The sequence below is a fragment of the Calidithermus timidus DSM 17022 genome (genome assembly GCF_000373205.1).
GTDB classification, from domain to species: Bacteria; Deinococcota; Deinococci; order Deinococcales; family Thermaceae; genus Calidithermus; species Calidithermus timidus.
In genome coordinates, this window is sequence record NZ_KB890699.1 from 112336 (window position 1) to 167935 (window position 55600).

The following is a 55600-nucleotide window of genomic DNA, read 5'->3' on the forward strand; positions in this document are numbered from 1 at the left end:
GGAACTCCTTCGAGCCCCTGGGTGGATCGCCGCGCAGGGCGAGGATGTTATCGGTGCAGGTAGCGAGTTCGTCGAGCAGGCTGGCGATCTCCTCGCGGCTCGAGCCCGCACAGGTGAGGTGGGCCATGGGCTCGAGGCCCAACCCCCTGATGCGCCGCACCCACTCCACCGTGCGAGAGCGGGTAGAACCCCCTGCTCCATAGGTGATGGAGACAAACCCCGGCTTCAGCAAGCGCAGGTCGGCGATGGTCTGGAAAAGCTGCTGCTCGCCCTCGGGGGTCTTGGGTGGGAAGAATTCGAAGGAGAAAACGGGCTTGCTGTTTTGGAAAAGGGCGGAAATCTTCATTCGCGACCTCCAGTCTAAGGGTTTTGGTATACCCTAAGACAGTCTGCTTGCGCGAATTCAGCTTCCTGGGCGCAGGATTCTGGGGATTGCACCCGCTCTGCAACCCGCGGGGAAAGCGCGGTCTGTGGTTTGGCGCCGAGTCCAAGCACCGTATACAACGAGCTTTCCGGGGCCTCGTGCAGGGGCCTGAGTCCCCTACACCAAAACCCAGGCGTGTGGTAGACTCGGAAGGCTTGTGTCTAGCCGCCCCTGGCCGGCGGCCACAAAACACTCGGAGACTCGGAGGAAGTATGGAGTACCGGCTCAAAGCCCAAACCCGCAAAGACGAAAACCTAAACGCCCTGCGCAACGCAGGCAAGCTGCCCGGCGTACTGTACAACAAGAGCGAGAACCGTAAAGTGGTCGTGGACCTGGGTGAGTTCAACAAGGTCTTCATGCAAGCCGGCATTCACCACGTCATCACCCTCGAGCTCGAGGACAAGACCGTGGACACCCTGGTGCGCCAGGTCAACCTCGACCCCCGCCGTCGCCGTCCCAACCACGTCGATTTCTACGCCCTCAGCGACGAGCCAATCCAGATGTGGATCCCGGTCAAGGTCGTGGGCACTGCCCAAGGCGTGCGGCTGGGCGGCGTGCTCCAGCTCGTCAACGCCGACATCCAGGTCAAGGTCAGCCCCAAGGCCATCCCCGAGTTCATCGAGGTGGACGTGAGCGAGCTGAACATCGGCGACAGCATCCACATGGAAGAGCTGAAGCTGCCCGAAGGGGTCAAGCTGGCCATGAACCCCAAGGACACCGTGGTCTCCATCGTGCCCCCCGTGGACGCCGAGAAGGAACTGACCGCCGAGGCGGCCGCCTCCACCGAGGTCGAGGTCATCAAGAAGGGCAAGACCGAGGAAGAATAAGCCCACTCCCCCAACGCCTAACGTCGAGCACCCAGCGGGTCTTTGGCGTTAGGCGTTCAACAGTTAAGCGCTTTGGCATATGTTTCTCATCGTCGGACAGGGCAACCCCGGCTTGCAATACGCCCGCACCAAGCACAACGTCGGCTTCATGGTGCTCGACCGGCTGGCCTCCCCGAAGGACTACCGCCTCAAAGGCAACGCCTTCGTAGCCGAGTTGAGCGTAGGCGAGGAGAAGGGCTGGCTGATGAAGCCCACCACCTTCTACAACGCCACCGGCGAGGCGGTAGCCCCCTTTGCCCGCTTCTACAAGATCCCTCCCGAGCGCATCTTGGTGATCCACGACGAGCTGGACTTGCCACCAGGCCGCCTGCGCTTCAAGGTTGGAGGGGGGAACGCGGGGAACTACGGCCTCGAGTCCATCAGCAAGCACCTGGGCAGCACAGCCTTTCATCGCCTGCGCATCGGCATCGGCAAGCCCCCCAGCCCCGAAGAGGGGGCTACGTGGGTGCTCAGCCCTTTCCGCTTTGAACTCCTCCCGGTGATGGAGCGCGTGCTGGATGCCGCCGCCCAACTGGCCCGCGACTGGGTGAGCGAGGCCCCCGAGAGAATTCAGCAGAAGTACAACGGGCTCAACTTCGCCTCAGATGCCTCGCAAATGCAGTAATACCGGATTCAAAAAGATAATCACCCAAACCAAAGACCTTCAGAGGCTATCTTTTTGAATCCTAGAGCACTCCCTTCGGTCGGGTCAGTTCGTTCCCATTCGGGAACGAACTGACCGAATCTGGTATAACCCCACCCCTTCCCTCCCAGTCCCCCTTGGTAAAGGGGTAAAGAGAAGGCGTTTTGCGTTTGGCCATCGGCCCTCACTGCAAGAAGGTGACCTCGAGGACGTAGACGTCGCTGTTCCCCTCCTGCTGCACCCGGATGCGCACCAGCCGGATACCCCGTTGGTATACACCCTGCCAGGTCCGGTTCTGCCCCTCGCTCTCCAGGCGATTGCGAGCCCAACCCGCATCCTCGATCTGGTCGGTGAAGAAGTTGTAGATCATGCGCACGCTGACGCCCCCCACCCGGAAGCGCACCCGGCTGTTGCCGTTGGCGAACTCCCGCTTGTCGAGGGTGCGGCTACGCGGGTAGACGGGGAGCTTGAGGATCTCGTTGGCGTATTCCCCACCGTAAGGCGTGGAAGCAGGCGGATTGGCGAACGGGGGCAAGGCACTGGACGTAGGAGCGCAACTGCCGAGCAGAAGCCCCATTGCCAGGAAGAAAAAGATCGTCACTCGTCTCACGCCCAAAGGGTATGGGCAGGCCTTTTAGAAACCATGAGAAGGGCCTAATACCGGATTCAAAAAGATACTCTGCAAAACCAAACCCCCAGAGGCTATCTTTTTGAATCCCAGAGCACACCCCTCCCTGACGGTCGACCGCCCCGCCAAAGCGGGGCGGCGTCACCGAGCAGTGACGAACTAACCGAATCTGGTATAAATCCCCCGGCACCCCAAACAGCCCTACTTCAACCCGAATTCCTCGAGGTCATAGGCCACGTTGACCTGGCTGGGCAACTGGGCGAACTGTTCGACCGAGAAATTGGGGTCGTGGGAAAAGGCGATGACCTGGGCGTAGTAGCTGGCGCCGGCCTTGAGCTGAAGCCCGCTGAAACCCTCCTCGGCATCGGCAGAGGTAGTCTGCGCAAGCTCATTGCCCTCGGCATCGTAGATCCCCACCAAGTACACCTCCGCGCCGGCGACGCTGCGCCAGCGCAGGCTCAGGCGTGAAGTTCCGCTGTTCTGGATGCTCTGGATCTGGGGAACCTCGAGCCGCCGGGTCGCGTCCACGCTGATCTCCGAGCGCAGGATCTTGCCGTCTATGACGGCCTCAGCAGAATATCTGCCGCTCAACAGGGGCACCTCCTCGGCCCCGGTGTAGCTCCAGTAGCCCTCCGCAGGAGCAACCCCAGCGACTTCGAACTCCAGGGGCTGGCCCCTGTTCCAACCCGCCGGCCCACGCACCACCACCTTCACATCCTGCTTGTACTCGGGCTCGAGGGTAGGTAGGTAGAAACTCGTCAGCACAAAGGAACCCATCGCCTGCTGGCTTTCGGCGTTGATGGTGCCCATACTCAGGGCCAAGCCCACGGAGGTGCGGGTCTGGGCAGTCACGAAGAGGGGAAGGGCGCAGACCAACAGCGCCGCCAGAATGCGCAGAAAGCTTTTGCTCATGATGGGCCGAGTATAGCAACGCCGCCTCCGGCAGATGGTAAGGGTCTTCCCGCCCAGCGTGTATCATCAACATTGTGAGGCAATTGCACATCTTACTCATCGCCGGTGGAAGGTCGGGGGAGCACGAGGTCTCGCTCTCCTCAGCCCGTGGGGTGCTGGCGGCCATGCCCCATCCCACGACCCTGGCGGTGATCGCCAAGGATGGAAAGTGGCTGCTCGAGGCCTCAGCCCACCGCGCGCTCGAGGCCGGGGTGGCCGAGCACGGCGAGCACGCGTTCCCGCCCCCTATCGACTGGCGGGCTTGCGACGTGGCTTTTCCCCTGCTGCACGGGCGCTGGGGCGAGGATGGCACCATCCAGGGCTTTCTGGAATTGCTGGGGCTGCCCTATGTGGGAGCCGGGGTCACGGCTTCAGCCTTGTGCATGGACAAGGACCTGTGCAAGCGGGTGCTTACGCAGGCGGGGATTCCGGTGGTACCCTGGGTGACTTTCTACCGGGGCGAAGCGGCCCCCCAGCCCCACTTCCGCCCGCCCTACTTTGTCAAGCCAGCCAACACCGGTTCATCGGTGGGGGTGAGCAAGGTCAAAGCCGACCAGGACGGTCAATCTGCCCTCGAGGAGGCCTTCCGCTGGGACAGCAAGGCCCTGGTGGAGATGGGCCTCGAGGGGGTACGCGAGCTGGAGATTGCCCTGCTGGGCAACATCCACGCGCTCTCGAGCGTGGTGGGGGAAATCAGCTATGAGTCGGAGTTTTACGACTACGAGACCAAGTACACCGACGGCCTGGCCAAGCTGCACATCCCCGCCCACATTCCGCAGGCGCTTTCCCGGCAAATCCGCGACATAGCGGTCGAAGCTTACCGGGTGCTGGGAATACGTGGGCTCGCCCGTGCCGATTTCTTCCTCGCTAAGGACGGCACGCTCTACCTCAACGAGTTCAACACCATGCCCGGCTTCACCCCCACCAGCATGTACCCCAAGCTCTGGCAGGCCGCGGGGCTCCCCTACCCCGAGTTGCTCGACCGCCTGGTGCGGCTGGCACTGGAATGATGGGCATACCGACTTGGTAGGGCGGGGTATACTCACATCGCTATGAAAATCGTGCGTTTTAACGAGGGCTGCTGGGGAGTTCTGGAAGGTGAAACCATCCACGAGACCGATGTGCCCGGTGGCAACCCCACCGGGCGCGAGTTCGACCTGGGAGCGGTGACCTTGCGGGTGCCCGTCACCCCCAGCAAGATCGTCTGCGTGGGCCGCAACTACCTCGACCATATCCGCGAGATGGGCCACGACAAGGCCGATTTACCCACCGAACCCGGCCTTTTCCTCAAGGGCCTCAACACCCTGGCCGATCCAGCTAACCCGGCACGGCCCCACGACTCCGGCGACGCGGTGCCCTATCCTCCCTTCACCAAGTCGCTGCATTACGAGGGCGAGCTGGCGGTGGTCATCGGGGATCGCATGAAGAACGTCGGTGAAGCAGACGCCCTCAACCACGTCCTCGGCTACACCTGTGCCCTGGATGTCACCGCCCGCGACGTACAGCGAACCGACTTGCAGTGGGTGCGGGCCAAGTCCTCTGACAAGTTCCTGCCCATCGGGCCCTGGGTCGTCACCACCCTGAACCCCCAGGACACCGTGCTGCGTACCTACGTCAACGGCGAGTTGCGGCAGGAAGCCCACACCAGCTTGATGATCTTCCCCGTTGCCCACGTGCTTTCCTACATCAGCCAGTTCATGACCCTCGAGCCCGGCGACGTGGTGCTCACCGGCACCCCCGAGGGCGTAGGCGAACTCAAGCCCGGCGACGAAGTTGAGGTAGCCATCGAGGGAATCGGCACCCTGCACACCCGTATCGCCTGAACGCTTCACCCCTGCACACCGGTGGCTCACCCATTTGACAGGAGCCTGCTATACCATGGGGCATGGTTCGGGAACCTTTTAACGCCTACTCCCATGCCGCCGGAGCGGTGCTCGCACTGCTGGGCACGGTGATTCTGCTGGTGCTGTCGGGAAGCGATGTGGCCAAGGTTGCAGGCGCGCTGATCTTCGGCCTCTCGATGATCCTGATGTACACCAGCAGCACCCTCTACCACGCGCTCGAGGTTTCCGAACGTGCCCTGCTGGCCCTGCGCAAGCTCGACCACGCGGCGATCTTTCTGTTCATCGCCGGGAGCTATACCCCGGTGGCGCTCAGCGCCCTCGAGCCCTCCCTGCGCCCACTGCTGCTGGGCCTGGTTTGGGGGCTGGCGGCTGTGGGCATCGTCCTTAAGATCTTCACCCTCAAGATCCCGCGCTGGCTCAACACCCTCAGCTACATCGGGCTGGGCTGGCTGGCAGTCTTCTTCTTGCCCAAGCTCTCTCTGGGCCCCTGGGCGCTGGCCTGGCTCATCCTGGGCGGCTTGGCCTATAGCCTGGGAGCCATCACCTACGCCACCAAATGGCCCAACCCCTGGCCCCGGCTGGTGGGCTTCCACGGCCTGTGGCACCTGTGGGTGCTGCTGGGCAGCATCGGGATGTACCTGCTGGTGCTCACGCTCTACTTAGGCTGAGGCAAGGAGGGCAATCCCCTACGGAATTCACCGATAGCTAAGGGCAAAATGCAAAACACCCAAAGGCGCGATCCCATGGCGCCTTGCGTCTGGTGTTATACCAGATTCGGTTAGTTCGTCACCGTTCGGTGACGCCGCCCCGCCCTGGCGGGGCGGCCGACCGTCAGGGAGGGGTGTGCTCTGGGATTCAAAGAGATAGCCTCTGAAGGTCTTTGGTTTGGGTGATTATCTTTTTGAATCCGGTATCAGAGTGCAAATACGCCACATGAAAACGAGCGGCAATGATAGCTTGCGGATGGAGGAGTTCGATTACCGTTGATCACCCCCGCCGACCGCCTGATCTTTCACTCTCGCCTCGCCCCCTGGAGGGAGCGCGGCTATCTGTTTTACGTCAGGCTCGAGGTCGGCAGCATCCACGACGCCCGCGATATCTACATCATCTATGGCTACCTCGAGGGGCGATATATGGCCTGGGGCATGGGGGCCTCGCTGGCCGCCGCCGTGGAGGACATCGCTGGCAAGCTCGAGTGCCCGGTGCCCGAGCCTGGATGAAGCTGGTGCCGGGGATGGGACTCGAACCCACACGCCCTTGCGGGCAACGGATTTTAAGTCCGTAGCGTCTACCATTCCGCCACCCCGGCGTAGAGCAATGGGTATTGTACGGGCTCGAGCCCTCGCCGCCAAGAGAACGGGGCACTGCTCAAGGGCCTAGCAGGTTGCCCGCTTCAAAGCTGAGCTGCGGGGGTACCTGCAAGGCGTAGTCCCTGCTGGCTTCACCCCCGTCGCACAGCCCGTTTGCCGAGTCATCCCGGCAGACCCTGAGGGTGTAGGCCCCGGCCAGGACGTAGCTCGAGAAGCGGCCATCGGCGTCGGCGAGCAGGGGGTGTGGGCTGGGCCCTTGCAGCGTGGCCGCCAGGGGGCCGGGCGGTAGGTTCAGGCCCAGCGCGGTGGGCAAACTGAGGAAACCGTAGCCGTAGGCGTCGTCGCGGCCAGGGGTCCCCAGGTCGGTCAGGCGGGTTTTGAGGCGTTCCCAGGCTGCCGTAGGGGTTAGGGTGGGATCGCTCGACAGCAGCAGTGCCAGCGCGGCGCTGGCCTGCGGGGCGGCCTGCGAAGTGCCCATGTAAAAGGCGTAGTTGGGGCGACCTACCACCTTCTGGTTAGCGTCTTTGAAGGTGAAATCCCAGGTGGTGGAGAGGATCCCCCCAGCCGCGCCGCCACGGGTGTCGCCGCCAGGAGCGCTGAGTGTAACCGCCTTGTTCTGCTGGCTGTAGAAGGTAGGGCGGTAGTTCAGGTCGGTGGCCCCAACCCCCAGCGCTCCGGGGCAGGAAGCGGGGTAGAAGGGCGCGCCGGGATTCACGTCCTGGTAGTTGCCCGCCGCCGCCACCACCAACACGCCCTGCTGGAGGGCCTCGCTCACCGCGTCGCACAAAGCTTGCGAGTACTGAAGGCTGCCCAGCGAGAGGTTGATCACGCTGGCCGGCTGGGGGAGCTGCAAGGTTTGGCCCTGCCACCGTACGGTCAGGCCCGCCGCATAACGGATCGCCGTTGCCACCGCCTCAAAGGTTCCGTTGCCCCCCGCGTCCAGCACCCGGATCGGCAGCACCCGTACCGGCGCTGCCCAGGCCGCGCCCACCGTACCGCTCTGCGAGCAAACTGGCTGACTGTCCTCGTAGCACTGCGGGGGTAGGGTGTTGGCCCCGCTGCGGGCCGTCACGATGCCGCTGACGTGGGTGCCGTGGCTGCCCGCAGTGGGATTCAGGGTGTCGCCAGGGTCGGTGGGGTCGGGGTCGCCGTCTACGAAGTCGTAAGCTCCCTCGCCCGGCAATACCAGCCGTCCAGCCAGGTCGGGGTGGTCGTAGCGCACACCGGTATCCACCACGGCTACCGTCACGGGCCGAGCAAAGCTGCCCAGGTAGGCAAAGCGGGTCCCCGTCGAGCGCAGATACCACTGCTGAGGGTACAGTTCGTCGGTGGGCTCACCCTGGGCCTGCACCCAGCCGTTGGGCTCAGCCCACTCCACGCCGGGGCTGGCGCGCAGGCGCTCGAGCAGGCCGGGGTCGCTCGAGCGCAGCTTGCCCATGCGGGCGCGGGGATCGAAATTGAGCAGCCGCTGGCCGTCGAGCAGCGGGCGCTGGCCGGACCTGAGCTTGACCAGGATCTCTCCCGTCGGAGCCGGAAGGGAGCGGGGACGCAGCCCCACCCCCGGTAACCGGCTTTCCCCCAACGCCGGAGCTTCGACCAGGCGTCCTGTCAGTCGCACCTGCGGCTGAAAGAAGCGAATGGTTGCCTTCAGGTCGCCGCTCAGCCGGTAGGTGGTTTCGGCCAGGGATGCCTCGGGCAGGCGGTCGCCTCGAGCCCGCAGCCGGATCTGCGCAGGCCCCAGGCCCTTGTTGGGGGTCAGCTCGAGCCAGCTCGAGGGCTCGACGGGTAAGAGTTCCCACGCGGCATTGTGGGGAACCCCCAGCCAGAAGCTCCCATCGCCGGAATAGCCCAACTTAATCTCGGAAGGAACGCGTTCACCCCAACTACAAGCCGTGAGTGCCAACAAGAACAGGGCTTTCCAGCGCATCCTCTACAGGATAGCAAGGCAAAGGGACGTCAGCACTGGAGAGGAAATGAAGGAGGGCGGGCACGGGAGCCTGCCCCTACAAAAGGCGTCATACCGGATTCAAAAAGATACTCTTCAAAACCAAAACCCAGAGGCTATCTTTTTGAATCCCAGAGCACACCCCTCCCTGACGGTCGGCGAAGCAAGCGTATCCCTTCGGTCGACCGCCCCGCCAAGGCGGGGCGGCGTCACCGAATGGTGACGAACTAACCGAATCTGGTATCAGGCGTAAACGATGCTTAGCTCCCCGCCACCCCCACCCGCCGCCACTCCAGGTAGCGCTCGAGCACGAACAGCACCAGGGCCAAAGCCACCAGCAAGGAGCGCAGCTCAAGGGCTTTGCGCTGGGGCAGAGCGCTAAGCTCGGCGAGATCGCTCAGCAGGCGGCCCCCACTGGCCTCGGCCAGGGCGCGCAGCTTGGCCCTGCCGTCCTCGAGCCGCCACTCCGGCAGGGCGGGCAAGGTGAGGCTCAGGCGCGGCACCCCCGCCTCGAGCACCGCCGCCTCGCCCCGGGCCCCGTAGGGCAGGCGAGCCTCGTAACGCAGGGGGCCTATCGGCAGGAAGTCCTGAGTCTTTCCGGCGTAGCGCAAGGCCGGGCGCTCGAACTGGCCCTCGAGCAGCACCCGCACCCCCTCCTCGCCTCGCGTCGCCTGCACGCGGGGGCGGGCCGGGGTCTGGGAGAGCCAGCGCAGCAAGCTACCCAGAAAGCCGCTCGCTCCCCTCCAGTCCTTCCAAGAGCGCGAGAGGTCGGTAGCCAGCGCCGCCACCCGCCCGCGCCCACTCTCTCCCACCGCCAACACCGCGCCCTCCTGGGCATAGAGCAAGCCGCTGGCCCAGGGACGGGCCTTGGCCGGTAGGACCACCGAGAGGGGCGGAGGCTGGAGGTCGCGGGTCAGGGGATGGGGCCGGGTAACCAGGGCGAAGCTACCCTCCAGCGCCTCACGCCGGAACTGCCGCTGGGCTTCCTCGAGGAAGAAGCGGGGCAGGTCGCCGGGGCTGGGCACGTACCAGAAGCTCCCGCCCCCCTGCTGGGCAAGCTCGCGTAGGAAGCCTTGGTCGGCGTCGGCACCCAGCGCCACGCTGCTGGTGAAGATCTTGCGCTGCTGGCCCTGCGCAGCGGCGTTCAGCACGGGCTGGATGGGATCGGCCACCTGTCCGTCGGTCATGACCAGGATGCGCTTGTCCTCGACCGGGAGCGGCTCTAAGGCCCTGACTGCCTCGGTGTAGGCTCCCCCGATCAGGGTGCCCCCGCCGGCCCTGGCCGCCAGCAGCAGGCTCTCGGCCGCCTTACGCCCCTGCGGGGTCATGCGGCGGGGTCGGAAAACCCAGCGGTAATTACTGGAGAAGGCCACCACCCCCACGTAATCCTGCTCCCGGGCCGAGCGGATCAGCTCGAGCGCCCCCGTCACCGCCAGCTCCAGCTTGTCGTCTTGGAGCATGCTCCCCGAGACGTCGAGCACCAGCACCAGCCCCACCCCGCCGTCGTGCTCCAGGGGCTCCAGCGGGATGGCCTCGGAGAGCGAGCTGCGCTCCCAGCCCCCGAAAAATAGCCCCCTGGGGGTAGCCGTCCACAGCAGGCTCCCACCTTGGTTCAAGAAGTCTTGCAGCGCGTCGATCTCGGCCTCGCTGAGGTCGCGGGCGCTCACCCCGAGGGCCACCACGTCGGCCTGGATGGGCAGCTCAACCCGACTGCGGCGCTCGACCGCGAAGCCTTGGACCTCGAGGTAACGCGCCAGGGCCTCGTCTCCCAACACCCACACCCGTAGCTTGTCGGCAGGGCTGACCTGGACCTGGGCACTATCTTGGCCCAAGCTGCTCTCGACGCGGGCCCGCACGGTGGCGGGGCGCTCGAGGGCGAAGCGGTAGCCGAAGCTCTGCCGCCCGGCCTTCACCTGGACCTGCCGCTCCTGCCGCCCTGCCGGGCCCTCGATCAGCAAGTGGGCGGTGGTGTCGGCGGTAGACTCCAGCAACACCCGCACCTCTACGGTCTCCCCGTGCACGGGGTAGGTTGGAGGCAGCAGGCTCAGCGAAATCCTGGGGCTGGGCGCAATCCAGAAGGCGTATATCGGGGTCGGGACGGGCAATACCTCGCCTTGGGACAGGCCGTCGGAGAGCAGCACGATGCGGTCGGGCTCGAGCCGCTGGGCTTCCAGCAGGGCCGCGTTGATGTCGGTGCCCTCACCCAAATCCTCTCGGCGCGCGGTGGCCGAGGCGACCTCTTGGACCCGCTCGGCAAAGGCCAGATAGCGCACATGACGATTCCCTTCGGGACGGAGCCTGCTCCGTGCACCGATGGGCAGCTGTGGGAGGGTGCCGACCACCCGCGCGACCCCTTCGCGGGCCGAGGGGCTCTGGTCGAGCAGCACCACCGTGCGCACCGTCTGCAAGGGCAAGCTGGGCCCCAGAAAGGCCAGCAACAGCAGGGCGATCACCGCACAACGCAGCCACAGCACGGTTCCATTATGGGTGTCCGGAGAGGGAAAAACTGCGAATGCAATCGCATTACAAGGCGCCATGGGGTCGCGCCTTTGCTGTCGGCGACCGCCCTTTTTCTCCCCGACGCTTAATACACCGTCGCATAGGCGCTGTACTTACAACCCCGCCTTTTCAGGCAGTGAAGGGCCGCTCGGCCCCCGACGATGCCGGTACTCAGGGGTATTTCTCTGGTGGACGCGGAGGGAGTCGAACCCTCGTCCGAAGATCCCTACGACAGGCCTCTACGTGTGTAGTCGGTGTTTGGGTGTCGCTCGAGCTTTCCCCACCGACAGGGGTCTCGAGCCAAGCTTCGTAAGGTTTCGCCTACGCTACGATGCCTTGCTTCGGCTAGCCGACTTCAGGTCGTTCACTCCAGCGAACCATCGGCTGGGTTTCTGGCGAACGTCGCTGGCTTACGCAGCGAGGGCAAGCTTGTTAGGCTTGGCAGTTTTTGTTTCGCCGGGTTTTACGAGGCCACCGGCCACCTCGACACGCAGCCTTGCTTTCGCGAATCCCCGTCGAAGCCGGGACGCGCCCAAGCAGGCAAATTGCAGTGTAGCAGAAAGGTTGGAAGGGGGCAAGGGGTGCTTCTTTGACCGAGCATCGGTTCCTTTGGGCCTCAGGCCTCGAACGTTATATTCTATTCCTCATGAACGAGAAGAAGAGGGGTCTGGATGACCTGCTGTCCGACCTGGGCATCGGGGAAAGTGAGGCGCCACCTGCCACCGTACTCAAAGAGGAGGAGGCGGTCGGGGTAGTGACCCCCAATCCCGCAGGCGAAAGTGACCCTAAGCGTGCGCTGGAGAACTTCATGGTAGGGCTGCTGCTCAGGCTCGACCCGGCCTACTCCTTGGATGTGCGCCAGGAAGGTGAATTGCTGCGGGTAGAAGTGCTGGGCGGGGACTTGGGACGCTTCATCGGGAAAGAGGGTCGCACGCTGAAGTCGGTGGAATTCATCGCCAACGCTTACATGGCCAAGCAGTTCGGCGGAGCTTATAGGGTAATCCTGGACGCCGCCGGCTACCGCAAGCGGCAGGAGGAACGCATCAAGCGCATGGCCCAAGACGCGGTGCTTCAGGTCGAGGTAAGCGGCCAGCCGGTGGAATTGCCCCCCATGCGGGCCAGCGAGCGCCGGATCATCCACCTGATGTTCAAGCAGCACCCCAAGGTGACGACCACATCCTACGGCGAGGGTGAGGAGCGGCACGTGGTGATTCTGCCCCGCGAACCCAACGCGCCCCCGCCGCCCGAGGAAGACGAGGCCGATACCAAGTAGGGTGACCGTAGCAGCTACGATATGGCGACCCTCGAGCGCTCTAGCGCCTGGGCGAACGCCGCCGCTGCTTGCTCGATCTCGGCCTCGGTGGTGTAGCGTCCCAGGCTGAAGCGCACCGAGGCCTTGGCCTGCGGCTTGCTGCGGCCAATGGCGGTGAGGACGTGGGAGGGCTCGAGGCTCCCCGCAGCGCAGGCCGAGCCCGAGGAAACCGCCACACCCATGAGGTCGAGGTTCAGGAGCAACCCCTCCCCATCGGCTCCCAAAGCCGTGACGTTGACGTGCTTGGGGCTGCGCAGGGTGGGGTGCCCGTTGAGTTCGACGCCGGGGAGGGCCAGTAGCGCGCCCTCGAGCCGCTCCCGCAGGGTGAGCAGCCGGGAGGTCTCTTGGGGCAGCTGGGCTACGGCGCGCTCGAGGGCCAACCCCAGGCCGTAGATGGCGGGCAGGTTCTCGGTGCCGCCCCGCAAACCCTGCTCCTGCTTGCCGGGTGCTATGGGAAAGAGCTCGAGCCCCTTGCGCACGTACAGCGCGCCAGCACCCTTGGGACCGTAGAACTTGTGGGCGGCCAGCGAGAGCAGGTCTGCAGCGAGTTCCCGCACGTCGAGGGGGATGGTCCCGGCAGCCTGCACCGCGTCGGTGTGGAAGAGCACGCCCCTAGCCCGGCAGACCCCGGCGATCTCACGCACCGGGTAGACGGTGCCGAGTTCGTTGTTGACGCTCATGATGCTGACCAGGATGGTCTCAGGGCGCAAAGCCTCGGCCACCTGCTCGGGGTAGATCATCCCGGTGCGGGGTTCGGGGGCCAGGTAGGTGACCGCGTAACCCAGGCGCTCGAGGCCCTTCATCGCGGTGAGCACCGCCGAATGCTCGATCTGGCTGGTGACGAGGTGGCCCCTGCCCTTCGCCAGGGCGACGCCGTAGATGGCCAGCGCGTCCGACTCGGTGCCGCCGGAGGTGAAGATGATCTCGCGGGGTCGGGCGCCGATGGCGCGGGCCACGCGCTCGTGGGACTCCTCGAGCAACGCTTTAGCCTCGCGCCCGGCGGCATGCACCGAGCTGGGGTTGCCCCAGGCGGCAAAAGCCCGCTCCATCGCGGCCTTCACTTCGCCGTCGAGCGGGGTGGTGGCGGCGTAGTCGAGGTAGATCATCAGACCACTGGGTTCTGGGGCGGGATGTAGCCGGCAGGCTCGAGCTGCACCAGCTTGCGGGCCTCGATGAGCTTGCGTTCCTCCACCAGATCCTTGAGGCTGGTGCCGCCCAACACCCCTCGCATGGCCAAGTCCACCCTCTTCCACAGGGCCTCGGTCGAGCAGGAGCCGGTCTGCCAGCAGGACTCGGGGTCATCCAAGCAGCTCACCGGCACGAGGCTGCCCTCCAGGGCCTCGACGACCTCGAGGGCGGTGATCTTGTCCATAGGGCGGGCCAGCCTGTAACCCCCCCTGGCTCCGCGCACGCTGCGGATGAAGTTGCTGCGACGAAGCTGCGCGGCGATCTGCTCGAGGTAGTGCTGGCTGATGCCCTGGGCATCGGCCACCTCCTTCAACGGCACCGCCGCCGGGGCCCTGAGCCCGATCTCCACGAGCGCCCGCAGGCCATACTGTGCTTTGGTGGAAACCCACATACCGCGAGTCTAAACCCGTATAACTAACCCGACAATGGGGGCATTTACTTTTGGCGCAACAGCGAGGCCAGCAGGAACAGCCCGACCTGCATGAGCACGATGGTCGCGCCACTGGGAGTGTCGAGGTGGTAAGAGAGGAGGAGTCCCAGCAGCGAGGTCGCAACGCCGATGAGCACCGCCCACAGGGTCATGCGGGCAAAGGTGGGGCTCAGCATCCTCGAGGTAGCCGCCGGGATCACCAAAAAAGCCGCGATCAGCACGATGCCCACCACCTTGACCGACATCACCGTGACCACCGCGATCAGCGCCGCCATCAGGTAGTCCTGGCGCAGTACCGGCAACCGGTCGGCCAGGGCCAGCTCGCGCTCGAAGGTAGCGTAGGCCCAGCGGCCCCACAGCGGCAGGAGCAGGAGCGTCAGAACACCCAGGATCACCACGGCCAACAGGTCAGGCCAGGCAACGGTGAGGATCGAGCCGAAGATGTACGACAGCGCGTCGGCGGTATAGCCCTGACGCATGGACATGAACAACACCCCCAGGGCCACCGAAAAGGCGAAGAAGACCCCGATGGTGGTATCTTCCCCCAAGCTAGTGCGCTCGCGCACCCAGGTGATGGCCAGGGCCACCGCCACGGCGAAGGGCACCGCGACGTAAAGGGGCTGGATGCCCAGCAACAACCCCAGCGCCACGCCCGCGAAAGCCGCATGGGCCAGCCCGTCGCCCAGAAAAGAAAGCCTCCGCTGCACGATGAAAACCCCGAGGTAGCTGGCGATAGCCCCGACCAGCACCCCAGCCATCAGGGCGCGCTGCATGAAGGGCAGTTGCAAAGCCTCGAGCATGGTCTTCCCTCCTAGCAGATCACCGGGGCGTCATGGGCGTGTCCCACGTGCCCGAAGGCCCGGCTCAGGCATTCGTGGCGCAGGGCGAGGCTGGGTGAGTCGAAGGCGATGACGGTGCGGTTGAGCAGCAGCACGTGCGAGGCATGGTGGCTGGCCGCCTCCCAGTCGTGGGTGATCATGAGGATGGTAGCTCCGGATTGCCGCTGATAGGCCTCGAGGTGCCGGTACAGATCGGCTTCGCCCACCGCGTCCACGCCGGTCGCGGGCTCGTCGAGCATGAGCAATTTGGGCTGACGCACCAGGCTGCGGGCCAGGTACACCCGCTGCAACTCCCCCCCCGAAAGCCGCCCTAGGCGGCGCTCGGCCAGGTGGGCTGCCCCGACCTGCGCCAAAGCCGCCAGCGCCACCTCGCGTTCCTTAGGAGCAATGCGAAAGGGCCAGGCCCGACGCAGGCCGCAGACCACCACCTCGAGGGCCAGCGCCGGGAAGCTACGGTCGAAGCTCTTGACCTGCGGCACGTACCCCACCCAGCCCGCTGGGAGGGCCTTGGGGACCTGCCCGAAGACCTCGGCCCGGCCCGTGAGACGGGCCTCCCCGTCACGCAGGTTGCCGGGGTCCAGGCCCAACAGAACCTTGAGCAGGGTGCTCTTGCCCGCCCCATTGGGACCGACGATGGCCACGAAGGAGCCCTGAGGGATCTCGAGGTTGATGCCGTAAAGCGCCCGGAAATCGCCAAAGCGCACGCCGAGGTCGTAGGTCTGCACCGCCAGTGCGCCCATAACACCTGATAATACGCTATCAATAGCGCCGGGCGGAAGTGAGCGCGGTTACCTCATCCTACGCTGCACGCAAGACACCTTACCCCTATAACTCCGAAGCTGCTACTCTCCCGCCTTCAGCTTTTCGACCACGGTGCGGTCTTCCAGGGTGCTGGTGTCGCCCTTGATGTCGGTTTCGCCCGCGGCGATCTGTCGCAGCAATCGGCGCATGATCTTACCACTTCGGGTCTTGGGCAGCGCATCGGTAAAGCGGATCTCGTCGGGGCGGGCGATCGCGCCGATGACCTTGACCACGTGGGCCTTGAGCTCGTTCTTCAGGGCCTCAGAGCCGCTGTGCCCGGCCTTGAGGGTCACGAAGGCCACGATGCCTTCGCCCTTGATGGGGTCGGGTTTGCCCACCACGGCACTCTCGGCTACAGCGGGATGGGATACCAGCGCGCTCTCGACCTCCATGGTGCCCAGGCGGTGGCCGGAGACGTTGAGCACGTCGTCCACCCGGCCCATGATCAGGTAGTAGCCCTCGGCGTCGCGCCGGGCTCCGTCGCCGGTGAAGTAGTTGCCGGGATACTGGCTCCAGTACTGGTTGACATAGCGCTGAGGGTCACCCCACACCGTACGCAGCATCGCGGGCCAGGGACGGCGGATGATCAGGTGGCCCCCCTCGTCGGGGTTGGAGATGGGCTGGCCCGAGGCGTCCACGATGGCGGGATCGACCCCGAAGAAAGGCTTCCCGGCGTGACCGGGCTTCATGGCGTGGACCCCTGGCAGGGTGGTGATCATGATGCCGCCGGTCTCGGTCTGCCACCAGGTATCCACGATGGGGCAGCGACCCTTGCCGATGACGTTGTAGTACCAAACCCAGGCTTCGGGGTTGATGGGCTCGCCCACCGTACCCAGCAGGCGCAGGCTGCTCAGACGGTACTTCAGGGGCCACTGCTCCCCAGCCTTCATGAAGGCCCGGATGGCGGTGGGGGCGGTGTAGAGAACGCTCACGCCGTGCTTGTCGATGAGCTGCCAGATGCGGCCTGGATCGGGCCAGTTGGGAGCCCCTTCGTACATCACGGTGGTGGCCCCGTTGAGCAGGATGCCGTAGACCACGTAGGAATGGCCGGTGATCCAGCCCACGTCGGCGGTGCAGAAATAGGTGTCCTGCTCTTTCAGGTCGAAGATGTACTTGGCGGTGAGGTAGGTGTAAACCTGGTAGCCGCCGATGGTGTGCAATACCCCCTTGGGCTTACCGGTGGAGCCAGAAGTATAGAGGATAAACAGGGGGTCTTCAGAGTCCATGGGCTCAGCCGGGCATTGATCGGAGGCGTTTTGCATCAGCTCGTGGTACCAGTGGTCGCGACCCGGCTGCATGGAGATGTCCTCGCCCGTGCGACGCACCACCACCACGCTCTTGATGCTAGGAGTATCGGCCAGGGCCTCATCGGCGTTGTTCTTCAGGGGCACCACACTGCCGCGGCGCCAGCCGCCGTCGGCGGTGACGAGCACGCTGGCCTGGGCATCCTTGATGCGGTCGGCCAGGGCCGAGGCGCTGAAGCCGCCGAAGACCACCGAATGGATGGCGCCGATGCGGGCGCAGGCCAGCATGGCGATGGCCGCTTCGGGGATCATGGGCAAGTAGATCGTCACCCGATCGCCCTTCTTCACCCCAAGCCCCTTGAGCACGTTGGCGAACTTGCAGACCTCGCGGTGTAGGTCATGGTAGGTGAGCACCTGGTTGTCGCCGGGCTCGCCCTCGAAGACGATGGCGGCCTTGGTGCGACGCGAGGTGAGGTGGCGGTCGAGGGCGTTGTAGGCGATGTTGGTCTGGGCCCCCACGAACCAGCGGGCATTGGGAGCCTGCCACTCCAGCACCCGCTCCCAGGGCTTGAACCAGTGCAACTCGGAGGCCACCTTGCCCCAGAAGGCTTCGGGATCGTCGAGGCTCTCGCGGTACATCGCCTCATACTGGGCAGGGTCGCTGAGCCTGGCTGCCTGCCTGAACTCCGCGGAGGGTTCGAACACCCGGTCTTCCTTGAGCACGGCTTCGAGTTTTTCGGTCATGGCGCGATCCTCCAAACGAATGCCTTGAAGCGTTGGGGTCAGGGTATGCCCGGGACAGCATCCTGGTCAAGAACCCCTGGCTTTAGCATCATGCGCAAAAGGCCGGATTTTCGTCATTTGCGAATGTAAGGGTTTTCTTGACAGAGCTGGAGCCATGCCCCAATCATAGGCGCCAGTCGAAGCAAAGCACCAAGGAAGGTCCAGACCATGGCTCAAAGCCGTAAGCTCACCACCGTTCAGGCTGCCTTGCGGGTGCTGGCTCATCTCCTCGCCCATCCCGAGGGCCTCGAGGCCGCCCAAGTGGCCCGGCTGCTGGGCAAGAGCCTCTCCACGGCCTACGCCCTGCTGGCCAGCCTGGTGGCCGAGGGCTTCGCCGAGCGCATTGGGACTACCTATCGCGCCACTCCCAGCGCCCTCTCCCCTATCCCCGCCAAAGGCTCAGCGGACATCAGCAGCTTGGAGCGGCTCTACGACGCGCTCGAGGAGCTCTACCTGCGCACCCGCGAGCGCACCTACCTGGGCCTGCTGACCCGCGAGGGCAGGCTGCGCTTGCTGAGCCGGGGACGGCAGGGCCAACCCAAGCCGCCGGGGCTCGAGGGTGAGAGCACCGAGGCGCTGCACGCGCTGGCCCTGGGTAAGGCGGTGCTGGCCTTTCTCGAGGGCGAGCCGCCCAGCCAGTTGCGGGCTTACACCCCCAACACCCTCACCGAGCCGATGGCTTTGCAAGACGAGCTCCATCGCGTGAGGCAGATGGGGTTCGCCGTCGAAATCGAAGAGTTTGCCCAGGGCATCTCGGCGGTGGCCGCGCCCATCTTCGGCCAGGACGGGAGGGTGGTGGGGGCTTTCGGGGTGGTAGTGCCCAGCCGCCGCTTCCCCTATGCCTTCACCCGGCTGGTGCAGGCGGTACGGGAGGTGGCCCACACCGCCTCGGGCTTTCCGCCGAGCGAGGCCCAGGTCCCCGAGGCGGCGGCGAATCCGGCTCCGGCCCTCGAGCCGCAAACCCCCCGCGCCCAGGGCCGGCTGAATCCCCCCGAAACCCTGCGCCGAGCGGCCAACCTCCAGGACTATGCGGGGGAATACCGCCGCAGCCAGGAGGACCTCGAGGGCTTCTGGAGGGCCTGGGCCGAGCGCTTCGAGTGGTTTCACCCCTTCGAGCGGGTGCAAGGGGCGGGGGGGTGGTTCGAACAGGGCAAGATCAACGCAGCCTACAATGCCCTCGACCGCCACGCCGGGAGCAGCCGGCGCAACCAACTAGCTCTGGTCGCCTACGGCGGCGACGGCCAGGTGCACAAGCTGACTTACCGCGAACTGCTCGACCGCGTCGCCCGGCTGGCTGGGGTCCTCAAAGGGCTAGGGGTGGGGGTGGGCGACCGGGTGGCGGTGTACATGCCCACCGGCCTCGAGGCCGCCCTGACCCTGCTGGCCTGCGCCCGCATCGGCGCCATCCACACCGCCATTGCGGCAGGGCTGGGCAGCGGCGCGCTGCGCGAGCGCCTGGTGGACACCCAGGCCCGGCTGCTGGTGGCTTCCGACCGCATGTACCAGTCCGGGCGGGCCCTCTCGCTGGTGCCGCTGGTTCAGGCTGCCACCGAGGGGCTGGATCTCCCGGTGCTCTGGCACGGGCGGGGTGGAGAAAGGCATGCGCTGGAGTTCTGGGAGCTGCTCGAGCGCCAGCGGCCCGACACCCCCGCCGAGCCACTGCCCGCGGATCACCCCTTGTTCATCCTCTATACCTCCGGCTCCACCGGCAAGCCCAAAGGCGTGGTCCACACCCACGCGGGCTTCATGGTGGGCACCACCTACCACCTGCGCACGCTCTTCGACCTCAAGGACGGCGAAACCTTCTGGACCACCGCCGACCTGTCGTGGATCGTGGGGCACGCCTACGGGCTCTACGCCCCGCTGCTGGAGGGGCTGACCACCGTGCTGCGCGAGGAGCGTCCCGACTACCCCGACCCCGGCAGCTTTTACGAGACCCTCGAACATCAGGCGGTGAACGTGCTGCTCACCAGCCCCACCTGGCTGCGCACCTTCCGCCGCCACGGCCCCGAGTGGCGTAGTCGCGCCGATCTGAGAAACCTGCGCCTGGTGGGGAGCGTGGGCGAATACCTGGCTCCCGAGGTCTGGCACTGGGCTACCGAACACCTGGCCTGGACCATCGACAACTGGTGGCAGACCGAGACCGCAGCCCCCTGCCTGGCCACCCCGCTGTGCCTGCCGACCAAGCCCGGCAAGGTGGGCTTCCCCCTGCCCGGCGTGAAGGCGCTCATCCTCGACACCGAGGGCCAACCCGTACCCACCGGACGCAAAGGCCGCCTGGCCTTGCAACCCTGCTTTCCCCAGTTCATGCGCACGCTCTGGAACAACCCTGCCGGCTACGAGAAGGCCATCCAGGAGGGGCTGTACTTCACCGGCGACATCGCGATGAGCGACGAGGAAGGCTACATCACCCTACTGGGCCGGGGTGACGACGTGATCAAAGCCGGGGAACAGCGCATCGGCACCGCCGAGCTCGAGGGAGCCATGCTCTCACACCCGGCGGTGGTGGAGGCCGCGGCCATCGGGCTGCCCGACCCCGAGCACGGAGAGATCATCAAGCTCTACGTAGTGCCCCGCACCCCGGACATGGGACCGGAAGTGCAGACGGTGATGGCCCAAAAGCTCGCCACCCACTTGCGCCGCCAGCTAGGGCCGCTCGAGGTGCCTGTTGAAGTGGTCTTTACTCCCCGGCTCCCCCGCACCAAGAGCGGCAAGATCCTGCGGCGCTTGCTCAAAGCCAGGGAACTCGGGCGCGATCCGGGAGATCTTTCGACTCTCGAGGAATAGCCCAAAAACACTTCTTCTCGGCCAGGTTTCCCTGGCCGGCCAAGTGTTGCCGTGAATCTGTCTACACGGGAATTTCCCGATTTTCGCATATGGCTGAAAAGGGCGGAAAACTTGCCTATGGGGAAAACGGGTGCTAAAGTTCGCCCCAAGACCAAGAACTCGACGTCGTCCACCCATCATCTGATGGTCTTTGGGAGGGTTTGTTGTGATGGATAAAAGCAAGGCAACGGCTTACTGGACGGCCAACCTCAAGCTCATCGTCAGCTTGCTGGCGATCTGGGCGTTGGTCTCGTACGTCTTTGGCATCCTGCTGGCACCGGCCCTCAACGGCATCCGGCTCGGCGGCCTGCCGCTGGGCTTCTGGTTCGCCCAGCAGGGCTCGATCTACGTCTTCGTGGTCCTGATCTTCGTTTACGCCGCGCGGATGCAGCGACTGGACGAGCAGTTTGACGTCCACGAATAAGGGGTGAAGGCATGTCGGTTGAAATCTGGACCTATATCATTGTCGGCATCACCTTTGCCGTGTATATCTACATCGGCTACTGGGCACGGGTGCGCGATACACAGGGCTTTTACGTCGCCGGGCGGGGCGTGCACCCCATCGCCAACGGAGCGGCCACCGCAGCCGACTGGATGTCGGCGGCCAGCTTCATCTCGATGGCTGGCTTGATCTCCACGCTGGGCTACGACGGCGCGGTGTACCTGATGGGCTGGACCGGTGGCTACGTGCTGCTGGCGCTGTTGCTAGCGCCTTACCTGCGCAAGTTCGGCAAGTACACCGTCCCCGACTTCGTAGGCGACCGCTACTACTCCCAGACCGCTCGGCTCATCGCTGCCTTGGCAGCCATCTTCGTCTCCTTCGTGTACGTGGCCGGCCAGGTGCGCGGGGTGGGCATCGTGTTCAGCCGCTTTGTGGGGGTGGACATCGCCACCGGCGTAATCATCGGGGTGGCAGTGGTGGGCTTCTTCGCCATCATCGGCGGCATGAAGGGCGTGACCTATACCCAAGTGGCCCAGTACACGGTGTTGATCATTGCCTATGCCATCCCAGCCTTCGCCATCTCGAGCGTGCTCACCGGCAATCCCATCCCACAGTTGGGCTTTACCTTCAGCGAGCTGATGCCCAAGCTCAACCAGATCCACCAGGAGCTGGGTTTCGCCGCCTACACCACCGGCACCAAGCCCATGATCGACGTCTTCTGCATTACCATGGCACTGATGGTGGGCACCGCCGGGCTGCCGCACATCATTGTGCGCTTCTATACCGTTCCCAATGTGAAAGACGCCCGAGCATCGGCGGGCTGGGCGCTGCTGTTCATCGCCCTGCTCTACACCACTGCCCCGGCGCTGGCCTCCTTCGCTCGCTACAACCTGATCCAGACCCTCAACGGCAAGAGCCTCGAGGAAGTTCGGGCCATCCCCTGGGTGGCCAAGTGGGAAAAGACCCGGCTCTTGCAGTTCACCGACAAGGACGGCGACGGCAAGATCACCTTCGCCCCAGGCCGGGCCTTCAACCTCAAGAGCGGGCGTCCCGACTTCAGCAGCCCCAACCTGAGCAGCAAGAATGAGGTTTATTTCGACAACGATATCATCGTGCTCTCCACCCCCGAGGTGGCGGGGCTGACCCCCTGGATCATCGCGCTGGTGGCGGCGGGCGGCCTGGCTGCAGCGATGTCTACGGCCTCGGGCTTGCTGCTGGTAGTGAGCAGCTCAGTAGCCCACGACATCTACTACCGGCTCATCAACCCCAGCGCCTCGGAAGCCCAGCGGCTGTTGGTGGGGCGGATCATGATCGGCGTCGCAGTGGCGGTGCCTACTTCGGGGTGAATCCACCGGGCTTCGTGGCCCAGGTGGTAGCCTTCGCCTTCGGCCTGGCGGCGAGTTCCTTCTTCCCCATCATCGTGCTGGGTATTTTCGACAAACGCATGAACAGCCAGGGTGCTATCGCCGGGATGCTGGTGGGCCTGATCTTCACCACCGTCATGATCCTGCTGATGAAATCCGACGTGCTCTTCGGTCAAGCGGCACCTGCGCTGCCTAACTGGTTTGGCATCAGCGCTGAGGGCATCGGCACGGTGGGAATGGTGCTCAACTTCATCGTCGCTTGGGTAGTTTCCCGCGCTACCGCAGCCCCACCGGAGACCGTACAGCACATGGTCGAAGACCTGCGCATCCCCCGCGGTGCCGGGGCGGCATCGGCCCACGATTAAGCGTCCTCGAGCCGGTCCCCCCTGGATTCAGGGGGGACCAGCCAGGGAAAGAGCACTTATCCTGAAGCCATGCAGCCGGTCAAAACCACGACCCTGGGCCTCCCCCACCTGTTGCGGCGGGTGGTGGGGATCTACCTGGGAGTGGGGGTGTTCTACCTGCTGGGCAGCCCCCTCTTCGGCTTCCCCGTCCCCACCCCGCTCCAGATGCTCGAGTTGCTCCTGAGCGTGGCGCTGGGCAGCCTGCTGGGAGTCAGCTTCTCCTGGTTCTGGCCCCTGCCCGCGGGGCGGGGCTGGGAGCGGGTGGCCCGCACACTGCTGCTGTCTATCCCGGCGCTGGGCCTGGGGCTGGCCCTCCAACTCCTGCTGCAGGGTCCCCAAGCCCAGCAGGCCATCTTCCTGGTCTTCGCCCTCGCGGCCTGGCTGGCCTCGGGCTTCATCGCACGACTGCCAGGTGAGACTAAAGCGGCTGAGCGGGGAAGCGATAAGTGGAAAACGCCTTGACCCCCCTCGAGTTCATCCGGCAAACCCCTCCCTTCGACCGCCTGCCCCCGAAAGCCTTCGCGGCGGTAGAGCGGGGCCTCGAGGTCAGCTTCTTCCCCAAGGGTACGAGGGTTCTCGCTTACGAGGGGCCACCCAGCCAGCACCTCTATCTCATCCGCAAGGGCGCGGCCCGCCTGCTGCGCGAGGGCCGGGAAGTGCTGCTGCTGGAGGAGGGCGAGTGCTTCGGCTACCCCTCGCTGCTGGCGCAGGACGCACCGTCCTTCGACGTGGTAGCTGAGGAAGATCTGCTGGTCTACCGCTGGGAGCAAAAGGTCTTTCGTGGGCTGCTGGCCTACCCCGAGTTCGCCCAGTTCTTCAGCCAGGGCCTAGCCGAACGGCTGCGGCTGGCCTCGAGGGCCCTCAACCACGTCCCCAGCACCCTCAGCCTCGACCTGAGCATGCCGGTGGGGAAGTTGGTGAGCCGCCCTCCGGTGTTCGTAGCCCGCAGTGCCAGCATTGGCCAGGCAGCCCAGATCATGCGCCAGGAGCGCATCAGCTCGCTGCTGGTCGAAGGCGAACCCCCAGGCATCCTCACCGACCGCGACCTGCGCAACCGGGTGCTGGCCGAAGGGCGCGGCCCCGAAACCCCGCTGGCCGAGGTGATGAGCGCCCCGGCCAAGACCCTCAGCGCCGAAACCCCGCTGTTCGAGGCGCTGGCCTTCATGGTCTCGCAGGGCATCCACCACCTTCCCGTCACCCAGGATGGGCGCATCGTGGGGGTGATCACCGACACCGTGCTCATGCGGCAGCAGACCCGCAGCCCCCTCTACCTGCTGCGCCGTCTCGAGCGCACCCGCAACCCCGCCGACTTGCGGGGCTACCGCGAGGAGCTCACCGGCGTAGTCGAGTCGCTCATGGCCGGAGGGCTGGGGGCTCCCGCAATCGGGCGCAGCGTGAGCAGCCTCAACGACCAGCTCGTGCGGGTGCTGCTCGAGCTGGCCGAGAACAGACTGGGAGCCCCCCCCACTCCCTACGCCTGGATCGTCTTCGGCAGCGAAGGGCGCATGGAGCAAACCCTGCTGACCGACCAAGACAACGCCCTGATCTACCAGGACGACCTGCCCGAGGCCCGGCCCTACTTCGCCCACCTGGCCGATTTCGTGGTGCAGGGGCTGTTGCAGGCGGGCTTCCCGCCCTGCCCCGGTGGCTACATGGCCACCCGCTGGCACAAGCCCCTGACCGAGTGGGAGCGGCTCTTTGACCGCTGGATCCAGCAGCCCAGCCCCCAGGAGCTGCTCGAGGCCCAGATCTTCTTCGACTTCCGTCCGGTGCGCGGGAATCTGTCGCTGCAAAGCCTCGAGCAGCTCGTCACCCACAGCGGTCAGCGCCGCATCTTCCTGGCCCAGATGGCCCGCTCGGCGCTCCAGTTCCGCCCACCGCTGGGTTTCTTCCGCCGCATCCGCGAGGAGGAAGGGGGGGTCGATCTCAAGAAGGGAGGTATCGCGCCCATCGTGAGCCTGGCCAGGGTTTACGCCCTCGAAGCCCAGAGCCCGGCGCGAGGCACGCTCGAGCGGCTCGAGGCCGCCGCCCGCGCAGGCAAGCTGAGCGCCGAGGGAGCCGAGAATCTGGCCGAGGCTTTCAACTTCCTCACGCGCCTGCGCCTACGCGAGCAGCTTGGCGCGCTCCGTCGCAGGGAGGCCCCTGGCAACAAGGTGCCCCTCGAGGCCCTCTCCGCGCTCGAGCGCCGCCATCTCAAGGAAGCTTTTGTGCTGCTGCGCGAGCTGCAGGAGGCCCTCGGTCAGCGCTTCCAGACCGACCTCCTGGGGTAGCGATGCGCTGGGACTCCCAGACCTACTGGGCGCTGGACCTCGAGACCAGCGGCCTCTCCCCCGCCGACCAGATCCTCTCGGCGGGAATGGTGCCCATCCGGCAGGGGGTCATCTGCTACGGGGAGCATTTCTACAGCCTCGTGCGGCCTCAAGCGGGTCTGCCGCTCTCGCGTGAGGGCATCCGAGCCCACCACATCGTGCCCGCCGAACTCGAGGCCGCTCCCTCTCTGGCGGAGGTGCTCGAGGCCATTCACCTTCGCCTGAGCCAGGGAGTCCTGCTGCTGCACCACGCCCCGGTGGATTTAGGCTTCCTGCGCAGGGCCTATGGTCACCTGCGTCGCCCCTGGCCCAAGCCCCGCGTGCTCGATACCGTAGGCCTCATCGCCAAACTGCAAGAGCGCCAGCGGCGGCTCGAGCCCTACAGTCGCCCATTGCCTACCGGCCTGGCCGAAGCCCGCGCCTACTTCGGCCTGCCCCCCCACCTCGAGCACCACGCCCTCTACGACGCCCTGGCAACCGCAGAGCTGTTCCTGCTGCTGCGCTCGAGGTTGGGAGCGCAGACCTTGCGGCAACTCAGGTGAAGGTTGTAATCCCCTTTCAGCGCGCCCCACCTGCGCTACCCTAAATTTACGGTGCAGATGGGACGAAGCACTCGAGGATGGTTGGGGTGGCTGGTGGCTTTCGCCGTGCTTTTTGGCTCGGCCTGGGCGCAGACCTCCAAGGTCTACGTGGTGCAGCAGGGCGATACGCTGTGGGGCATCGCCAAGCGGCACAAGCTGAGCCAGGCCCAGCTCAAACGCTGGAACAACCTGAGGGGCAACGCGATCTTCAAAGGCCAGAAGCTATGGGTCAGCCCGCCGCCGCCCAGCTTCGCCGTCAGGCTCATCGATGGTCCGGTGCTGGGGGTTCCGCTGTTGGCCGTTCAGGTCAATCTGGCCCACCCCCAGGTGCGGATCCGGCCCCTCCTGCCCCAGGGGGGTCTGGGGCGAAGCGGCGCGCCTCTGCCGAGCCTGGCCCAGCGGCCCCGGCTGGTGGCAGCCATCAACGGCGGATATTTTCACCCCCGCACCTTTTCACCCGCCGGAGACCTGGTGGTAGGCGGCCAGCAACTCTCGAGGGGCCGCATCCCCACCGCCCTCTCCATCACACCCGACAATCGCGCACGCATCCACAGCCGCCAGAAGCCCTGGCGTGGCTATGAAACCGTGATCGCCAGCGGGCCCTACGTGCTGCGAGGGGGCCGGGTGGTGGTATGGCCGCGCTCGGAGGGCTACAACGATCCGGCCATCTGGGGCCGGGCCCGGCGCAGCGTGGTGGGCCTGGTCAACGAGCGCTTTCTGGTCTTCGTCAGCACCCGCCAGCCCCTCACCCTCTCCGAAACCGCCAAGGTCATGGCCCGGCTGGGGGCTAAGGACGCCATCCTGCTCGACGGGGGCTCGAGCGCTGGGCTGGTCTGGCAGCAACGCCTACTCATCTCCCCCACCCGCAAGCTGGCCTTTGGAATCGGAATATTCCTGGTTCCACCCACCAAAGTCAGTTCAAAGCGCAGCTAACGCCCGCTGATCTACCTTTACCTGGGGCCCCCGCGAGCAGCGTATAGGGATGGCCGAACTCAACCACGTTGCGAAGCTTATACCAGATTCGGTTAGTTCGTCACCATTTGGTGACGCTGCCCCGCCAAGGCGGGGCGGTCGACCGAAGGGAGACGCCTTTTTCGCCGACCGTCAGGGAGGGGTGTGCTCTGGGATTCAAAAAGATAGCCTCTGGGTTTTGGTTTTGAAGAGTATCTTTTTGAATCCGGTATTACTACCATCAGATCAGCCGGCTAGCGGTAACGCACGAAGCTCAGGAAAAGCTCCGTGCGGGTTTGGGTCACTCCGAAGGCCAGAAAGCCAAATTTGTCGTGTTTGTAGTGGCGCACGGTAGCTACAACGCTCCCCGCTCGCACGGTGTGCTTGGAGAAGTTGCTCCAGCCCGCATCGTCAAGGGCTTTCAAGAGGATGTCGGCCCCCTTGGGGTTGGTGGAGAGATAGGACTCGTCGGAAAAAGGGCTGCGCCCGTTGCCCTTGACCCACAGTTTGATCTGCAGCAAAATCTGGCCCTCGGTACGACCGCACTCCTTGACGAGCCAGGCGGGCTTGGTCATCATGACCACACCGTTGAAGATGCCCTCGGTCTTCTGCGAGAGACAGGGACTTGATTCAGCCCAGGCCATTGGCAGAATCAGCAACAACCACCCAACAATCCGAGCAACAGAGGTATTCATGAACCCTTTATAGACCTCGAGGCCCAGGTCGGCTGGGATTTTTGAGGGATGGGCTCTAAAGTTGAAGTTTGGGTTAAATGTGCAGTGGCTTAGAGCGTTTCGTGCATTCAAGCTCGCCTAGCACAACCCCCGCTGCACCAGTCAAATCACATATCGTCACGGAATATTCACAAACAAAACCCCAGACGGCGGGAAATACCGTCTGGGACGTCTTGGTGGCTGTGGGCGGACTTGAACCGCCGACCTAACGATTATGAGTCGTTCGCTCTAACCAGCTGAGCTACACAGCCAGGCTCTGCGCGTGCCATCAGCACAACGTAAAAAGTGTAGCGTCTGAGGCAAGAGCGGTCAAGTACGGACAATTGAGAAGCGCAGGGGGTGACCCTGCGCCTTTGGGTTCTGGTTGCGGGGACAGGATTTGAACCTGTGACCTTCGGGTTATGAGCCCGACGAGCTACCAGACTGCTCCACCCCGCGATGCTCCTGGCTCGAGAGGGATTGGCCTCCGAAGCCGCAAACTCCAATATAGACGGCAACCGGCAAGGCGTCAAGCCTCGATCGCTCTAGCCCAGAATCGCCTCAATGGCCGACAATTCCTCCTCCGACAAATGCAACTTCCTCAGCGCCCCCACAGCATCGTCGATGTGCTCAGGGCGGCTGGCTCCGATGAGGGCGGAGGTGGTGGTGGGCAGGCGCAGTACCCAGGCTAGGGCTAGCTGGGCGAGGGTCTGGCCCCGGGCCTGGGCGAGTTCGTTGAGGCGGCGCACCTTGACGAGCTTGTCCTCCGTGATGTGCTCGGGCTTGAGGAAGCCGTGGGGCTTGGCCGCCCTCGAGCCCTCGGGGATGCCCCCCAGGTACTTATCGGTAAGCAGGCCCTGGGCCAGCGGCGAGAAGACGATGCTGCCGATGCCCTCCTCGGCCAGCACGGCGGTGAGGCCGTCTTCGATCCAGCGGTTGAACATGGAGTAGCTGGGCTGGTGGATGACGAAGGGAGTGCCCATCGCCCGCAGCATGCGGGCGGCTTGGCGGGTGAGTTCAGGGGGGTAGTTGGACACGCCTACGTACAGGGCCCGGCCACTGCGCACGGCCTGGTCCAGGGCTCCTAGGGTTTCTTCCAACGGCGTGTTGGGATCAGGGCGGTGGTGATAGAAGATGTCTACGTACTCCAGGCCCATGCGCTTCAAGCTCTGGTCGAGGCTGGCGAGCAGGTACTTGCGCGAGCCCCAGTCGCCATAAGGCCCCGGCCACATCAGGTATCCGGCCTTGGTCGAGACGATCAGCTCGTCGCGATAGGGCCTCAAGTCGTCGCGCAGCACCCGCCCGAAGGTCTCCTCTGCCGACCCCGGCGGTGGGCCATAGTTGTTGGCGAGGTCGAAGTGGGTGATGCCCAGGTCGAAGGCCCGGCGGATCATCTGGCGGGCGTCCTCGTAGCAGTCCACGCCACCGAAGTTGTGCCACAGCCCCAGCGAGATAGCCGGAAGCTGCAAGCCGCTGCGGCCTGCGCGACGGTAGAGCATGCTGTCGTAACGGCTGTCCAATGGGTAGTACACGGCAAACCTCCCGGTGACTCCAGCCAATCCTACCCCGAGCCTGAGCCCGCAGGCAGGGAAGCGATGAAGGCCACGGCTTCCTCGGCAGCGGTAATGCGGGCATCACGCCCGACGAACCAGGCCTCGAGGCCCGCCTTATCAAGCTTCTCCAGGTCGCCGGGCTGGCCCAGCAAAATCTTGTGGTCGAGGTCGTTGACCCAAACCATGCCCAGCACCTCGCCCTCGAGCCACACCCCCGGCGCAACGGGCGCCGGGTCGCACCAGATCGCGTCGAGCTCGGCCCGGTCGGCAGGGTTGAAGTAGCCCGGAATGCAGCCGTAGTTGACCGGGGGCAGCTCCCAGCCCCAAGGCTGGCGGGCCACCAGCACCCCGCCCCTCCAGTCGTAGCGCTCGCGGGTGCCGATGGTCCACTCAACTACCATTTCCAGCTTCATAGCTTCAGCAGCCACTTGGCCATGCCCAGGTAAATCAGCAGCCCGGTCAGGTCGCTCAAGGTGGCGATGAGGGGATTGGAGATGAGCGCCGGGTCGAGCCCGATCTTCTTGATGCCGATGGGCAGCAGCGCCCCGACGATGTTGGTCACGGTCATCAGGGTAATCAGCGAAAGCGCCAGCACCGGCAGGATTTCGGTGTGTCCATCGATCACCACCTTGATCGCCAGCACCACCGCTAGGGTGAGGCCCAGCAGCGCCCCCACGCCCAGTTCCTTGAACAGGATGCGCCACCAGTCGCGCCCCCGCACGTCGCCCGTGGCCAGCGCGCGCACGATGAGCGTAGAGGACTGGTTGCCGGTGTTGCCTCCCGCCCCCAGCAGGATGGTGAGGTAGAAGGTCAGGGCGGTGACCGCGCTCAAAGTAGCCTCGAAGCCCTCGAGGATGGTGCTGGAAAACATTCCCCCCACGATCAGCACCACCAACCAGCGCACCCGCGCGCTCCACAGCTCCCACAGCGTCGAGCGGCTGTAGACCAGTTCCGGAGCCTCCACCGCACCCAGGCGGTAGATATCCTCGGTGGCCTCCTCCTCGATCACGTCCACCACGTCGTCGATGGTGATGATCCCCGAGAGCACCCCGTTCTCGTCCACCACCGGCAGGACCTGGAAGTTGTAGTCGGCCATCATGCGGGCCACGACCTCCTGGTCGGTGTCGGTGCGCACGAACTTGACGTCGGGATTCATGATCTCGCGCACGCGGGTCTTGGGATCGGCCACGATCAGGTCGCGCAGGCTCACCACGCCCTCCAGCCGCCCTGCCGCGTCCACGACGTAGAGGTAGTACACCTGCTCGGCGTCAGGCGCCACCCGGCGCAAAAAGCGCAGCACCTCTTCCACGCTCATCGAGTCGCGCAGGGCGATGTACTCCGAGGTCATCAGCCCACCGGCCTCGTCTTCCTCGTACTCGGAGAGTTCCTCGACCTCGGCGCGGGTCTCGGGGTCGAGCTCGGCTTTGATCTCCTCGGCCAGCTCGGGGTCTTCCTCCTCGACGGCCTGCAGGGTATCGGTGAGGTCGTCGAGGTGAAGCTCGCCCAGTAGCTCCTTCACCCGCCAGCGCGGCAGGGCCTCGAGCAGCGCGGTCTGCTCGTCTTCCTCGAGGTGGCTGAAGACCTCGGCGGCTTCACCGGTGGGCAACAGCGTCAGGATGACCAGGTGGTGCTCGGGTGCGAACTCGGCCCAGTGATCGATGATCTCCGGAGCGTAGAGTTCCTCCAGCGCCGCCTTCACCGCTACCGCGTTGCTTTCGGCAAGGGCGTTCTGGAGGTCCTGGATGGCTGCAAGGCGCTCGGTATCGTACATTTGCCACCTCCTTCTGTGCCCGCGTTGCGCTTTAGACAGCACAGCAGCGCGGCCTTGGAAGGAAGCAGCCGTGAAGTACGGGATTGTCGAGGGATTAGCGGTGGCTCAAAAGCACAGAGCGCACCGGGCTAAACCTTCGACTGTCGCTGTAATCTTCCACGGTGCCTCCTGAGACCTTCGGGCCTCCGACCCTGTGCCAGCGGTCCCGAAGGGGCTTAGAGCCTTCGATAGGGTAGCACCACAGGCCCCCGGAGGCAACCGCTCTCGACCTATCCCAAAGCCGGGACTGCCGTGCCCTAGCAGTGGCTGGCCGAGGCCAGGGGATTGAACCAGTTCACGCCCTCAAAACGCCCGAAGCCCTCGTCAGCACTGACCAGGGTAGCCGGGCTAAAGCAGCCAGGAAAGCATCGTTGGCATCGTTTCCCTGCAAAGCCATGTCGGTACAGAGCCTTGACCAGTGGGCCAGGTGATTCGGGCCCGGCTCGATGAGGTAATAGCCGTTCTCTCTGAGGGCCTGCAAAAAAGCGAACACATCGGCTGGCTTTGCCGCCGCTTCTCCCAGGCTCGGCAGGGTGCTGATGCGCACCACCGCCAGCTCGACCACGCTCGGCGCGGCAACTTCCTCTCCCTGTGATACCGGATTCAAAAAGATAATCACCCAAACCAAAGACCTTCAGAGGCTATCTTTTTGAATCCTAGAGCACTCCCTTCGGTCGGGTCAGTTCGTTCCCATTCGGGAACGAACTGACCGAATCTGGTATGATAGCGCAGCAGTGAGCCAGCCATAGCAAGGTCGGTGAAAGGGAGAATCGCGCCTGAGGGCGTAGATGAGTACGTTGGATGAACACTACACCTTGCCCCTGCGCCTGGCTACCTTGCTACGGTCGGCTCGAGCCTCGCTGCTTTGTTGCAGCGCTTTGAGTTCAGCAGGGGTAAAGGTAAAGCCCCGGCCCACGGCGACGGTCGGCAGTTCCACCTTGCACCCCACCCCACCCCCACGCTTGAAGCTCTGTAACAGAGCTTCTTCGATATAGCGGGTCAGCGTCACTCTCCGGCGGGCGGCTTCAGCCTTAGCCTGACGGTAGATTTCGTCCCTGATGCGAAGGGTGGTCTGCGTAGGTCAAATATAGCGGCATATAAAAGATCTGACTTATCCTCTCGCCCCCGCTTCACCTTGCCTTTGTGGCCCAAACTTGATATTGACACGCTCAACCCCGTGCTGCTACCCTAGCGGGCGGCCTCGAGAAAGAGGCCTTTTGATCGAAAAAAAGGCTTGAGTGATTTTTTGAGGTCCGAGGGAGCCCAAAAGCATGTTTGAGACGCTAAGCCGCCGCATCCGCGACGCAGTAGACAAGCTGCGCGGGCGGGGTCGTATCAGCGAGGCCGACCTCAAGGCCACCCTGCGCGAGATTCGCGTGAGCCTGCTCGAGGCCGACGTAAACTTCGAGGTGGCCAGGGAGTTCGTCGCCAGGATCCAGGAAAAGGCCCTAGGGCAGCGGGTGCTCGAGAGCCTCACCCCCGCCGAGCAGATCCTCAGCGTCGTCTACGAGGAGCTCACCGAGGTGCTGGGGGGTGAGGCCAGGCAGCCGGTGCTCAAGAACGAGGGCAACGTGTGGTTTCTGGTGGGCCTGCAGGGCTCGGGCAAGACCACCCACGCTGCCAAGCTGGCCCATTTCTACAAGGGCAAGGGGCGCCGCCCGCTGCTCGTGGCCGCCGACACCCAGCGCCCCGCCGCCCGCGAGCAGCTCAAGATCCTGGGTGAGAAGGTGGGGGTGCCGGTGCTCGAGGTCGCCGACGGCGAGCGGCCCGAGACCACCGCCCAGCGCCTGCGCCAGCACCTGACCTTCGACTACCGCGACCTTGTGCTCGTCGATACCGCCGGTCGGCTCCAGATCGACGAAAACCTCATGAACGAGCTCGCCCGACTGAAGGCGGCCATAGGCCCCACCGAGACACTGTTGGTGATAGACAGCATGACCGGGCAGGAGGCGCTGGGCGTCTCCAAGACCTTTGACGAGCGCATCGGGGTGACGGGCCTGATCCTCACCAAGCTCGACGGCGACGCGCGCGGCGGGGCGGCGCTCTCGGCGCGGCACGTGACGCAAAAGCCCATCTACTTCGCGGGGGTTTCGGAAAAGCTCGAGGGCCTCGAACCCTTCTACCCCGACCGCCTGGCCCAACGCATCCTGGGCATGGGCGACCTGCAAACCCTGCTGGAGAAGGCCAAGGCTGCCGAACTCGAGGCCCCCCTCAAGGCTCCGGGCGAGATCACGCTCGAGGACGTCATCAGCCAGATGCGCCAGATCCGCAAGATGGGCAGCTTCGGCGACATCCTCAAGATGATCCCGGGCATGTCGCGGATGCTGCCGGCCAACTTCCAGGTCGACGACAAGGCGCTCAACCGCCTCGAGGCCATCGTGCTCTCCATGACCCCGCGCGAGCGCCGCGACCCCAGGATCCTCAACGCCTCCCGCCGCAAACGCATCGCCGCCGGTTCGGGCACCAGCGTGCAGGAAGTCAACCGCCTCATCAAGACCTTCGACGACATGAAGGCCATGATGAAGACCCTGCAGAAGACCAAGGGCCGGGGCCTGTTCCGGCGCTAGCTTGACCCAGGAGATAGGCCTTTAGGGCAGTGAATATCTCAGTTTTGAAGGAGTGACGCGATGACCAAGATCCGCCTTTCCCGTTTCGGCTCGAAGAAGAACCCCCACTACCGCATCGTCGTGACCGACAGCCGCAACAAGCGCGACGGCGCCTACCTCGAGCGCCTGGGCTACTACGACCCCCGCAAGACCACCCCCGACTGGCTCAAGGTCGACGGCGAGCGTGCGAAGTACTGGCTCGGCGTAGGGGCCCAGCCCACCGAGACCGTGCGCAAGCTGTTCAAGCAGGCCGGGGTGCTGTAAGCGCGTCGCTAGCCCATAGCCGATGGCTGATGGCCCGAGATGGCTATTAGCGATCGGCTATTTGCTATAAGCTCTTTCCCATGAAAGACCTCGTGGAATACCTGGCCAAGGCCGTAGTGGACCAACCCCAGGCGGTGCGCGTGGAAGAGCGGCGCGGGCGCGAGGGGCCGGTGTACTACGTGGAAACCGCTCCCGCGGACAAGGGCCGCCTGATCGGGCGTCAGGGGCGGGTGATCGAGAGCATCCGCATCATCGTGCGCTCGTACGCCAAGGGGCGCGTTTCGGTCGAGGTGCGCTAGGCCAGGCATGAAGCGCGTGGAAGTCGGTCGGCTCGGCTCGCCCTATGGGCTGGGCGGGGCGATCAAGTTTCATGGCGAGCCGGTGGTGGCCGAGCTCGAGCGCGTCTACATCGAGGGGCTGGGCTACCGGGCCATCGAGGAAGCCTACTACCTGGGCGAGGAGATCGTGCTCGAGCTGGTGGGAGTCGGCACGGTGGAAGCTGCCCGTGCGCTGTCCGGGCGGGCAGTCCTGGCCGACCCGGAGGAGTTACCCGAGCTCGAGGAAGGCCGGTTCTACTACTTCCAGCTCGTGGGGCTGCCGGTGCTGGTGAACGGCGAGCCGGTTGGAGAGGTCATCGACGTGGACGACGCGGGCGCTCAGGACGTGCTGGTGGTGCGGATAGGAAGCAAGCGCCACCTCATCCCCCTGCAGGCCCCCTACGTCAGGGCCAGCGCGACCCGGATCGAAGTCGAGCCCATCCCAGGGCTGCTGGAGTAGCAAGGGCAAACTATACTCACGGTGCCAGCCGCTCGATCCGCCAGCTTTGATCGGGCTGTAAGCGGTAGGCGAAGCGGTCGTGCAAGCGGTTGGTGCGGCCCTGCCAGAACTCGAAGTAGTCGGGCTCGAGGCGATATCCCCCCCAGTGCTCGGGGCGGGGGATGCGCTCGGGATACTGGCGCTTGAGGGCGGCAATGCGCTCCAGCAGCCACTCGCGTGAGGGAATGGGCTCGCTCTGTGGGCTGCAGGCCGAACCGGCCTGGCTCTCGTAGGGACGGCTGGCGAAATAGGCGTCGGAGAGCTCAGGCTCCAGCCGCTGTACCCGACCTTCGATGCGGATCTGGCGCTCGAGTTCAGGCCACCAGAAGCCCAACGCGGCATAGGGGTTGTGCTCGAGCTCGCGTCCCTTGCGGCTGCGGTAGTTGGTGTAGAACACGAAGCCCGCCGGGGAATAACCGCGCAGCAGCACCACCCGGCTGCTGGGCCTTCCGTCGAGGCCAACCGTGGAGAGGGTCATGCCATGCGGCTCCTGGAGATGGGCGTCGAGGGCGGCCTCGAGCCAGCGCGAAAACTGGGTGAAGGGGTCGGGGGAAAGGTCGGAGATCTCGAGGCTGCCCTTGGTGTACTCGTAGCGCAATTTCTCGATGTCCACGAGAGGCAATTTACCGCCTCTAGGCCCCCATGCCCGAGAACTGCCTGAGCCCTTTGCGCCACAGCCAGCGGTTGAGAAGCAGGAAAATCGCGCTCCAGACAGCCAGCACCGCAAAGCCCTGGGCCAGGTTAACCGGGATGCCCGCCAGGATCGAGGCCGGAAAATAGACCAGGTAGGGGAAGGGAGTGAGCGAAGCGGCCTGCCGCACCGCTTCGGGAAAGACGTCGAGTGGAGCGATGAGGCCGGAGAGGAAGAGGTAGAGGATGAACCAGCCCTCCTCGATGGCCGCCGCCCGCTCGATCCAGAAGGACAGCAGCGCAAAGGTGTACTGCATCAAAAAGCGCAGCAGGAAAGCCGCCAGCCCCGTCAGGATGCCCAGCAGCAGGTCGCCCCACTCCGGCACAAAGCGGGCCGGGGGGTAGGTCAGCAGGAAAAGCCCCACCAACACGAGCGCAAAGGGGAAGCGGGTGATGCGCTCGGCCAGGTGGGCCATCAGGTGTTCCCAGTAGGGATCGATGGGCCGCAGCAGCTTGAAGGAAAGCCGCCCCTGCACCACGTCCTGCTCGAACTCCCAGATCACCCACACCACGCTGAGCTGTCGCACGATGAACACGCACAGGAAGTAGCGGGCGAACTCCTGCGAGCTGAGCGCGAAGGAGCCGCCCTCGGCGGCCTGGGTCCACACCCCCATCAAGATCAGGGGCAGGGCCGTCGCAAGGGCCCATAAGAACACCTCCGCGCGGTACTCGAGCATCAGCGCGATCTGGGCTTGCAACAGGGTCTTGAGCTTGCGTCCCATCGCCTCAATCCTAAGCCAAGCCCCCTCCACGGCCCGGCCAAATATCATTAGGCCCATGCAGCAAATGGTTCGCAGCTACTACGCCAAGGCTCTGGCCCGTCCCGGCATACCCTGGCTGGTAGTGCTCGGAGCGTGCGTGCTCGAGGCCATCGCTTTCGGGCTGATGGCGCGCGGGTTCTACCTGGCTCTGCCGCATGGCCAGTTAGAGCGCTACCGCCAGATCTTCGGTGAGTTTTTATCCCGCGTAACCACCTTCGCCTGGGTACCCCTCGTGTTCATGTTCGTCGCGGGGTTCGACAACAAACCCTTCGCGGTCTTTGCCCACAGTAGCCGGGCGCTGCTGGTCTTCGCGCTATTCTTGCTGGCGTGGGCCTGGCTTTTCCCCGTGCCCGTTGCCTGGCCGCTCGACCCCGACCAAAAGGCCTCGCTCATCACCCTCGACCAAAACTACCGCCAGCTCGTCAGCAGCCCCGGCTATCTGATGTTCCGGCTGGGGGTTCCGCTGGTGCTGCTCGCACAGGTGCTCTCGAGCTACATCGGGCTTCAGGTCGCCGGAGCTTACCCCAACAACGCCCGCTGGGCGGTGATCATCACGGCGGCCATCAAATCGCGCTGGTAAGCAGCTTCAGGGCCTGCGCTTGCTGCTGTTTCGAGACCTCGTCGCTCCAGCCGAGTTCCCGCGCCATCAGCTCGCTCACGCGGGGAAGGGCTTTTTGGGCGGCCTGCTGGTCGAGGAAGGCCAGTCGGGTGCGACGGGCCAAAAAGTCCATGGGGGTCAGGGCCATCTCGTGGCGCACGGCGTAGCGCACCTCGGCCTCGAGGTAGGGATAGCCCTCGACCAGCGGTGTGGGGCAGCCTTCGGCCAGCTCGAGCACCCGCGCGGCCCGTGAGCCATAGGTGCGGTGCAGGTGGGCGGCAGTAGCGCGGTCGAGGCCGTAGTTGCGCTCCAGCAGCAAAACCCCACCATACAGGTCCAGGCCCTCGGCTCCCACCAACGGCAGGCGGTCGGTCTGACTGGGGCGCAGCTCGAGACCCCAGAGGCGGGCGGCGTAGGCCACCAGGTCAAGGGCCATCTTGCGGTAGGTGGTCCACTTGCCCCCGGTGAGGGTCAGCAAGCCAGAAGGGCTCTGCTGGATGAGGTGGTCGCGGGCCAGCCGGGCGGTGTCGGCCTCAGGGCGGGAGACCAAAGGACGCAGCCCCGACCACGCGGCGCGCACCTCCTCGCGGCCTATGCGCCCCAGGTAGGGCTCCACCTGGCGCAGGATGTAGGCGATCTCGCCCTCGCTCACGCCGGGGTGGTCGCTGGGCTGGGCGGGGTCGTCGGTGGTGCCCACCAGGGTGTGCCCCAGCCACGGCAGCACGAACACCACCCGTCCGTCCTCGGTTTTGGGGATCAGGAGGCCGGTCTGAGGCGGGCTGTACTTCCCGTCCAGGACGATATGGACTCCCGAGGAGACCTTCAGGAGGGGAGGGGCGTCGGGGTCGTCGAGGCGGCGGATGGCGTCGCCGAAGGGGCCGGTGGCGTTGACCACCACGCGGGCTTTCACCTCGAGCTCCCGCCCGCTGAGCCGCTCGCGCACCACTGCCCCGCACAGCCTACCCTCTTGTTTGAGCAGTGCGGTCACCTCAGCCTGATTGAGCACCACCGCGCCCTGTTCGGCGGCGGTCAGGGCCAGCGATACGTTGAAACGGGCGTCGTCGAACTGGCCATCCTGGTAGGCCACCGAGCCCACCAGGCCACTGCTGCGTATCCTGGGAAAGGCCTCGAGCGTCTGATGGGCGGTGAGGTAGCGCGACGTGGCGAGCCGGCCCTTCCCGGCCAGCAGGTCGTAGAGCTTGAGGCCGAACCAGTAGTAGGGCACCTCCCAGATTTTGTACAGCGGGGTCAGCAGCCACAGCGGGCGGGAGAGGTGGGGGGCGATGCGCAGCAGCGTAGCTCGCTCGTGCAGCGCGTCGCGCACCAAGTTGAGTTGCACCCGGTCGAGGTTCTTGACGGCGAGCTCGAGGTAGCGCACCCCGCCATGAATGAGCTTGGTGCTGCGGCTGGAAGTGCCCTCGGAGAAGTCGAAGCGCTCCACCAAAGCCACCCTGAGCCCGCGACTGGCCGCTTCCAGCGCCACCCCGCAGCCGGTAGCTCCACCGCCGATGATCAATAGATCGAAATTTTCCCGCTCGAGCCGTTCGATGGCTTCTGCCCGCTTCATCGTTTATATCTTATCCTTCACTCCCCAAACCACCTCGCCCTGAGCGAAGACCTGGGAGATCACTTCCTCCACCGGAGGCTCGCGCACCTCGAGGTCTTCCACGCTTAGCTCGCGCAGCATCTGACCCACTGCGCCCACCAACTCCTCGCGCCGCAGCAGCAGCCTGGCCTGAAGGCCCTGCAGCTCGCGCACCTCACCGTAGCGCTCGAGCTCGGCCTGGGAGACGGGGCGGTTGAGCTTGAGCAGCACCTCGCGATAGGGAGCGAAGCGCTCGAGCAGCCCCGACAGCCCCCCGTCGTAGATCAGGCGGCCCTGGTGGATCATGATCACCCTGGGGCACAGCGCGGTGATGTCGGCCATGTAGTGGCTGGTGAGCAGGATGGTGGCCTGGTAGCGGCGGTTGTACTCGCGCAGGAACTCGCGCACCGAGGTCTGGGCATTGACGTCGAGGCCCAGCGTGGGCTCGTCGAGGAAGAGCACCCTGGGCCGGTGCAGCAAAGCCGCCAGTAGCTCGGCCTTCATGCGCTCGCCCAGCGAAAGCTTGCGCACCGGCTGGGTCAACTTCCCCTGCAAATCCAGCAGCTCGGCCAGCTCCCCCACCCGCCGCCTGAGCTCAGCGTCGGGGATGTCGTAGACCGCGCCGTTGACCCGGAAGGAGTCCCAAGCAGGCAAATCCCAGATGAGCTGCTGCTTGTTGCCCATCACCAAGGTAATTTGCCGCAGAAAAGCTGCCTCACGCCGGAAAGGCTCGAAGCCCGCCACCCGCACCTCCCCCTCGCTGGGGTGGATCAAGCCGCTGAGCAGCTTGAGGGTGGTGGTCTTGCCCGCTCCGTTGGGGCCCAAAAAGCCCACGATCTCGCCGGGCTCGAGGCCAAAGGATACCCCCTTGACCGCTTCCACCAGGCGGTACTTGCGGCGGAAGAAGTGCTTTAGAGTCCCCCTTAGCCCCGGTTCTTTGAGGGCCACGGGGTAGCGCTTGACCAGATTGCGTGCGGTGATTATGGCCACTCCGGATAGTGTACCGAGAAATAGCAGGCTGTTAGCATGAGGTCATGCTACGTCGGTTAGCCGGATGGCTGCTGATCCTTTGCTTATGGACTGTGGGCTGGGCCAAAGGGCTGGTCTTACCCTTCGAAGGCCCCGGAGGCAACGCTACGGCCCAGGCTTTTGCCCAGAGCCTGGGGGTAGCCGCGCCCTCACTGGCGGCCCTGCTATTGCCCGACTTGCCCTGGGAGGGCAGCTACGAGCGGGTAACGGGCAGCCTTTACACGGCGGGCGGGGCCCGGCTGGCCCTCGAGAGCACCCGTGCCGACTGGGTATTGCTGGGCAAAACCGGGGAAAGGGGGGAGCTGGTGCTGTTCCTCGCCACACCCAAGGAGGTGTTCACCGCCCGCTTCACCCAGCCCCTGCTGGCCCTGCGCTGGCTGGGCAGCCGCTTGGACCTCAAACCCGGCCCCTTCGAACCCGACCCGCGCCAGGAGCGAGACCTGGCCAAGCTGGCGCAGGGGGAGCTCGAGGGGGTAAGCCGCTTCCCCGTGCCCAGGGCCCTCTACGAGGCGGCACTGGCCCTGACCGAAAACGGGGAGCTCAAAAGCAACCTCGAGCCCCTACCCCGGCCCCTCATCGAGTTCTGGAGCGATCTCGCGGCAGGGAAACCGCTGCCGGCCTACAGGGCCATATCCGACCTGCAAGAAAACCGCACCGCACTGGCCCTCAACCAGGCTCACAAGCTGGCCCAGGGCAACGCCCTCGAGCGCATCGCCGCCGTGATGGTGCTGAAGGCGGGCAAAGACCCCTCCTGGCGGACGGTGGCGCGGGGGCTCAGCGAGTACGCCCCCGAGATCGCCTACGGCTGGGAACAGCGGGGCTTCGCCGCGCTGGAAGAGGACAAGCCCGCCGAAGCCGCTCAGGCCTTTTCCAGGGTCCTCGAGCTCTTACCCCAAAAGCGCTCGGCCTGGACGAATCTGGGCTGGGCGCAGTACCTCAAGGGAGATAAGGCCCGCTCGCTGCAGGCCAGCCTGCAAGCGCTGCGCCTGGGCGCCGACCCCACGGCCATGTACAACCTGGGTCTGGTGCGCGCCCTCTATGGCGACTTCGTGGGCGCCAGGGAGGCCTATACCCGCGCCCTCGAGAGCGACGAGGAGGAGCTCTATCGCTTGGCCATCGAGGACCTGCAGAACTCCGGCGACGCCCGCATGAGCTACTGGATGGGCTTCCTGGCCGAGCGGGTGGGCCTGCTCGAGCGGGCTCAGGGGTACTACCGGGCTTTTCTGGAAAGCCACCCCAAGCACCCGCTGGCGGGGTCAGCCCGCCGGGCTCTGGCCCAGAAAGGAAGGCTCGAGGTGCAGCTCGTGGCCCTGCTCCTGCGTCCCGACAGCCCCGACGCCAGGCCCTTTCACGCCGGGGAAGTGCTTTTCCCCCAACTTCGGCTGGTGGGCAGCCCCTACCTGAGCCAGCAACCGCTCTCGGTACGCCTGCTCGACGCTCGGGGCACAGCGCTGATCCAAGCCAGCAAGAAGATCGCCTTCCGGGCTTTTACCACCGAGCTCGTGGAGCTGGCTCCGGGGGTCAAGCTGCCTGCCGAAGGACGCTACACGCTCGAGGTGCGCTACGGTGAAGCCGTAGTCCGTCAGCCGCTAGAGGTGCTGCCCGCCAGTCTGGCCCGCCAGCTCTACGTGCTGGGGTTGGAGCCGCGTGGCTTGAATGGGGTGCCCCTGCTCGATGTAGCCGAACTGCTGGGGCCGGAAGGCGACAAGCTGCTGCTGCAAAAGCTCGAGGCCGAGCTCAAGGCCGCTGCTTGGGCGGCGGCCCTCGATCCCCGTCTCTCCCAGCCGCTCAAGGCCGGTCCCTACGCGGGCCAGAGCGTCGCGGAATTGCTGCGCAAGGCCGAACGTAAGGTGCTCGAGGCCTTCTTGCAAGCCGCCGTGCAAGAGCCTTGGCTGCTGGGCGAGAGTGACGTGGTCAATGCCTTTGTAAACTGGGCGCAGCAGTAAACACCCGAGAGCTACGCCGAAGCCCTATCCTACCCGATGCGCCTACTCAGTCTGCTCCTCCTCCTTTCCCTCAGCGCGTTCGTCTACTTTCGCAACGCAACGGCCCGGCCCATTGCCCGACCTCCTGGGGTTCTGTGTCCCCTAGCCCCCTTCCAGAGCGCCCAGGACTTGCCTCCCGCCTTCGAGCATAGGGGATACCACATCCAGCCGCTGGCCCGCTTCGCCCTCGAGGCGCGGGTGCTGAGCAAACGGCTTTACCGCTACGACCAAGGAGCTAAGCTGGCTCCGCTAGATCTCGCGCTAGGCTGGGGTCGCATGTCCGATAGCCGGGTGCTGGAGAAGATTTCCATCAGCCAGTCCAACCGCTTTTACTTCTGGTACACCGCCAACCCTCCCATACCCCTCGAGGAAATCGCCCTCAGCAGCGCTAACATGCACATGATCCCCGCTACCACCGACCTCGAGCAGCGCCTCAAGCAGCTCAAGAGCGGCAACATCGTGCGTCTGCGCGGGTACTTGGTTCGAGCCAGCGGACCCGACGGCTTTTACTGGCAGTCCTCGCTCACCCGCAGCGACACCGGCAACGGAGCTTGCGAGCTGGTGTGGGTGGAGGAATTGGCGGTACGCTGATCGATCGAACTATATACCTCGCCCAACGAGCGTATGAGTAACGATCTTAACGGGCAAATTGCCCTCTCGGGTGGAGCGGTGCGTTTATGCTCGAGGGCAAGATGCAGAGCACGGTAGTCACCAAACAGCGCGATCAGCTACGCGAAGCCGTCGTCCTCAGGGACGAAGGCCTGAGGCTTCAGCGCCACATGGCCGAGATGGGCCGGGTACAGCGGGAAATGGCCGAGCAACTCGCCCAGGGCAAGCCCCTGGACGTCTCGGTGCTCGAGATGCTGCGCCAGGGTAGCAGCAGCTTTGAGGCCTGGTGGGGCAAGGTCCAGCGCCTGCTGGGACGCGAGGACCTGGAGAAAAACCTGCCCAAGGCCCTCGAGGCCCTCGAAGCCTATCAGCGTCGGCTCGAGGAAGCTGCCACCTGCGAGGTGGCGCTGGGCATCCTCGAGCGGGTGAGTGCCATCGTCCACCACGGGCCGGAGGAAATGCCCACCCTGACCCAGCTCCAGATGGACGTGCTGGAGCTGGTGCGCAGCATTACCCACAACCCCAGCGTCACCCCCACCGTGCAGGCCCTCGCTGCAGGCACCCACCCCTACGTGCGGCTGATTCACTTCCTGCAACCACAGGACATGAGCGACGAGGAGTGGGAGCAGACCTATGAGAGCCTGCGCGAATCGCTGGGCCGGGAAATCGCGGTGGCAGCAGCCAGAGGAAGGCTGATGCTGGCTTGATGGCATAAAGGGCTACCTTTGTGTCTGGCGTACGCCAGGCGTATTGCGTTTCGTGTTCCCCAGTGCAGTACACTGCAGGCGATGCGGTATCTGAGGGTACTCGGGCGCTTCTGGGGCAGTGCTATCGCCGCCGAGATGGAATACCGGAGCAACTTCTTCCTGGCCACGCTCTCGGCGATGGGGTTGCTGATCGGGAGCCTCTTCGGCCTGTCACTGCTGTACCAAGGCGGCTATCGCCCCGGAGGCTGGCGGCTCGAGGAGGCCCTGCTGGTGCTGGGGGCTTTCACCGTCTTGCAAGGTCTAGCCGGAACGCTCTTCCAACCCAACCTCAACCGCATCGTGCTGCAGGTGCAGCAGGGCACCCTGGACTTCGTGCTGCTCAAGCCCCTAGATAGCCAGTTCTGGCTATCGACCCGCATGTTCTCCCCCTGGGGCCTGCCGGATGTGCTCTTCGGGCTGGGGGTGTGGCTCTACGCCGGGATCAGGCTGGGCTTTGGGCCGCTCGAGCACCTCGCCGGGCTGGCCTTCTTGGGGGTGGCGGGCTTCATGCTCTACGCGCTGTGGTTCATCCTGGGCACCACCAGCATCTGGTTCGTTAAGGTAAGCAACACCACCGAGGTGCTGCGCGCGCTGCTCGAGGCCGGTCGCTATCCCATCCAGGCCTTCCCGGCCATATACCGCCTGTTTTTCAGCTTCGTCGTGCCGGTAGCCTTCCTCACCACCGTTCCCGCCGAAGTTGCTTTGGGCCGGGCCAGCCTGAAGACGCTGCTTTTGGCCCTGGGGCTGATGTTGGGTCTCTTCGCCTTCTCCCGCTTCTTCTGGCGGTTGGCCCTCAGGAGCTATACTTCGGCCTCGAGTTGAAGGGCGGCCCGCTGGGCCGCCCTTCAGCCATCGAATCGCAAACAACTTCGCTAGTGCCCGCCCAGGTAAGCCGCCTGTACCTCGGGCGTGGCCGCAAGTTGGGAAGCAGAGCCGCTGAGGGTCAGCTCGCCGGTTTGCAATACGTAGCCGCGATGGGCGATCTGAAGGGCGATGCGGGCATTTTGCTCGACGAGCAAGATGGTCTTGCCGGACTTATTGAGGCTCTGGATGGTCTCGAAGATGAAGTCCACCAGCACCGGGGCGAGGCCCATGCTGGGCTCGTCCATCAGCAGCAGCTTGGGGTCTTGCATGAGCGCTCGAGCAATTGCCAACATCTGCTGCTCACCCCCAGAGAGGGTACCGCCCTTCTGGCTTCGGCGCTCGTAGAGGCGGGGGAAGAGCTGGAAGCCGATCTGCTTGCGCTCTTCGACCACCTTCCTGTCGCTCAGCAAGTAAGCCCCGATCTCGAGGTTCTCCTCCACCGTCAGGCGGGGGAAGATGCGCCGTCCCTCGGGGACGTGGCCGATTCCCATGGCTACGATCTGCTCGGCAGGGACGCGCTGGATGGGCTTACCCTCGTAAAGCACCTCACCGCTGCGGGCTTTGACCATGCCGCTGATGGTGCGCAGGGTGGTGCTCTTCCCCGCGCCGTTAGCCCCAATCAGGGTCACGATCTCGCCCTCGTTGACCGTGAGCGAAATGCCCTTGAGGGCGTGAATGTGCCCGTAGTAGGTGTGAACGTTCTTCAACTCGAGCAAGCTCATGCCTGACCTCCAGCTTGCTCCGCCGCCCCTTTACCCAAGTAGGCCTCGATCACGCGGGGGTTGCTGCGGATCTCGGCCGGTAGGCCCTCGGCGATCTTGGAGCCGTACTCGAGCACGGCGATGCGGTCGGAAATGCTCATGACCATGCTCATGTCGTGCTCGATGAGCACGATGGTCAGGCCCAGCTCCTTGCGCAAGCGCTGCACATCCTCCTTCAGCCGGCTGGTCTCCTGCTCGTTCATCCCGGCGGCGGGCTCATCGAGGAAGAGCAGCTTGGGCTCCAACGCCAAGGCGCGGGCGATCTCCAAGCGGCGCTGCTCGCCGTAGGGCAGGCTGGTGGCGAGCTCGCCCGCGCGGCGGGCCAGGCCCATGTAGTCGAGCAGCTCCATGGCCCGCTCCTTGGCTTTGCGCTCGGCCTCGAGGTGGCGCGGGGTGCGGAGCATGGCGTCGAAGTAGCTGCTGTGGGTGTGGATGTGGTGCCCGACGAGCACGTTCTCGAGCACGGTCATGGCGGCGAAGAGCCGGATGTTCTGGAAGGTGCGGCCAATCCCGTGGGCCGCCACCTTATCCGGCGACATCCCGGTAATGTCCTTGCCGAAGAAGCGAACGCTCCCTTCGTCGGGCTCGTAGATCCCGGTGAGCAAGTTGAAGAAGGTGGTCTTCCCCGCCCCGTTGGGACCGATCACCGAGAAGATCTCCCCTGGCTTGACGGTGAGGCTCACGGCGTTGACGGCCTTCAGTCCGCCGAAGCTCTTGGAGACGGATTGCACCTCGAGGGCGCTGGCAGTTGCCGTCGCCGTAGTCATCGTTGCGCCTCCTTGGCCTCTTCGATCTCGAGCTGGTGGCGGCGCTCGGGGATGAGCCCTTGGGGTCTGAAGATCATCATCAGCACCAGGATCACCCCGAACACCAACCGCTCGTACTTGGCCGGCTCAACCTGGCTGGGCAGGTTGAGCACCCCAGCCTGGCGAAGGTTGTTGAGGTACTCGGAAAAGCTCTTGAGGATGTCGGTGTTGATGGCCGTCAGGGCCGCCGCTCCGAGGATCACCCCCGGAATCGAACCCATACCCCCCAGCACCACCATGCCCAGGATGGTGATGGAGGCCAACAGGGTGAAGGACTCAGGGCTCACGAAGGTACGCTGGGCGGCGAAGATCACGCCCATCGCCCCAGAGAAGGCTGCGCCGGTAGCGAAAGCCAGCAACTTGGTGCCCAGCATGGGAATGCCCATGGCTTTAGCAGCGGTTTCGTCCTCGCGGATGGCGATCCAGGCCCGGCCAAAACGGGAGTTGCCCAGGTTGATGTTGACGAGGACCACGACACCGATGACCACCAGCACCAGCAAGTAGAAGAAGAACTGGTAGTCGGTGCGGGCGTCGAGCTCAATACCGATGCCGCTCATCAGGCTGTGGAACCAGCCGATGTCTGGGCGCGAGACCGGGGTGATGCCCTGGGGACCGTTGGTGAAGTTGACCGGATGGTCGAGGTTGTTCGCCAGCACGCGCACCACCTCACCCAACCCCAGCGTCACGATAGCCAAGTAGTCCCCACGCAAGCGCAGCGCAGGAAGGCCAATGAGCACGCCGGTGATGGCGGTAGTGATGATGGCGAAGGCCATGAACAAGTAGAAGAAGTTGCCGTTCAGCGGGAACTGCCCCGAGAGGAAGTTGGCAGCTTGCGGCGAGCCGAAGATGGCCCAGGTATAAGCGCCAATGGCAAAGAAGGCCGCGTAACCCAGGTCTAACAGTCCCGCCATGCCCACCACCACGTTGAGCCCCAGGGCCATAGCGGCGTAGATCCCGATCTGGATACCGAGCTCGAGGAAGAAAGTGTTGTTGAAGCCGGCGATAGGCACCGAGATCAGCAGCACGGCCACACCGAGCAGGCCCTTGATCCAGCGCGGTATTCCCGGGATGGTGATGAGGGCGACGAGCACGGCCACCAGGCCGTAGAACAAGATGGACACCCGGGGCACCTGCGACAGCGCCAGCGTGAAGCCCAGAGCCAGTAGGGCCAGCGAGCCCGCGCGCACGGCCATGGCGGGCCTGAGGTAGGCCGTCAGCGCCACCCCAACGAGGCCCAGGAAACCCGCCAGGGCCCCGGGAGTCAGCCATAGCAGCGCCAGCGAGAGCCCCGCCACCCCCAACACGACGAAATTGGCTGTTTGGCGGCTCATACCTTCTCCTTGACCACCTGGCCCAGCAGACCCTGCGGACGGAACAGCAACAGCAGGATCAGGATCAGGAAGGCGATCACGTCCTTGTACTCGGTACCGAAGTTACCCCCGGTGAGCGTGGGCAGGTAGGTGCCCGCCAGGGTCTCCATCTGCCCCAGCACCAACCCTCCAACCATGGCCCCCGTGATGTTGCCGATCCCCCCGAGTACGGCGGCGGTGAAGGCCTTGAGGCCCGGCAGGAAGCCCACGTAGGGGTCGATGGTGCTGTACTGCACGGCGAACAGCACCCCAGCCACCCCACCCAGCGCCCCCCCAATCAGGAAGGTGCGGGAGATGATCACGTCGGGGTTGATGCCCATCAGGCGGGCGGTGCTCATATCCTGGGCCACGGCGCGGATGGCGGTGCCCAGCTTGGTGCGGCTGACGAGGTAATTCAGCCCCACGAGCATCAGCAGCGAGACCAGGATCAGGATGAGGGCCTTGTACTGGATGAAGACGGTCAGGAAGGTGAAATTGCCGTCGAGGGGTGGGATCAGGCGCATCTGGAGCTTGAACTCGTTGTGCCAGATGCCCTCCACCAGACGCACCAGATCCTGAAGGACAAAGGAAACGCCGATGGCCGTGATGAGCGGGACCAGCCGGTTGGTGGTCCCACGGGCGCGCAGGGGGCGATAGGCCAAGCGCTCCACGATCATCGCCGTCACGCCGGAGATGATGGCCCCCAGAATCAACGCAAGCAGCAGGACCACGATACCGTTGGGGATCACCGGGGCAAGGTAGCGGAAAACTTCCACCCCCACCACCGCGCCGATCATGAAGATTTCCGAGTGGGCGAAGTTGATCAGCTCGAGCACGCCGTAAACCATGGTGTAGCCCAGAGCGATCATGGCGTAGACAAACCCCAGCAGCAATCCGTCAAAGATCACCTGGGGGAGCAGAGCTAAGAGTCCTTCGAGCAAAACGAGCCTCCTTCAAAAGACCGCAGCACCTGTCAAGTGTGGGTCAGCTTCCCTAAAGAATATACACGCGCAGGGTAAGTCCTTACCCCACATGCCAGGTTCCGGTGCTCCATGATTATCCCTCTCCTTGAGCGACGTGGCAAAGTCTAAACGCAGGCTGCGCAGAGCAAAAGCCGAGTTCTAAGGTTTAGAGTGCAAAATTCTGAATCCTTTAAGCCACAAAGGCGTTTCAACTTAAAGTTGAGTCTAAGCCCCATCCCGCACGATTTGGGTACAGCGCACCCCTCGACGCCCACCCACATGCATTTTGTACCACCTCAATAAAAGCGGGTGGCCCGAAGGCCACCCTTTAGTTTTGGAAAGTTTACCGAGGAGCCGCGATCGAAACCTTCTTCAGCAGCTTCTGCTCGGCGTACTTGCCGGTGTCAAGGTGGATCACGAAGTAGTCGGCCACCTTGATGTCCCCCTTGGAGTTGAACTCGATCTCGCCGGTCAGGCCCGAGAGCTTGACCAAACGCACCCGCTGAGCAACCAGCTGACGGCTGGGCTTCTTGCCACCGCTCTGCTTGATGGCGGTCTCGATGGCGCTGATGATCACGTTGGCCGAATCATAGGCGTAGACCCCGAAGCCCTCGGCGTTCTTGCCGAACTTGGCACGGAAGTCCTGGGCGAACTTAGCGGCCTTGGGGAACTGACTGATGGGACCGGCGACGGTGGTGAAGTAGGTGTCCTTGGCCGCATCGGCACCTGCCAAGCGCTCGTACTCGCTGGCGTCGAGCCCGTCGCCACCCATGATGGGCACACGAATGCCACGCTCGCGAAGCTGCTTGGCGAAGGGGCCAACCTGATCGTAGATGCCGCCGAAGTAGATCAGGTCGGGGCGGAAAGCCTGGATTTGGGTGATCAGGGTAGCAAAGTTGCTCTTTTCCTCGGTGCCCACGAAGGCGCTGTTGGGGATTTCAGCCCCCAGGGCCTGGGCGCGCTTGCGGAAGTTCTCGGCCAAACCTTGGCCGTAAGCGGTCTTGTCGTGAATGACGAAAATCCGCTTGGCCTTGAGGTCCTTCACGGCGAACTCGGCGCCCGCGGGGCCCTGCACGTCGTCGCGACCGCAGATGCGGTTGACGTTGGGTAGGCCACGGTCGGTCACACGGGGGTTGGTGTTGGCCGGGGAGACCATCACCAGGCCGACGCGGGCATATACTTCCGAGGAGGGAATGGCCACGCCCGAGTTGAGGTGACCCACCACGCCCAGGATGTCTGGATCGTTGATGATGCGGTTGGCGTTGGCCACGCCGGTGTCGGGGTTGGCCTGGTCGTCATAGGGAGCGAGCTCGAGCCGGAATCCCAGCCTCTGAAAGCGGGCCTGCGCCTCCTCCACAGCGAGTTGCGCACCCAGCTTGATCTGTTCACCCAGAGCGGCCTGGCCACCCGAAAGCGGGGATTGCGTGGCGATCTTGATCACGTTGGACTGAGCCGAAGCCAGCCCGAGGGCAACCACGCCCAAAGCGACGATGCCGAGTCTCTTCATCCGATCCTCCTGATTCCACGCCAATAGCGGCGACTGGTTGAACACTACTGGCGAGGCCATTCTACACAGGCTCATCGTGATTTTGTCAACGAGATTGCAATGCAGGTTACATCTTGCACCTTGTGTTTAGCTACCGCTCTTCAGTACTCGGCCAGGTACTGGTCAAGCTCCCACTGGTGCACCGAGCTGCGATAGGAGTTCCACTCGATTTGCTTAGCCCGCAGGAACTGCTTGTAGAGGTGATCGCCCAGGGCCTCGCGGATGACCTCGTCCTTTTGCAGCGCCTCGAGGGCTTCGCGTAGGGTGCCGGGCAGCTCGCTCACCTTGTGCTTGCGCCGGTCGCGCACCGAGAGCTGGTAGATGTTGCGCTCGATGGGGGGCGGTGGAAGTTCCTGCTTTTGCATGCCGTCGAGGCCGGCAGCCAGGATCACCGCCAGGGCCAGATAGGGGTTGCACGAGGGGTCGGGGGCGCGGAACTCGGCACGGGTGCCGATCCCGCGGCGGGCGGGGACGCGAATCATGGCCGAGCGGTTGGAATCGGACCAAGCGATGGAGGTGGGGGCTTCGTAGCCTGGGGTGAGACGCTTGTAGGAGTTGACCAGGGGATTGGTGATGGCCACCATGCCCTCGGCGTGCTCGAGCAGCCCTTGAATGAAGTACAGCGCGATCTTGGAGAGTTTGTTGTCGCCCTTGGGATCGTAGAAGGCGTTCTCGCCGTTTTTGAACAACGACAGGTGCATATGCAGCCCCGAACCGTTGATCCCGGCGATGGGCTTGGGCATGAAGGTGGCGTGGAGGCCGTACTTGAGGGCCACTTTCTTGACCACGAATTTGAAGGTGGTGATGTTGTCGGCGGTACGCAGGGCGCCGGAATACTTGAAGTCGATCTCGTGCTGACCAGGGGCCACTTCGTGGTGGGAGGCCTCGATCTCAAAACCCATCTGCACCAACACGTTGACCATCTCCCGCCGCGCCTCCTCCCCCTTGTCCAAAGGAGCGAGGTCGAAGTAGCCCGCCCGGTCGTGGGTGATGATGCTGGGGTCGCCCTCAGGGGTGCGGGTGAAGAGGAAGAACTCGGGCTCGGGACCGGCGTAGAGGTCGTCGAAGCCCATTTGGCGCAGGCGCTCGAGCTGTGCCTTGAGGGCCTGGCGGGGATCACCCTCGAAGGGCCTGCCGTCGGGGTAGGCGATGTCGCAGATCAGCCGTGCCACCCGACCCTGGTGGGTGCTCTCGAGCTCCTCGGGAAAGACCAAAAAAGTGCTGTAGTCGGGCTTGAGCAGCATGTCCGCCTCTTCGCTGCGGGTGAAGCCTTCGATGGTCGAGCCGTCGAACATCACCTCGCCGTCCAGCGCCTTCTCAAACTGTGAAGCCGGGAGTTCAACGTTCTTGTTCACCCCCAGGATGTCGGTGAACTGTAAGCGCAGAAAGCGCACCTCCTGTTCACGTAAAACCTGCAAGATATCGGCTTTTGTCATGGCAGCCTCCAGCATAGCGGCTCAGCTTCGCGGACCACCGTGAGGATGGTTGCAGAAATTATGAAGCGATGAACATCTTGGCTAGTACGAATTGCATAAATTTGGCTAGTTTTTAGCTAAATTTCACTTAAATTATGCCTACTGTACTTAATTTTATTGACATCATGCAGACATTGGGGATATACTCCAGCGAGGTTCTCGGGAGGTGAGGTCGGGTGTTCAAAGATGCCAAAGCGCTCGTGAAGTACCTCGAGGAAAACAGCATCAAGTACGTAGACCTGCGCCTTTGTGACGTTCCAGGGCGCTGGCAGCACTACACCAAGCCTGCCCGCGAGTTCGACGAGGGCATCTTCGAAAGGGGTTCGGGCTTCGACGGCTCTTCGCTTCAGGGGTTCCAGGCCATCCAGGAATCGGACATGTTGCTGGTGCCTGACCCGAGCAGTGCCTTCGTGGATCCATTCTTCGCCGAGCCCACGCTGGTGGTCTTGTGTGACGTGTATGTCCCGCCCGTCAACACCCCCAAGCCCACCCCCTACCCCAAAGACCCCCGCCAGATAGCCAAGCGGGCCGAGGAATACCTTCGGCGCACCGGCATCGCCGACACGGTGTACATGGGCCCGGAGGCCGAGTTCTTCATCTTCGATCGGGTAGCTTTCAAGGACGAGCCCTTTGACTTTGGTTACACGGTCGAGTCCGTCGAAGCCCGTTCAAACTCCGGTGGGTTTGGCGACGGACACTGGATTCGCAAGAAGGAAGGCTATTTCCCGGTGCCCCCTTCCGACAAGCACCAGGACATCCGCGGCGAGATGGTCCGTCTGATGGAGAGCATCGGTATCGAGGTAGAACTCCACCACCACGAAGTAGCCACCGCAGGCCAGGCCGAGATCGACATGCGCTACGACACCCTTACCGCGATGGCCGACAAGCTCTACAAGTACAAGTACGTGGTCAAGAACGTCGCAGCAAGGCACGGTAAGACCGCCACCTTCATGCCCAAGCCCATCTTCGGTGACAATGGCTCGGGGATGCATACCCACCAGAGCCTCTGGAAGGACGGCCAGCCCCTCTTCGCCGATCCCAAGGGCTACGCGGGCCTCTCCAAGCTGGCGATGCACTACGTGGCGGGCCTGCTGGCCCACGGTCCGGCGCTGAGCGCCATCACCAGCCCTACCGTCAACTCCTACCGCCGCCTGGTGCCCGGCTACGAAGCCCCGGTCAACCTGATCATCTCCGCCCGCAACCGCTCGGCGGCGATCCGGGTGCCGATGTACTCCAACAACCCCAAAGCCAAGCGGATCGAGTACCGCCCCCCCGACTCCTCGGGCAACATCTACCTGACCTTTGCCGCGATGCTGATGGCCGGCCTGGACGGCATACGGCGCGAACTGACCCCACCCACGCCGACGGACAAGAACCTCTACACCCTCTCCGCCCGCGAGGCCCGTCGCATCAAGACCCTGCCCAAGAGCCTCGAGGAAGCACTCGACGCCCTCGAGCGCGACCACGACTTCCTGCTCGAAGGAGGCGTCTTCAGCAGCGAACTGCTCGAGACCTGGATCGAGCTCAAACGCGAGGAGGCCGCCCAAGTCCGGCTGCGGCCCAGTCCCATCGAGTACGCTATGTATTACGACATTTAAGGTGTGCTCTGGGATTCAAAAAGATAGCCACTTGAATCTGGGTTTTGGTTTAGGTTGCATAGCCCGGTATCCGGCTATCGACCACCACCTTAACCAATCATTGAATCCCGCGCGCGCTCCTCAGAACAGCGGCTAGGCTGAATAGGGGTGGAAGGGCGCCAGCGTCTTCGGTTTTGGGCTTTGCTAGGGCTGCTGCTCCTGGCCGGCATCGACGTGGCCGTGCGCTGGCTGCAACCCCCAAACCTCGACCTCGCCGCTGAAGCCAGAAGCACCTATCGCAACTACACCGCCACTGCGCAAATCCAGCAGGTCGAGGGGATGGCTCGAGGTTGCAAGGTCACGGTGAAATTCCACGAGTGGCACTCGCTCTCCCCTGGCTTCAAGCTGCACGAGATCCCCCAAAAGGGCCAGAACTACACCCTCTACGCCCAGCCCGAGCAGTGCGCGGCGCTCGAGGTCATCCAGGCCGAGAAGGGCAGCCGCCCCGAACTCACCGGGCATATCGTTTACACTGCGGGGGAAAACCGCTCCGGGCGCTGGTACATGCTCTCAGAGCCCAGGCCGCCGCTGGGGTGTGGTGTCGTAGGGCTATAACCCCGGATTCACATGAAGCGCTTGCGCCTGCGGTAGGACTTCACGTCCTTGAAGCTCTTGCGCCCGCCGGACTTAGCGACGCCGAGGTAAAACTCCTTGACGTCGGGGTTTTCTTCCAGGTAGGCCCGGCTGCCCTCGAGGGCGATGCGGCCCGACTCCATGATGTAGCCGTAGTGGGCCACGCTGAGCGCGACGCGGGCATTCTGCTCAACCACCAATACACTCACGCCCTCCTCGGCGTTGATCTGGGCGACGATGTCGAAGATTTCGCGTACCAGTAAGGGTGCGAGGCCTAGGCTGGGCTCGTCTAAGAGCAGCAGGCGCGGGCGGGCTAGCAGGGCGCGGCCAATCGCCAACATCTGCTGTTCGCCTCCCGAGCAATACCCGGCCAGGCGGTTCCTAAGCATGGCCAGCTTGGGGAAGTAGTGGTAGATGCGCTCGAGGTCTTGCCGCACCTCCCGATCCCGCCGGGTCGCAGCCCCCACCCGCAGGTTCTCCTCGACGGTGAGGTGCTTGAACACCCGCCGCCCCTCGGGCACCTGCACAATGCCCTTGAGCACGATGGCTTCCGGGGTCTTGTTGGCGATGTTCTCCCCACGGTAGAGGATGCTCCCCGAGACCACCTCGCCGTCTTCGGGCACCAGCAAGCCGGAGATGGCCCGTAAAGTGGTGGTCTTGCCCGCCCCGTTGGGGCCCAAAAGCGCGGTGATGTGGCCTTCGGGCACCTTGAGCGACACCCCGCGCAGCACCTGGATGATGTCCTTGTAGACGACTTCGATGTTGTTGACCTCGAGCAGGATCGGGCCGAGGTCTTCGGGATGGGTGGGTTGCATCGTTCCCTCGCTGGAGGCCAGCCGACTTATACCGGATTCAAAAAGATACCCTTCAAAACCAAAACCCAGAGGCTATCTTTTTGAATCCCAGAGCACTCCCTTCGGTCGGGTTAGTTCGTCACCGAATGGTGACGAACTAACCGAATCTGGTATTGCGTCGTGCGCAAGACGCTGGATATAGGGGCGAGCCGGTGGCTCTCCCTCTTCACCACAAACTCGCGGCTATCGGCCATAGCGGCTACTTGCCGTAGTGCACCTTACGGAAGAGGGCAGAGGTGAAGGGCTGGGTGATGGGCACGAACTTGCCGCCCTTGACCTCGAGCACCCGCAACCCCTCGCCGCCGGTCTGCTCGCTCTTGGTGAAGTCGATCTCGGGGCTGTTAGCGGTCTTGACCACAAAGCCGGGGTTGAAGGCGTTGGGGCCGTTCATGCCCACCAAGGCATCGTAGAAGGTGACGTTATCGATTCGGCCAAAGCGCTGGGCCGCGCGCTTCATGGCCTCGACGGCGATGGCGGCAGCCAACAGGCCGGCGGTGTAGTTGTGGCTCTGACCCAGGGTGCCGCGGTTGTTCTTGGCGGCGAGTTCGCGGTGCAACCTCATGCCGGGGGTGTCCTCCTCGAGGGTGTAGTAGCTGCTGGCCCAGAGGTAGCCTTCTGCCGCATCTCCCGCCAGGCGGATGAGATCGTTGCCGCCGGTGTAGATGGCCCCGAGCTGCTTGATCTTCTTGTCCAGGCCAAGCCGCTTGGCATCCTTGAGGATATTAGCCACCGGGCCGGCCACGTTCTGGTGAACGATGTACTCAGCACCCTTCTGCTCGAGGTTGCGCAGCAGGGCCGTGTTATCCAGGCTACCACCGTTCTCCTGCACGTCCACAATGGAGAGGCCCAGCTGGGCCGCCGCTTTGCGGGCATCTTCGACCGGTGCGCGACCAAAGGCACTGGGGTGCACCACCAGCGCCACCTTAGCGCCCTTCTTCTCCCGGGCGATATGCTCCAGCAGCGCTACCACCTGCTCGGAGTAAGAAGAAGTGGGCAAGAAGATGTAAGTGTTGTCGGGCGGGTCGATGAGGCCGATATGGGCCGAGGCAGGAATGGCGGGGAGCTTGACCTCCTGGATAAGCGACTTCAGCGCCAGCATGGCCCCGGTGGCGTAACCCAAGTAGACGGCGGGCTTAGCGCGGTCAAGGGCCTCCTCGAGGATGCGCTGGGCGTTGGGGTTCTGGTACTGGTCGTCGCGCACGATGCAGTTGAGGGTGTAGCCGGGGATGAGCTTCTGCTCGTTGGCGTACTTGCAGTAGTCCTCGATGGCCGCGGCATAAGGACCACCCACGTCGGAGGTAGGGCCGGTGATCGCGCCCGAGTGCACCAGGCTGACGGTCTTTTGCGCTTGAGCCAAGCCCAGCAGGGTGAGTCCGATCAACAACATGCTTCGCTTCATGAAGTTCCTCCCGTTCATTGCAACCGCCAGAGCGGGTTTGCCAAAGCTTTAATACTTGAAGGGCCAGGTGCGGAAATAACTTCGCACCAGCCGCCACCAGTTGTAGAGGCCCCGAGGCTCGAACATCAAAAACAGCACGATCACCAGGCCGAAGGAAAGCGGCAGCAGCGCCGAAGCCACGTCCACGCCGGGGGGAATGACCTGCTGGATGACCTGGTTACCTTTGATCCACTCCGAAAATCGCTCCATCAAAAGCCGCAGGTACTCGATGAAGGCCGGTCCCAGCAGGCTCCCAACCACCGTACCCAGGCCCCCTACGATGGCCATGGCCAGAAAACCCACGCTCTTGGCTAGGGTAAATTCCTCGATCACCACGCTGCGTTGGAAGTAGGCCAGCAGACCACCCGCCACCCCCGCATAAAGAGCTCCCAGGGCGAAAGCCATCAGCTTGGTGCGTCCGGGGTCCATCCCCATGGCGTCGGCAGCCCGGTCGTTGTCGCGCACCGCCACCAGCGCCCGCCCATACTTGCCCCTCAGCAAGTTGCGCCAGGCGATCACCATGAGCACCAGGGTGAAGAGGATGACATAGTACCAGAAGTGATTGTGGTTGCGAAAACCGATCTCATAGCCCAGGAAGTTGCGCATCTCCACCGGGATCGAAGCCCCCTGCGCCAGCGCGGGCATCCGGCCCACCGACCACACGAAGATCTCCTGGAAAGCCAGCGTGGCCAGCGCCAGATACAGGTGCTTGACCCTCAGGCTGGGGATGCCCACGATGGCCCCGAACACCGCGGCCACCGCCGCCCCCAGCGGGATGGTGAGGTAGAAGGGTAGGTAGGGCGCAGCGAGGGCGACGGTGTAGGCCCCCACGCCCATGAAAGCCGCCTGCCCCACGCTGATGAGCCCCGCGTAGCCGGTGGTGATGTTGAGCCCCAGCACCGCGATGGCGTAGATGAGGATGAAGTTGAGGGTGAGCACCTGGGAGCGCTCGAGGAACTGCGGCAGCAGCACCAGAGCCACCAGCA

53 protein-coding genes, 3 tRNA genes, 1 other RNA gene and 1 pseudogene (2 of these 58 running past the window's edge) are annotated in these 55600 nt (G+C 64.3%); 25 read left to right on the forward strand and 33 right to left on the reverse strand.

Annotated elements, in window-relative coordinates; translation table 11 throughout:
- A protein-coding gene (gene metF, locus B047_RS0112295; RefSeq protein WP_018467270.1) for a methylenetetrahydrofolate reductase [NAD(P)H] crosses the window boundary here: on the reverse strand, positions 1 to 346 show its 5' end (the start). 533 nt of this gene lie to the left of the window's left edge; 346 of the gene's 879 nt are visible here — the first part of the coding sequence; it begins with the start codon at positions 344 to 346; its stop codon lies beyond the left edge, outside the window.
- Positions 347 to 636: 290 nt separating this feature from the next.
- Here metF and B047_RS0112300 point away from each other — a divergent pair, with 290 nt between their 5' ends.
- Together B047_RS0112300 and pth are read left to right on the forward strand one after the other, a co-directional pair.
- On the forward strand, positions 637 to 1251 hold the full coding sequence (locus tag B047_RS0112300; protein ID WP_018467271.1) for a 50S ribosomal protein L25: 615 nt from the start codon (positions 637 to 639) through the stop codon (positions 1249 to 1251).
- A gap of 79 nt (positions 1252 to 1330) precedes the next feature.
- Positions 1331 to 1915 (forward strand): aminoacyl-tRNA hydrolase, encoded by a 585-nt coding sequence (pth, locus tag B047_RS0112305; RefSeq protein WP_018467272.1) that lies wholly within the window; start codon positions 1331 to 1333, stop codon positions 1913 to 1915.
- A gap of 202 nt (positions 1916 to 2117) precedes the next feature.
- Here pth and B047_RS0112310 read toward each other — a convergent pair whose 3' ends face one another.
- Both B047_RS0112310 and B047_RS0112315 read right to left on the reverse strand, forming a co-directional pair.
- Positions 2118 to 2543, reverse strand: a complete 426-nt coding sequence (locus tag B047_RS0112310; RefSeq protein ID WP_157205917.1) for a hypothetical protein — start codon at positions 2541 to 2543, stop codon at positions 2118 to 2120.
- A 219-nt stretch (positions 2544 to 2762) separates the two neighbouring features.
- On the reverse strand, positions 2763 to 3473 hold the full coding sequence (locus B047_RS0112315; RefSeq protein WP_018467274.1) for a hypothetical protein: 711 nt from the start codon (positions 3471 to 3473) through the stop codon (positions 2763 to 2765).
- Between the two features lie 83 nt (positions 3474 to 3556).
- On the opposite strand from B047_RS0112315, the gene B047_RS0112320 reads away from it, so the two are divergent.
- The 4 genes from B047_RS0112320 (at position 3557) to B047_RS0112335 (ending at position 6576) form a co-directional block, all read left to right on the forward strand.
- Positions 3557 to 4522 carry a D-alanine--D-alanine ligase family protein gene (locus B047_RS0112320; protein ID WP_026234856.1) on the forward strand — a complete coding sequence of 322 codons (966 nt, stop codon included), beginning with the start codon at positions 3557 to 3559 and terminating at the stop codon, positions 4520 to 4522.
- A gap of 42 nt (positions 4523 to 4564) precedes the next feature.
- Complete coding sequence (locus tag B047_RS0112325; protein ID WP_018467276.1) at positions 4565 to 5335, forward strand: fumarylacetoacetate hydrolase family protein; 771 nt, start codon at positions 4565 to 4567, stop codon at positions 5333 to 5335.
- 62 nt (positions 5336 to 5397) lie between these two features.
- Positions 5398 to 6024, forward strand: coding sequence for a PAQR family membrane homeostasis protein TrhA (gene trhA, locus B047_RS0112330; protein ID WP_018467277.1), 627 nt, complete (start codon positions 5398 to 5400; stop codon positions 6022 to 6024).
- Positions 6025 to 6339: 315 nt separating this feature from the next.
- Positions 6340 to 6576: a hypothetical protein gene (locus B047_RS0112335; protein ID WP_018467278.1), complete on the forward strand. Its 237-nt coding sequence runs from the start codon at positions 6340 to 6342 to the stop codon at positions 6574 to 6576.
- 3 nt (positions 6577 to 6579) lie between these two features.
- Here B047_RS0112335 and B047_RS0112340 read toward each other — a convergent pair.
- The 4 genes from B047_RS0112340 to ssrA form a co-directional block, all read right to left on the reverse strand.
- Positions 6580 to 6665: transfer RNA gene (locus B047_RS0112340), tRNA-Leu, on the reverse strand.
- A 59-nt stretch (positions 6666 to 6724) separates the two neighbouring features.
- A complete protein-coding gene (locus B047_RS0112345; protein ID WP_018467279.1) occupies positions 6725 to 8593 on the reverse strand; it encodes a S8 family serine peptidase in 1869 nt (622 codons plus the stop codon).
- Between the two features lie 278 nt (positions 8594 to 8871).
- Positions 8872 to 11085: a VWA domain-containing protein gene (locus B047_RS0112350; protein WP_018467280.1), complete on the reverse strand. Its 2214-nt coding sequence runs from the start codon at positions 11083 to 11085 to the stop codon at positions 8872 to 8874.
- 211 nt (positions 11086 to 11296) lie between these two features.
- Positions 11297 to 11644, reverse strand: a transfer-messenger RNA (tmRNA) gene (gene ssrA / locus B047_RS17670).
- A 112-nt stretch (positions 11645 to 11756) separates the two neighbouring features.
- Here ssrA and B047_RS0112355 point away from each other — a divergent pair.
- Entirely contained in the window at positions 11757 to 12383 is a 627-nt protein-coding gene (locus B047_RS0112355; protein WP_018467281.1) for a Jag family protein, read from the forward strand.
- Positions 12384 to 12397: 14 nt separating this feature from the next.
- On the opposite strand, the gene B047_RS0112360 is transcribed toward B047_RS0112355, so the two are convergent.
- From B047_RS0112360 to acs, 5 genes are all read right to left on the reverse strand, one after another.
- Positions 12398 to 13528: a cysteine desulfurase family protein gene (locus B047_RS0112360; RefSeq protein WP_018467282.1), complete on the reverse strand. Its 1131-nt coding sequence runs from the start codon at positions 13526 to 13528 to the stop codon at positions 12398 to 12400.
- Entirely contained in the window at positions 13528 to 14001 is a 474-nt protein-coding gene (locus B047_RS0112365) for an RrF2 family transcriptional regulator (protein ID WP_018467283.1), read from the reverse strand. The genes B047_RS0112360 and B047_RS0112365 overlap by 1 nt, the downstream gene beginning before the upstream one ends.
- A 44-nt stretch (positions 14002 to 14045) precedes the next feature.
- Positions 14046 to 14840: a metal ABC transporter permease gene (locus tag B047_RS0112370; protein WP_018467284.1), complete on the reverse strand. Its 795-nt coding sequence runs from the start codon at positions 14838 to 14840 to the stop codon at positions 14046 to 14048.
- Positions 14841 to 14851: 11 nt separating this feature from the next.
- Positions 14852 to 15619 carry a metal ABC transporter ATP-binding protein gene (locus tag B047_RS0112375; RefSeq protein ID WP_018467285.1) on the reverse strand — a complete coding sequence of 256 codons (768 nt, stop codon included), beginning with the start codon at positions 15617 to 15619 and terminating at the stop codon, positions 14852 to 14854.
- A gap of 102 nt (positions 15620 to 15721) precedes the next feature.
- Positions 15722 to 17668 (reverse strand): acetate--CoA ligase, encoded by a 1947-nt coding sequence (gene acs, locus B047_RS0112380; RefSeq protein ID WP_018467286.1) that lies wholly within the window; start codon positions 17666 to 17668, stop codon positions 15722 to 15724.
- A 207-nt stretch (positions 17669 to 17875) separates the two neighbouring features.
- Between acs and B047_RS0112385 the strand changes: the two genes are divergently transcribed.
- From B047_RS0112385 to B047_RS16795, 7 genes and pseudogenes are all read left to right on the forward strand, one after another.
- The gene (locus tag B047_RS0112385) at positions 17876 to 20494 is read left to right on the forward strand and encodes an AMP-binding protein (RefSeq protein ID WP_018467287.1); all 2619 of its coding nucleotides are present in this window, start codon (positions 17876 to 17878) and stop codon (positions 20492 to 20494) included.
- Between the two features lie 208 nt (positions 20495 to 20702).
- Positions 20703 to 20957 carry a DUF4212 domain-containing protein gene (locus tag B047_RS0112390; protein ID WP_018467288.1) on the forward strand — a complete coding sequence of 85 codons (255 nt, stop codon included), beginning with the start codon at positions 20703 to 20705 and terminating at the stop codon, positions 20955 to 20957.
- Positions 20958 to 20968: 11 nt separating this feature from the next.
- Positions 20969 to 22704: pseudogene (locus tag B047_RS16790) on the forward strand (sodium:solute symporter family protein).
- A gap of 69 nt (positions 22705 to 22773) precedes the next feature.
- The gene (locus tag B047_RS0112400; RefSeq protein ID WP_018467290.1) at positions 22774 to 23205 is read left to right on the forward strand and encodes a hypothetical protein; all 432 of its coding nucleotides are present in this window, start codon (positions 22774 to 22776) and stop codon (positions 23203 to 23205) included.
- Positions 23190 to 25013 carry a putative nucleotidyltransferase substrate binding domain-containing protein gene (locus tag B047_RS0112405; RefSeq protein ID WP_018467291.1) on the forward strand — a complete coding sequence of 608 codons (1824 nt, stop codon included), beginning with the start codon at positions 23190 to 23192 and terminating at the stop codon, positions 25011 to 25013. Before B047_RS0112400 ends, B047_RS0112405 begins: the two co-directional genes overlap by 16 nt.
- A gap of 2 nt (positions 25014 to 25015) precedes the next feature.
- Positions 25016 to 25594, forward strand: a complete 579-nt coding sequence (locus B047_RS0112410) for a 3'-5' exonuclease (protein ID WP_018467292.1) — start codon at positions 25016 to 25018, stop codon at positions 25592 to 25594.
- 57 nt (positions 25595 to 25651) lie between these two features.
- Positions 25652 to 26566 (forward strand): phosphodiester glycosidase family protein, encoded by a 915-nt coding sequence (locus tag B047_RS16795; protein WP_040779822.1) that lies wholly within the window; start codon positions 25652 to 25654, stop codon positions 26564 to 26566.
- Positions 26567 to 26838: 272 nt separating this feature from the next.
- Here B047_RS16795 and B047_RS0112420 read toward each other — a convergent pair whose 3' ends face one another.
- The 8 genes from B047_RS0112420 to B047_RS18565 form a co-directional block, all read right to left on the reverse strand.
- Complete coding sequence (locus B047_RS0112420; protein WP_157205919.1) at positions 26839 to 27279, reverse strand: hypothetical protein; 441 nt, start codon at positions 27277 to 27279, stop codon at positions 26839 to 26841.
- A gap of 213 nt (positions 27280 to 27492) precedes the next feature.
- Positions 27493 to 27569 (reverse strand) — tRNA-Met (locus tag B047_RS0112425).
- A 110-nt stretch (positions 27570 to 27679) separates the two neighbouring features.
- Positions 27680 to 27756: transfer RNA gene (locus B047_RS0112430), tRNA-Met, on the reverse strand.
- An 86-nt stretch (positions 27757 to 27842) separates the two neighbouring features.
- The gene (gene mgrA, locus B047_RS0112435) at positions 27843 to 28829 is read right to left on the reverse strand and encodes an L-glyceraldehyde 3-phosphate reductase (RefSeq protein WP_018467295.1); all 987 of its coding nucleotides are present in this window, start codon (positions 28827 to 28829) and stop codon (positions 27843 to 27845) included.
- Positions 28830 to 28858: 29 nt separating this feature from the next.
- Positions 28859 to 29263, reverse strand: coding sequence for a hypothetical protein (locus B047_RS0112440; RefSeq protein WP_018467296.1), 405 nt, complete (start codon positions 29261 to 29263; stop codon positions 28859 to 28861).
- Positions 29260 to 30621 (reverse strand): magnesium transporter, encoded by a 1362-nt coding sequence (mgtE, locus tag B047_RS0112445; RefSeq protein WP_018467297.1) that lies wholly within the window; start codon positions 30619 to 30621, stop codon positions 29260 to 29262. Before mgtE ends, B047_RS0112440 begins: the two co-directional genes overlap by 4 nt.
- Before the next feature lie 334 nt (positions 30622 to 30955).
- Positions 30956 to 31267 carry a PIN domain-containing protein gene (locus tag B047_RS0112450; protein ID WP_157205920.1) on the reverse strand — a complete coding sequence of 104 codons (312 nt, stop codon included), beginning with the start codon at positions 31265 to 31267 and terminating at the stop codon, positions 30956 to 30958.
- Positions 31268 to 31468: 201 nt separating this feature from the next.
- Positions 31469 to 31597: a hypothetical protein gene (locus tag B047_RS18565; RefSeq protein WP_275053227.1), complete on the reverse strand. Its 129-nt coding sequence runs from the start codon at positions 31595 to 31597 to the stop codon at positions 31469 to 31471.
- A gap of 334 nt (positions 31598 to 31931) precedes the next feature.
- On the opposite strand from B047_RS18565, the gene ffh reads away from it, so the two are divergent.
- The 4 genes from ffh (at position 31932) to rimM (ending at position 34307) form a co-directional block, all read left to right on the forward strand.
- On the forward strand, positions 31932 to 33227 hold the full coding sequence (gene ffh, locus B047_RS0112460; protein ID WP_018467300.1) for a signal recognition particle protein: 1296 nt from the start codon (positions 31932 to 31934) through the stop codon (positions 33225 to 33227).
- Positions 33228 to 33287: 60 nt separating this feature from the next.
- Positions 33288 to 33530 (forward strand): 30S ribosomal protein S16, encoded by a 243-nt coding sequence (gene rpsP, locus B047_RS0112465; protein ID WP_018467301.1) that lies wholly within the window; start codon positions 33288 to 33290, stop codon positions 33528 to 33530.
- A gap of 80 nt (positions 33531 to 33610) precedes the next feature.
- Positions 33611 to 33829 (forward strand): KH domain-containing protein, encoded by a 219-nt coding sequence (locus tag B047_RS0112470; RefSeq protein WP_018467302.1) that lies wholly within the window; start codon positions 33611 to 33613, stop codon positions 33827 to 33829.
- Positions 33830 to 33836: 7 nt separating this feature from the next.
- Positions 33837 to 34307 (forward strand): ribosome maturation factor RimM, encoded by a 471-nt coding sequence (rimM, locus tag B047_RS0112475; protein ID WP_018467303.1) that lies wholly within the window; start codon positions 33837 to 33839, stop codon positions 34305 to 34307.
- A gap of 16 nt (positions 34308 to 34323) precedes the next feature.
- On the opposite strand, the gene pdxH is transcribed toward rimM, so the two are convergent.
- Together pdxH and B047_RS0112485 are read right to left on the reverse strand one after the other, a co-directional pair.
- Positions 34324 to 34959, reverse strand: coding sequence for a pyridoxamine 5'-phosphate oxidase (pdxH, locus tag B047_RS0112480; RefSeq protein WP_018467304.1), 636 nt, complete (start codon positions 34957 to 34959; stop codon positions 34324 to 34326).
- Between the two features lie 19 nt (positions 34960 to 34978).
- A complete protein-coding gene (locus tag B047_RS0112485) occupies positions 34979 to 35758 on the reverse strand; it encodes an ABC transporter permease (protein WP_018467305.1) in 780 nt (259 codons plus the stop codon).
- A gap of 55 nt (positions 35759 to 35813) precedes the next feature.
- On the opposite strand from B047_RS0112485, the gene B047_RS0112490 reads away from it, so the two are divergent.
- Complete coding sequence (locus tag B047_RS0112490) at positions 35814 to 36377, forward strand: hypothetical protein (RefSeq protein WP_018467306.1); 564 nt, start codon at positions 35814 to 35816, stop codon at positions 36375 to 36377.
- Here B047_RS0112490 and B047_RS0112495 read toward each other — a convergent pair.
- Both B047_RS0112495 and B047_RS0112500 read right to left on the reverse strand, forming a co-directional pair.
- Positions 36361 to 37962: an FAD-dependent oxidoreductase gene (locus tag B047_RS0112495; RefSeq protein ID WP_018467307.1), complete on the reverse strand. Its 1602-nt coding sequence runs from the start codon at positions 37960 to 37962 to the stop codon at positions 36361 to 36363. The genes B047_RS0112490 and B047_RS0112495 overlap by 17 nt on opposite strands.
- Before the next feature lie 3 nt (positions 37963 to 37965).
- Complete coding sequence (locus B047_RS0112500; protein ID WP_018467308.1) at positions 37966 to 38970, reverse strand: ABC transporter ATP-binding protein; 1005 nt, start codon at positions 38968 to 38970, stop codon at positions 37966 to 37968.
- A gap of 44 nt (positions 38971 to 39014) precedes the next feature.
- On the opposite strand from B047_RS0112500, the gene B047_RS0112505 reads away from it, so the two are divergent.
- From B047_RS0112505 to B047_RS0112520, 4 genes are all read left to right on the forward strand, one after another.
- Positions 39015 to 40955: a tetratricopeptide repeat protein gene (locus B047_RS0112505; protein WP_026234858.1), complete on the forward strand. Its 1941-nt coding sequence runs from the start codon at positions 39015 to 39017 to the stop codon at positions 40953 to 40955.
- A 36-nt stretch (positions 40956 to 40991) separates the two neighbouring features.
- Positions 40992 to 41585, forward strand: coding sequence for a hypothetical protein (locus tag B047_RS0112510; protein ID WP_018467310.1), 594 nt, complete (start codon positions 40992 to 40994; stop codon positions 41583 to 41585).
- 86 nt (positions 41586 to 41671) lie between these two features.
- Complete coding sequence (locus B047_RS0112515; RefSeq protein ID WP_018467311.1) at positions 41672 to 42310, forward strand: hypothetical protein; 639 nt, start codon at positions 41672 to 41674, stop codon at positions 42308 to 42310.
- An 81-nt stretch (positions 42311 to 42391) separates the two neighbouring features.
- A complete protein-coding gene (locus tag B047_RS0112520) occupies positions 42392 to 43171 on the forward strand; it encodes an ABC transporter permease (RefSeq protein ID WP_018467312.1) in 780 nt (259 codons plus the stop codon).
- 50 nt (positions 43172 to 43221) lie between these two features.
- On the opposite strand, the gene B047_RS0112525 is transcribed toward B047_RS0112520, so the two are convergent.
- From B047_RS0112525 to glnA (B047_RS0112550), 6 genes are all read right to left on the reverse strand, one after another.
- A complete protein-coding gene (locus tag B047_RS0112525) occupies positions 43222 to 43935 on the reverse strand; it encodes an ABC transporter ATP-binding protein (protein WP_018467313.1) in 714 nt (237 codons plus the stop codon).
- On the reverse strand, positions 43932 to 44741 hold the full coding sequence (locus B047_RS0112530) for an ABC transporter ATP-binding protein (protein ID WP_018467314.1): 810 nt from the start codon (positions 44739 to 44741) through the stop codon (positions 43932 to 43934). Before B047_RS0112530 ends, B047_RS0112525 begins: the two co-directional genes overlap by 4 nt.
- On the reverse strand, positions 44738 to 46111 hold the full coding sequence (locus B047_RS0112535; RefSeq protein ID WP_018467315.1) for a branched-chain amino acid ABC transporter permease: 1374 nt from the start codon (positions 46109 to 46111) through the stop codon (positions 44738 to 44740). Before B047_RS0112535 ends, B047_RS0112530 begins: the two co-directional genes overlap by 4 nt.
- Positions 46108 to 47070 carry a branched-chain amino acid ABC transporter permease gene (locus B047_RS0112540; protein ID WP_018467316.1) on the reverse strand — a complete coding sequence of 321 codons (963 nt, stop codon included), beginning with the start codon at positions 47068 to 47070 and terminating at the stop codon, positions 46108 to 46110. The genes B047_RS0112535 and B047_RS0112540 overlap by 4 nt, the downstream gene beginning before the upstream one ends.
- Before the next feature lie 364 nt (positions 47071 to 47434).
- Complete coding sequence (locus tag B047_RS0112545) at positions 47435 to 48598, reverse strand: branched-chain amino acid ABC transporter substrate-binding protein (RefSeq protein WP_018467317.1); 1164 nt, start codon at positions 48596 to 48598, stop codon at positions 47435 to 47437.
- A gap of 140 nt (positions 48599 to 48738) precedes the next feature.
- Positions 48739 to 50073, reverse strand: a complete 1335-nt coding sequence (gene glnA, locus B047_RS0112550; protein ID WP_040779852.1) for a type I glutamate--ammonia ligase — start codon at positions 50071 to 50073, stop codon at positions 48739 to 48741.
- A gap of 215 nt (positions 50074 to 50288) precedes the next feature.
- Between glnA (B047_RS0112550) and glnA (B047_RS0112555) the strand changes: the two genes are divergently transcribed.
- Entirely contained in the window at positions 50289 to 51710 is a 1422-nt protein-coding gene (gene glnA / locus B047_RS0112555) for a type I glutamate--ammonia ligase (RefSeq protein ID WP_018467319.1), read from the forward strand.
- Positions 51711 to 51857: 147 nt separating this feature from the next.
- A complete protein-coding gene (locus tag B047_RS0112560) occupies positions 51858 to 52304 on the forward strand; it encodes a hypothetical protein (RefSeq protein WP_018467320.1) in 447 nt (148 codons plus the stop codon).
- 8 nt (positions 52305 to 52312) lie between these two features.
- Here the strand turns inward: B047_RS0112560 and B047_RS0112565 are convergent, their stop codons facing one another.
- From B047_RS0112565 to B047_RS0112575, 3 genes are all read right to left on the reverse strand, one after another.
- Positions 52313 to 53137, reverse strand: coding sequence for an ABC transporter ATP-binding protein (locus B047_RS0112565; protein WP_018467321.1), 825 nt, complete (start codon positions 53135 to 53137; stop codon positions 52313 to 52315).
- A 238-nt stretch (positions 53138 to 53375) separates the two neighbouring features.
- The gene (locus B047_RS0112570; protein ID WP_026234859.1) at positions 53376 to 54575 is read right to left on the reverse strand and encodes an ABC transporter substrate-binding protein; all 1200 of its coding nucleotides are present in this window, start codon (positions 54573 to 54575) and stop codon (positions 53376 to 53378) included.
- A 48-nt stretch (positions 54576 to 54623) separates the two neighbouring features.
- Positions 54624 to 55600: the 3' portion of a branched-chain amino acid ABC transporter permease gene (locus B047_RS0112575; RefSeq protein WP_018467323.1), read on the reverse strand. Its footprint extends 100 nt past the window's final position; the window shows 977 of its 1077 coding nt (coding positions 101-1077); the start codon falls outside the window, past its right edge; its stop codon occupies positions 54624 to 54626.

Bases quoted from the DNA above. Each gene is read 5' to 3' on its own strand.
- B047_RS0112345 (WP_018467279.1), bottom strand. From the start codon at position 8,593: ATGCGCTGGAAAGCCCTGTTCTTGTTGGCACTCACGGCTTGTAGTTGG.
- B047_RS0112525 (WP_018467313.1), bottom strand. From the start codon at position 43,935: ATGAGCTTGCTCGAGTTGAAGAACGTTCACACCTACTACGGGCACATT.
- B047_RS0112420 (WP_157205919.1), bottom strand. From the start codon at position 27,279: ATGAATACCTCTGTTGCTCGGATTGTTGGGTGGTTGTTGCTGATTCTG.
- rimM (WP_018467303.1), top strand. From the start codon at position 33,837: ATGAAGCGCGTGGAAGTCGGTCGGCTCGGCTCGCCCTATGGGCTGGGC.
- B047_RS0112505 (WP_026234858.1), top strand. From the start codon at position 39,015: ATGCTACGTCGGTTAGCCGGATGGCTGCTGATCCTTTGCTTATGGACT.
- B047_RS0112545 (WP_018467317.1), bottom strand. From the start codon at position 48,598: ATGAAGAGACTCGGCATCGTCGCTTTGGGCGTGGTTGCCCTCGGGCTG.
- B047_RS0112470 (WP_018467302.1), top strand. From the start codon at position 33,611: ATGAAAGACCTCGTGGAATACCTGGCCAAGGCCGTAGTGGACCAACCC.
- ffh (WP_018467300.1), top strand. From the start codon at position 31,932: ATGTTTGAGACGCTAAGCCGCCGCATCCGCGACGCAGTAGACAAGCTG.
- B047_RS0112375 (WP_018467285.1), bottom strand. From the start codon at position 15,619: ATGGGCGCACTGGCGGTGCAGACCTACGACCTCGGCGTGCGCTTTGGC.
- B047_RS0112495 (WP_018467307.1), bottom strand. From the start codon at position 37,962: ATGAAGCGGGCAGAAGCCATCGAACGGCTCGAGCGGGAAAATTTCGAT.
- B047_RS0112355 (WP_018467281.1), top strand. From the start codon at position 11,757: ATGAACGAGAAGAAGAGGGGTCTGGATGACCTGCTGTCCGACCTGGGC.
- acs (WP_018467286.1), bottom strand. From the start codon at position 17,668: ATGACCGAAAAACTCGAAGCCGTGCTCAAGGAAGACCGGGTGTTCGAA.
- B047_RS0112315 (WP_018467274.1), bottom strand. From the start codon at position 3,473: ATGAGCAAAAGCTTTCTGCGCATTCTGGCGGCGCTGTTGGTCTGCGCC.
- B047_RS0112385 (WP_018467287.1), top strand. From the start codon at position 17,876: ATGGCTCAAAGCCGTAAGCTCACCACCGTTCAGGCTGCCTTGCGGGTG.
- B047_RS0112520 (WP_018467312.1), top strand. From the start codon at position 42,392: ATGCGGTATCTGAGGGTACTCGGGCGCTTCTGGGGCAGTGCTATCGCC.
- B047_RS0112565 (WP_018467321.1), bottom strand. From the start codon at position 53,137: ATGCAACCCACCCATCCCGAAGACCTCGGCCCGATCCTGCTCGAGGTC.
- B047_RS0112515 (WP_018467311.1), top strand. From the start codon at position 41,672: ATGCTCGAGGGCAAGATGCAGAGCACGGTAGTCACCAAACAGCGCGAT.
- B047_RS0112535 (WP_018467315.1), bottom strand. From the start codon at position 46,111: ATGAGCCGCCAAACAGCCAATTTCGTCGTGTTGGGGGTGGCGGGGCTC.
- B047_RS0112360 (WP_018467282.1), bottom strand. From the start codon at position 13,528: ATGATCTACCTCGACTACGCCGCCACCACCCCGCTCGACGGCGAAGTG.
- B047_RS16795 (WP_040779822.1), top strand. From the start codon at position 25,652: ATGGGACGAAGCACTCGAGGATGGTTGGGGTGGCTGGTGGCTTTCGCC.
- B047_RS0112365 (WP_018467283.1), bottom strand. From the start codon at position 14,001: ATGTGGGTTTCCACCAAAGCACAGTATGGCCTGCGGGCGCTCGTGGAG.
- B047_RS0112530 (WP_018467314.1), bottom strand. From the start codon at position 44,741: ATGACTACGGCGACGGCAACTGCCAGCGCCCTCGAGGTGCAATCCGTC.
- B047_RS0112390 (WP_018467288.1), top strand. From the start codon at position 20,703: ATGGATAAAAGCAAGGCAACGGCTTACTGGACGGCCAACCTCAAGCTC.
- pth (WP_018467272.1), top strand. From the start codon at position 1,331: ATGTTTCTCATCGTCGGACAGGGCAACCCCGGCTTGCAATACGCCCGC.
- B047_RS0112300 (WP_018467271.1), top strand. From the start codon at position 637: ATGGAGTACCGGCTCAAAGCCCAAACCCGCAAAGACGAAAACCTAAAC.
- B047_RS0112490 (WP_018467306.1), top strand. From the start codon at position 35,814: ATGCAGCAAATGGTTCGCAGCTACTACGCCAAGGCTCTGGCCCGTCCC.
- B047_RS0112370 (WP_018467284.1), bottom strand. From the start codon at position 14,840: ATGCTCGAGGCTTTGCAACTGCCCTTCATGCAGCGCGCCCTGATGGCT.
- glnA (WP_040779852.1), bottom strand. From the start codon at position 50,073: ATGACAAAAGCCGATATCTTGCAGGTTTTACGTGAACAGGAGGTGCGC.
- B047_RS0112325 (WP_018467276.1), top strand. From the start codon at position 4,565: ATGAAAATCGTGCGTTTTAACGAGGGCTGCTGGGGAGTTCTGGAAGGT.
- B047_RS0112510 (WP_018467310.1), top strand. From the start codon at position 40,992: ATGCGCCTACTCAGTCTGCTCCTCCTCCTTTCCCTCAGCGCGTTCGTC.
- B047_RS0112440 (WP_018467296.1), bottom strand. From the start codon at position 29,263: ATGAAGCTGGAAATGGTAGTTGAGTGGACCATCGGCACCCGCGAGCGC.
- B047_RS0112570 (WP_026234859.1), bottom strand. From the start codon at position 54,575: ATGAAGCGAAGCATGTTGTTGATCGGACTCACCCTGCTGGGCTTGGCT.
- B047_RS0112410 (WP_018467292.1), top strand. From the start codon at position 25,016: ATGCGCTGGGACTCCCAGACCTACTGGGCGCTGGACCTCGAGACCAGC.
- B047_RS0112485 (WP_018467305.1), bottom strand. From the start codon at position 35,758: ATGGGACGCAAGCTCAAGACCCTGTTGCAAGCCCAGATCGCGCTGATG.
- B047_RS0112400 (WP_018467290.1), top strand. From the start codon at position 22,774: ATGCAGCCGGTCAAAACCACGACCCTGGGCCTCCCCCACCTGTTGCGG.
- trhA (WP_018467277.1), top strand. From the start codon at position 5,398: ATGGTTCGGGAACCTTTTAACGCCTACTCCCATGCCGCCGGAGCGGTG.
- rpsP (WP_018467301.1), top strand. From the start codon at position 33,288: ATGACCAAGATCCGCCTTTCCCGTTTCGGCTCGAAGAAGAACCCCCAC.
- mgtE (WP_018467297.1), bottom strand. From the start codon at position 30,621: ATGTACGATACCGAGCGCCTTGCAGCCATCCAGGACCTCCAGAACGCC.